Genomic DNA, 53,607 nt, shown 5'->3' on the forward strand with positions numbered 1-53,607 from the left:
TCCACCGGGTCGCGACGCCCGGCACGGCACTAGTCGTCCGAGGGCAGTACGTCCTCCGGGTCGAAGGCCGAGTCCAGGGACTTCATCAGCCGGTCCCGCTCGACCTCGTCCAGCGGGACCGGCGTCACGTCCGTGGCGTCTGTGAGCCGGCGGAAGCCGCCGCGCCGCTGGAGGCGGCCGCTGACCCGGACCGGGAGGCCGACCAGGTGGGCGTGGCCCGCGATCCGGTACGCCTCCTCGTCGAGCGCGGCCCGTACGTACGGCACCTCCGCGCCGGACAGCACGCGCAGCCGTACGGTGCCCCCTCCCCCGGCGGCGGAGCGGCGCATCCGCACCACGGCCCCGGCGACGCGGACGGCGACGGCCGGCTCGTCCCGGGTGTAGCGGTCGGCGGCCTCGCGCAGCACCGGCAGGTCGCCCGGCGAGAACTCGACCGGCTCGGGCCGGGCCGCGCACCCGGCCGGGACCCCGGCCGCCGGCGCCCAGGCCAGTGCGATCCGCACCCCTTCCGATCCCCGCACCAGGGCGATGAGGGCGTCGGCGAGCTCCCGGCTGACCCCCGCCGCGACGGCCGCGTCGAAGGCCTCCATGCCTCCGGTGGCCCGGCGGTAGTCCACGGCCTCGCGGGCCGCGTGCAGGGCGTGGTGCAGCCGGGTCACCGGGCCGCGGCCGCCGCCGACCGGGACGTAGGCGGTGAGCCTGCGCCCGCCCGGGGAGGGCCCCACCAGCACCCCGTCCAGGGTGCGTTCGGCCTGCGCACGGTGGCGGGCCCCGTAGTACCCGGCCCGGGCGCGGTCGGCGAGGGCTCCGGCGAGCAGCATCCGGCGGGCTGCCGAGCGCAGCTGCTCCTGTACGGTCCAGACGGCCTCGCCCTGGCGGCCGTAGGGGCCCTCGGGGATGATCTCGCGTTCCCAGCGGACCTCGTCGCTGGGCACGCTCAGGCCGAACAGCACCTCCCGCGCCGACGGCAGGGCGCTGCGCGAGAGCGCGGTCAGCGCCTCCTCCAGGAGGTCGGAGCAGTCGGGGAAGGCCCGGTTCTCGGGGACGAGCAGGCTGGTCCCGACGACGCCCGGCGCGTGGGCGGGGGGCGGGGTCCAGCGTCCGTAGCGGCCCGCCGCGCCGCCGCGCCGCAGCCAGCCGTGGCGGCGCAGCAGCGCGCCGAGCACCTGGGGGTCGACCTGGGCGGGATCGGGCGCGCCCGGTTCCGGCTCCGGGGACGACAGCGGTTCGAGGTGCGGTGACTGCCGGTTCATCAGGGTGTCCCTCCCGACCCGACCCGGGTCATGATCTCGCACAGGGCCCGGTCGTCGAAGATCCGCGTGGTCGGGATCCGCACGGTGGTCCGGCGCCTGCCGGTCACGGGGGTTCCGGCGAGGTTGGTCCAGTAGCAGCAGTGCCTGAGGTCGAGCCGGTCGTGTCCGGCGCTGAGCCACTGCTCGCGTTCCCTCGGTACGAGCATCACGACGAGGATCTTGGGGACGGCGACGGGCGTGCGGGCCAGCTTCACCAGGTGCTCGTTGTCGAGGGTGAAGCCGAAGGTGGCGCCGGCGGGCCTCGGCGGTACCTGGTAGGTCGCCTTCAGCTGCACCTTGACGGTCACCTCGTCGTCGACGACGTGTTCGGGCGCGCCGTGGCTGACGTGCCAGTCGATTCCGTTGTCCGGGAAGGGCTGGGACAGCGAGCAGCCGGCGGCGGCCGCGACGGCGTGGAGGTAGCCCACCTGGAGGGTCTCCATGCAGGCGGTGGTGGCGAGTGTGCCGCGCAGCGGTCCGGTCTGCGGACCGGTCCGCGTCTGCAGCACCCCGCCCGGTTCGGGCTGTGCGAGCGCCATGGCCGGCTCCCCATGCCTTCCGGGCCCTGCCGTGAGTGGTGTGGGGTGACGACCGGTCATGTGTACGGCCCCCCTGTGGAGTTGTTGCCGCACCCGGGGGGCCGCAAACGGCGTACGGGGCAAACAGCCCGGGTATCACGGATTCGGGCGGGGGTGGCACGCTCCGAGGCGACGGCGCCCGGGTGCTCCCCATCTGCCGACCGGGGACGAGGAGTTCGCCATGACGCGCTGGTACGAGGGCCCGCTGGCCGCATTCGACACGGAGACGACCGGAGTGGACGTCGAGCAGGACCGGATCGTGTCCGCCGCGCTCGTCGTGCAGGAGTGTGCGGGGGGCCGGGTCCGCACCACCCGATGGCTCGTCAATCCCGGCGTCCCGGTACCTCCGGGAGCGACGGAAGTGCACGGGCTGACCGATGAGCACCTCCAGCGCAACGGCCGCTGGCCGGCGCCGGTGGTGGAGGAGATAGCCCGCGCGCTGGGCGAGCAGCAGGTGGCGGGGCGGCCGGTGGTGGTGATGAACGCGCCGTTCGACCTGACGCTGCTGGACCGGGAGTTGCGCCGGCACCGGGCGTCGTCGCTGGCGCGGTACCTGGACAACAGGCCGCTGACGGTGCTGGATCCGCGGGTGCTGGACAAGCACCTGGACCGCTACCGCAAGGGCCGTCGCACGCTGACGGACCTGTGCGCGCACTACGGGATAGAGCTGGAGGGCGCGCACGACGCGTCGGTGGACGCGCTGGCTTCGCTGGAGCTCGTCCGGGCGGTCGGGCGCAGGTTCGCGGGGCGGCTGGAGCGGCTGACGCCGGCCGAACTGCACACGCTGCAGGCGGTGTGGCACGCGGCACAGGCGCGGGGCCTCCAGGCGTGGTTCGCCCGGCAGGGCACTCCGGAGTCGGTGGATCCGCACTGGCCGCTGCGTCCGGAGCTGAACCAGGCCGCGTAGTGCGGGACCCCGTACATGCGGAAGGCCGGTCCGTCATCAGACGGACCGGCCTGTCCCGGTGGGCGATACTGGGATCGAACCAGTGACCCCTTCGGTGTGAACGAAGTGCTCTCCCGCTGAGCTAATCGCCCGGGAACGGACTGAACAATACAAGAGGCGCGGGGTCTGTTCAAACCGCTTCCGGTCCGGCCGTCAGGCGGGCCGCGAGACCGCGCCGCCCGGCCCGCATCATCAGGGCGTGGTTGAGCCGGAACAGCGGCCGCCCGGGCACGGCGAACCTGCGCAGCAGGGGCGCCCGTACGTCGACCTCCTGCTCGTACAGCGCCCGGGTGCGGGCGGCCGCGGGCCCGCCGCGCGGGCGTACGGTCCACCGCGCCCAGCCGTCGATGTCCCCGCGCAGGGCCACCTCCAGCACGCCGCGGGCCGGGTCGCGGAGCAGGCCGGTGAGGCTGACGCGGATGCCGTACGGGAGGGCCGAGCGGATCAGGGCGGTGCCGGTGCCCTCGCCGGCGGGTTCGACCCGGCGGACCTGGGGCCACCAGGCGGGGTACTGCCCGGGGTCCTCCAGCAGGGAGAAGACCAGGGCGGGCGGGGCGTCGAGGTCCCACACGCTGCGGAAGCGGTAGTGCGTCCAGCGCTGCATGGCACCAGTGTGGCGCGCCGGGCGGCGCCGTGCGGGCGGTTCGGCGGAGCGCGCCCCTCCCGTGTACTCAGGACGATCTGAGTACGCCCGCCCATGTCCTGATGCCGTGACGGGCGCCACACTCCGCTTATGAACACCCCCCTGTCGCCGGCCGAGGAGCTGGCGCTCGTCGACCAAGAGCTGGTCCAACTCGACGCCCGGCGGCTGTACTTGCTGTCCCGGCGGGACTGGCTGCTGCGCGTCCTGCTCCACCCGGTGCCGAGCGGGGCCGTGCCGGCCGGCTTCCCGCCCGCGTCCGCGCCGAAGGCGGCCGCGCCGCGCAGCGCCCAGAACGTGCTGCTGACGCTGGGCGCGGTGCTGCTGGCGGTGGCCGCGCTGGCCTTCACCCTGGTCAGCTGGGGCTCCCTCGGGATCGCCGGGCGCTCGGTGGTGCTGGCCGTGGTGACGGGGGCCGCGCTGGCGGCGCCGGTGGCGCTGCTGCGCCGGGGGCTGCGCTCCACCGCGGAGTCGGTGGCGGCGGTGGGGCTGCTGCTGACGGTGCTCGACGCGTACGCGCTGCACGCGGCCGGGCTGCCGGGGGTCGACGGCGTCGCGTACGCGGCCGGGGCGACGGCGGCGCTGGCGGCGCTGTGGGCGGGCTACGGATCGGCGCTGGCCCGGCTGCGGCTGCCGCTGCCCGTCGCGGTGCTGGCCGCGCAGCTGCCGTTGCCGCTGGCCGCCTACGCGGCGGGGGCGGGCCCGGTCGGGGGTGGCTGGGCGGTATTGGCGACCGCCGCGCTGGACGGCGTGCTCGCGGTGACGGTGACCCGGCGTCCGGTGCGGGTGACCGCCTGGGTGACGGCGGCGGTGGCGGGCGCGATCGCGCTGCTGACGGGGCTGGCTGTGTCCCTGGACGAGCCCGGGGCGGCGGGTCCCGCGCTGCTGCTGGCCGCGGGGGCCGCCCTGGGCGTGGCGGTGGCCTGGCGCGAGCGGCGGGCTTCGGCGGCCGCGCTCGTGGGCGGCCTGGCCGCGGTGGCGGCGGCCGGGTCGCTGGTTCCGGCCGGGCACGCGGCCCGGGGGGACATGTGGCCGGTGGTGGTGCACCTCGTGGCGGCGCTGCCGCTGCTGGCGGCCGTACGGGCGGCCGGCCTCCCGGAGCAGGTCCGGCGCGGCCTGCTCCGGGCGGGGGCGGCGGTGGCCGCCCTGGCGGCGCTGACGGCGGTGCCGGCGGCCGGGTCGGTGCTGGCCTCCCGGGCCGGGGTGCTGGACGAGGTCTGGGCGCCGACGACCCCCGCCCCCGGTGCGGCGGGGGCCGGGGCGGCGCTCGCGGTGGTGCTGCTGCTGGTGGCGGGGGCGGGCTGGTGGCTGGCCCGGGAGCTGCCGCGCCGGGAGGCGGCGGTGGTGGCCGTGGTGGCCGGCTGGGCGGGGCTGTTCACGGCGCCGCTGCTGCTGGGCCCGCCGGTGCCGGTGGTGCTGGCGGCGCAGCTCGCGGTGACGGCGGCGGCCGGGGTGCTCGCGCTGCGGGCTCCGGAGCGTGCCGTGGGCTGCGCGGCCGCGGTGTGCGCGGCGGCCGGGGCGCTGAACGTGTCCGTGGCCGCCCTGGACGGCCGCGTGGCCACCTTCGCGGTGTTCGGGCTGCTGGGGGCCGGGGCGGCGCTGGGAGCGGCGTACGGGCGCGCCTGGGTGCCCGTACGGGCCGGTGCTGCGGCGCTGGCCGTCGGGTACGGGGCTGCGCTCGCGCTGTCGCTGGCGGCCCTGGCCGGGCTCGCGGTGTCCTGGCAGGGGGTGGCGGTACTGGCGGCTCCGGCGGCGGCCCTGGCGGCGGCGCCGCGGCTGGGTCCGGTGCGGGTGGCGGCGGAGGCCGCCGCGGCGGCGGCCGGGGCCGTGGCCGTGGTCCTCGCGGCCGGTGATCCGCCGGTGCTGGCGCTGGTCCTCGCGCTGGGCGGGGTGCTGTGCGCGGGGGCGGCGCTGCGGGCGGACCGGCGTCCGCTGGGCTGGGCGGCCGGGGCGCTGTTCGTGGCGGCGTCCTGGGTGCGGCTGGCCGCTTCGGGGGTGGGCGAGCCGGAGGCGTACACCCTGCCGGTGTCGGTGCTGGCGCTGGCGGTGGGCTTCCTGCGGCGCCGCAGGGATCCGGCGGCCCCATCCTGGACGGCGTACGGGCCGGGGCTGGGGGCGACCCTGCTGCCGAGCCTGGCCGCCGCCTGGGCCGACGCCCACTGGCTGCGCCCGCTGCTGCTGGGCCTGGCGGCGCTGGCGCTGACCCTGGCCGGTGCGCACCGCCGGCTCCAGGCTCCGCTGCTGCTGGGCGGCGCCACGCTGGCGGCGGTGGCCCTGCACGAGCTGGCCCCGTACGTGGTGCAGGTCGTCGGGGCGCTGCCGCGCTGGCTGCCGCCGGCCCTGGCGGGCCTGCTGCTGCTGGCGGTGGGGGCGACGTACGAGAAGCGGCTGCGTGACGCCCGGCGGCTGCGGGCGGCGCTGGGCAGGCTCCACTGAGGCACGGGTCCGGGGCCGGGAGCGGCGGAAACGCCGGGAGTGCCGGAAACCCCGGAAACGCCGAGGGCCCGGAGACTCTTTCGAGTCTCCGGGCCCTCGGTCCGGGTGGGCGATACTGGGTTCGAACCAGTGACCCCTTCGGTGTGAACGAAGTGCTCTCCCACTGAGCTAATCGCCCGGACGCACCGCAAACATTACCGCATGTCAGCGGTGCTCCAGGACCATGCCCGCCGCGCCGGTCCGGTCACTGGTCCTTGAGGTTCCAGGGCAGCGTGAGCCCGTACTTCCACAGGTAGAAGCCGATCAGCGCACCGGCGATGACGAGGCCGACGCTGGTCAGGATGATGTTGCGGCGCCGGACCTTGGGGTCGAGCGCCTTCTGCGCGGCCTCGCTGACCTTGCGCTTGGTCCAGCGCAGGACGAGGTGGGCCCAGGCGAACTCGGTGGCCCAGATCGCCAGGCCGGCGAAGATCGCCACCCAGCCGGGTCCGGGCAGGACCAGCATGGCGATGCCGGCGCCGATGACGGCCAGGCCGACGATGAAGACGCCGACCTGCCAGCTCAGGTGGAGGCTGCGGTTGGCCTTGATGAAGGCGGGCGCCTTCGACACGTGCGGCGCCTCTTCCGGCACGTGCGGCGTTCCTTCGGCGGGCGTCCCGCCGGTCGCGGACTCATTGGTCTCGCGGTCACTCCCCGTATTCATGCCGCCGAATCTACCGGAGGCCGAAGCACACGTGAACGCCGCTTTGGATCCGCCGTCCGAGGGACCCAGAGGTCCGCAAAACGGTCAGAGGGGTTTACAACGCCACCGTAGGTGGCATGTCGATTTCGCCGACGTGCGAATCCCCGAGCGCACACTGAGCGAAAGGCCCTGGCGCTTATGAACACCACGGTCAGCTGCGAGCTGCACCTGCGCCTCGTTGTGTCGAGCGAGTCCTCACTGCCTGTTCCCGCGGGCCTGCGGTATGACACGGCCGACCCCTACGCCGTGCACGCCACCTTCCACACCGGCGCCGAGGAGACGGTCGAATGGGTATTCGCCCGCGACCTCCTCGCTGAGGGCCTCCACCGGCCCACCGGAACCGGCGACGTCCGCGTCTGGCCGTCCCGCAGCCACGGCCAGGGCGTTGTCTGCATCGCCCTGAGCTCACCGGAGGGAGAAGCACTGCTCGAAGCCCCCGCACGAGCACTCGAATCGTTCCTCAAGCGGACGGACGCCGCGGTTCCACCCGGGACCGAGCACCGGCACTTCGACCTCGACAAGGAGCTCTCCCACATCCTGGCCGAAAGCTGAGCCAGGCATACAGCCGCTCGACACCGTCCGACTCGGGGCGACGGTGTGGGTCGGACAACCACATACGGTCGTGCCGGCGCTGTTCTCGCGGAAGCCAACCGCGAGGGCGGCGCCGACGCGCTTGCGGCTCGGGCGCGGCCCGATCCTCCCGGTAACCCCTTGCGGGGAGGCGCTAGAGTCGGCCACCAGCGGCGACGGCCGACCGTCGCGGCAGGCCCGGCCTTCAGGGAGCGACCCCGTGCAGATCCCCCACGACACCCGTCGCGCGCTCGACGTCGTCGTCGCGCTGGTGAACACCGCGGCCGAACCGGACCAGCCCGACGGCCTCTCGGACATCGGCGCGCTGCGGGGCTTCGTCCAGGAGTACGCGATCAGCGACGTCGGCGAGCTCGGCGTCCGCGACCTCGCCGGCGTCCGGACCGTGCGCGGCAAGTTCGCCCAGGTCTTCGCGGCACCGAACCCCCGTGCGGCCTCCGTACTGATCAACGAGCTGGTCGCCACGGCCGGCACCACCCCGCAGCTGACCGACCACGACGGCTACGACTGGCACGTGCACTACTTCGCGCCGGGCGCCTCGGTGGGCGACCACCTGGCGGCCGACGGCGGCATGGCCCTGGCCTTCATCGTGGTCTCCGGCGAGCAGGAGCGGCTGCGGCGGTGCGAGGCGCCTGACTGCCGGCGGGCCTTCGTGGACCTGTCGCGGAACCGGTCGCGCCGCTACTGCGACAGCCGGACCTGCGGGAACCGGCTGCACGTGGCCGCGTACCGGGCGCGCCGCAAGGAGGCGGACGCCCACCCCGAGGCCTCAGAGCAGGAACAGGTCGTGCACGGCAGCGAGCAGCAGCAGGGTCCCGATCACCCCTAGGAAGATCATCAAGGGGGGCTGGGAAAGGGCGAACAGACAACCGCGCCCTTCCTCGGCGAGGGGGGCCTCGGCGACGGGGGCGGGAGCCGGCGGATCGCCCGGCGATGTTTCGAGCATGTCGGGGCGATGATCGCGCAGCACGCCCCGAATCTGCCCCCAACACGCCAGTACGGACGCGTCAGTTCGCCCGCACTCGTCAGTTCAGGTGGTTCCCGGGCGCTTCTCCCCCGGCCGGGACCCCGCTTCCGCTACGGCGGCCGGCCGCAGCCCCGCGCGGGCCCGGGTCAGATGCCGTGCTTCTTGAGGATCGCCTCGATGTCGGAGAAGTCGTCCGCCGGAGCGGCCGCGGCCGGTCGGGCCTGCGGCGCCGGGCGGGAGCCGGATCCGAGGGAGGGCGCGGAGGCCGTGGGGGCGACCGCGCCGCGGCCCCGTCGGCCCTTGGCCGCCTTCGGGGCCCCGGCGGCCGCGGCTTCGGGGTCCTTGCCGAGGCGGCGGCGCTCGACGGTCCGCGTGGTCACGAAGAGCAGCCAGGCCAGGCCCAGCAGCCCGAAGCCGATCCAGACGGACGGCTTGAAGACCATCCCCGACACCCAGCCCACGACACCGGTCAGCACCAGCCCGGCCGGCACCAGCGCGTACGCGGCGATGCGCGTGGCGGTCAGGAACCGCCTGCGGTACGCGGTGACGGCCGCGATGCCCAGGCCGGCCGCTGACACCGCGGAACATATGGTCTCGGCAAGCATGCGGTCCTCCGGCGGTGGTCGGACGGGCGGTCTGTCCCCTCCATCCTGCACCGCCCACCGCCGCCCCGGCCATGCCCGGCACGCCGCACCGCCCGATCTCCGGGACATCTCCGGGTCCGGCCTCCTCCCCAGGGTCCAGTGCGCGGGGCCCTGGGGCACCGGTCCGGTTCGGGTGCGCGGGTGCGGGGCTGGGAGACTGTCCCCATGACCGATTCCGTGATCCTCGACGTCTGGTGCGAACTCCAGTGCCCGGACTGCCACAGCGCCCTGGACGACGTACGGGCCCTGCGCGCCCGCTACGGCGACCGGCTGGACATCCGGCTGCGCCACTTCCCGCTGGAGAAGCACAAGCACTCCTTCGCCGCGGCGCAGGCCGCCGAGGAGGCCGTGGAGCAGGGCCGGGGCTGGCCGTACGCGGAGGCGGTACTGGCGCGGACCGCCGAGCTCGCCGAACGGGGCGAGGCGCTGCTCCTCGACGTGGCGCGTGAACTCGGTCTGGACGCGGAGGAGTTCGACACGGCCCTGATCGACGGCCGGCACATCCTGATCGTCGACGCCGACCAGGCCGAGGGCAAGGCCATCGGCGTCACCGGCACCCCCACCTACGTGATCGACGGCGAGCGCCTCGACGGGGGCAAGAGCCAGGAGGGCCTGCGCGCCCGCATCGAGGAGATCGCCGACCGGCTGCTCGCGGGCTGACCGGCCTAGATCAGTTCCTTGGCGAGGTTGGAGGACGTGGTCCGGTAGCCCAGGGACTCGTACAGCCGCAGGGCCGGGGTGTTGGCGGTGAAGACGTGCAGCGCCAGGACCCGGTGGCCCGCCGCGAGCGCGGCGCGTTCCGCCAGGAGCATCAGGTCCCGCCCGTGGCCGCGGCCCCGGTACCCCTCGGAGACCTCGACGTCGAAGACGTACGCGTTCCCGTCGCGCTGGGCGACCCACACCTGGCCGACGGGGGTGCCGGCCGCCTCCAGGACGTTCAGGCTGGCGCCGGGGGTGTCCAGGCCGCGCGGGAGCTGTTCGTCGTGGTCGGCGGCCGACTTGCGGGCCGCGGCCTCGGGCGTCAGGCCCCGGCCGACCCAGGTCGCGGCGTACGCCTCCCGGGCGCGGGCGATCCAGACCTCGTACTCGGCCGCCGTCATGGGGCGGCCGAGCACCCCGGCGGGGAGGGCCGGGGGCCCGTCCGGGAGCTCCTTGGCCATGTTGCGGCTGTACTCGGCGTACCCGAGGGCCGCCGCCAGCCGCAGTCCGCCCGCCGAGCCGGCCGGGACGGCGATCCGTACCTGTCGGCAGCCCCAGCCGCGCAGCACCTCCTCGGCGGCGAGCGCGGCGACCGTCGCCCGGCCGCGGCCGCGGTCCGGCGCGTCGATGGCCAGGTCCCGGATCTCGCCGACCGTCGGCCCGAAGGGCGTGTCGGCGGCGATCAGGAGCGCCCCGACGCGCCTGCTGTTCACGCGGACCTCGTAGGGGCGCGAGCGCGCGCCGCCCTCGCTCTGCTGAAGCGGCCCGCTCGGCCGCAGGGTGGTGGTCATCGTCGAGTTCTACCCGCCCCGCGGCCCCGTGGCTACGGGTCGAGGTCCGAGGCCGCGCGCTCGTCGAAGACCCGCATCGCCTTGGCGGTCACGGGGCCGGGGGCGCCGAGGACGCGCCCGTCGATCCGGTGGACGCCCTGGACGTCGCGCAGGGTGGAGGTGAGGAAGACCTCCTCGGCGCGTTCCAGTACGTCGAAGGGGAGGTCGCTCTCCTTGGCCCCGGTCCATTCGACGGCGAGGGCCCGGGTGATCCCGGCGAGGCAGCCGGAGGCCACGGGCGGGGTGTGCAGTTCGCCGTCGAGGACGACGAAGACGTTGGAGCCGGTGCCCTCGCAGAGCTGTCCGACGGTGTTGGCGAAGAGGGCCTCGGAGGCGTCCTCCCGGTGCGCGCGGGCCAGGGCGACCACGTTCTCCGCGTAGGAGGTGGTCTTCAGGCCGGTCAGCGGGGAGCGCTCGTTGCGGACCCAGGGGACGGTGACGACTGCGGTGGTGTCGGGGCGGCGGGTGGTGCCGCCGAGGGCGACGACCAGGGTGGGGCCGGTCTCGCCGCGGTCGGAGCCGAGCGGGGACAGGCCGCCGGTGTAGGTGATCCGCAGCCGGCCGAGCGGCACGGGGTTGGCCTCCAGCACGGCGGCGCAGGCGCGGCGGACCTCGTCGAGGTCCGGGTCGGGCAGGCCGAGGCCGCGGGCGGAGCGGGTCAGCCGGTCGAGGTGGCGGGTGAGGGCGAAGGCCCGGCCGTCCTGGGCCTTGAGCGTCTCGAAGACGCCGTCGCCCACGGTCAGTCCGTGGTCCAGTACCGACACCTTGGCGTCCTCGGCGTCCCGCAGTGCTCCGTCGAGCCAGATCCTCACCGTACGGTCCCTCCACTCAGGTCGTGCGTCTCGTGTCTGCCCGACGCTACCGCGAGCAGCCGGGCGGCCTTCAGCTCCGTCTCGGCCCATTCGCGGTCGGGGTCGGACCCCCAGGTGATCCCCGCCCCGGTGCCGAAGCACAGCCGGGGTCCGCCGGGGGCCTCGCGGTCGATCCAGAACGTACGGATGCCCACGGCGAGCCCCGCGGTCCGCCGGTCGGCGTCGACCCAGCCGATGCCGCCGCAGTAGGGGCCGCGCGGGGCCGTCTCCAGTTCCTCGATGATCCGCAGCGCGGAGGACTTGGGCGCGCCGGTGACCGAGCCGGGCGGGAAGGTGGCGGCCAGCAGCTCGGGCCAGCCGGCGCCGTCGGCGAGTTCGCCGCTGACGGTGGAGACGAGGTGGACCAGACCGGGGTGCTCCTCCACGGCGCACAGCTCGGGGACGGTGACGGACCCGGTGGCGCAGACGCGGCCGAGGTCGTTGCGGACGAGGTCCACGATCATGACGTTCTCGGCGTGGTCCTTGGGGAGCAGGTCGGCGGCGGTGCGGCCGGTGCCCTTGATCGGTCCGGACGCGACGCGCGAACCGGAACGGCTGAGGTAGAGCTCCGGGGAGGCGGTGGCGATCTCCACGCCGTGCGCCGGCAGCCGAATCGTTCCGGCATAGGGGGCCGGGTTGCCGCGCGCCAGGAGGCTCGTCAGGGCGTCGACGTCGGCGGCGCCCGGGTCGGGCAGCGGAGCGGACATCACACGGCAGAGGTTGGCCTGGTAGACCTCCCCGGCCGCGATGTACTCGCGGATCCTGCGGACGCCGGTGACGTACGCGGCGCGGTCGAGGGAGGAGGACCAGTCGTCGGGATCGGGCCCGGACCAGGCGCCGGGCACGGGCGGGGGCACGGGATCAGGGCGTATGTCCCCGAAGCGCGCGCAGACCAGCCGCCCCTCGAAGTCGGCGGCCACCGCCCAGAACCCGGTGGAGTCGAGGGCGGAGGGGTCACTGGTGACGTCGCGGAGGTCGGTCGCGAGGAGGCCGCCGAAGCGGGCCAGGGGAGGCAGGTCGTGCACGGCTGCGAGTCTATGACCGGTGACGCGATGGCGCCGGTGAGGTGACGGACGGGTGACCGGCGGTGATCGTGCGGCAGCACGCTGCGGAAACGCGTTTTTGAGCTGGCCCGGGAATCCGCTAGAGTTCAACACGTCGCCAGGGAGCGAAGGGGCCGAAACCCCGGAGCGAACACGGTGACCTGCGGACGTAGCTCAGTTGGTAGAGCACCACCTTGCCAAGGTGGATGTCGCGAGTTCGAGTCTCGTCGTCCGCTCGAAGTGGGGGATTTCTTCCCGAGAACCCCCGCAGCTCCATGGTGGAGTGGCCGAGAGGCGAGGCAACGGCCTGCAAAGCCGTCTACACGGGTTCAAATCCCGTCTCCACCTCCAAGGACGATTAGCTCAGCGGGAGAGCGCTTCCCTGACACGGAAGAGGTCACTGGTTCAATCCCAGTATCGTCCACTGATCCGCAAGGATCCCCGCGCGATTAGCTCAGCGGGAGAGCGCTTCCCTGACACGGAAGAGGTCACTGGTTCAATCCCAGTATCGCGCACGCAGTTCATTGCATGACTTGTAGTACTGTTTGACCCGCGGCGTTCGAGCCGTGAAGCCCGCGCGATTAGCTCAGCGGGAGAGCGCTTCCCTGACACGGAAGAGGTCACTGGTTCAATCCCAGTATCGCGCACAGTCCGGAAGCCCCGGCCGTCTCGACGGTCGGGGCTTCCGCGTGTTCCGGCGGCGCTTGGGCCTCAGGACGAGAACAGCATCCGGCCGAAGCCGCCCTTGTGGTGGCCGTGGTGACCGTGGTGGCCGTGCCCGCCGTGCTGCGGAGCTCCCCAGGCGGGCGCCGGGGCGGCGTGCGGGGCCGGGTAGGGGGCCGGCGGCGCGGCGGGCGGGGGAACCTGCCCGTACTGGGCCGTGTACTGGGACTCCAGGCGGGTCAGCGCCTCCAGCTCGCCGTAGTCGAGGAAGATGCCGCGGCAGCCGCTGCACTGCTCTATCTGGACACCGTTGCGGTTGTACGTGTGCATCATCGCGTGACACTTCGGACACTGCATGACCGGATCAACTCCTCGCCGTTCGCGTCGACACCGGATGCATGCCCGGTGGCGTGGCCCTCACCCTACGACGGGGGGTGCGGAGCCAACTCGGGCGGGAGAGTGGCGATTCGGGCACAGGACTCCACCATCAGCCGCTCCGCCCCGTCGAGCGGACGCCGTGCCGTCGCCGCCTTGGACAGGGCGAGGGCCGCGCCCTGCACGGTCAGCGCCCGCGCGGCGAGGTCGAGTTCCGGCCAGGGGTCGGTGCCGGGCGGCCCGGCGGCCGGGCCGCCCGCGGCGCGGTAGGCGTCGAGGAAGCGCAGCCACGCCTCCGGCGCGAGCAGCCCCGCCGCGTACCAGGCCGCGGGGCGGGCCAGGTCCCAGGCGGGGGTGCCGAGGCCGAGGTCGTCCACGTCGATGAGCCGCCAGGGGCCGACCGGGGCGGGGTGGCGCACGAGCTGCCCGAGGTGGAGGTCGCCGTGGCACAGCGCCCCGCCGGGCGGAGCCACCGCCTCGCCCCGGGCCCATCGCGGCAGGGTCGCGGCGGCGGCCAGGACGGCCCGGGCGGCCCGGGGGTGTTCCGGCGGGGGGTGCGGCAGCGCCACGGCGGGCACGGGCGGGCGGGGGTGTTCGCGGGGGTCCGGCACGGGGTGCGGGGGCGCGGCCCCGGGCTCGGTGCGGTGGGCGGCCGGGAGGGCCCGGGTCAGGCGGCGCAGGGCCCGGGCCAGTTTGGCCGGGCCGCGCATCGGGGGGACCGGGCCGGGGACGGCGTCCGGCGGGGTGCGGTGCAGTGCCGCGAGCAGCCGGGCGGCGGCCTCCCAGGGGGCGTCCTCGGGGCGTTCCGGGTCCACGGGGGTCCCGTAGGGCCAGAGGGAGACGGGGCGGCCCTGGAGGGATCCGGTCCGCAGCGGGGGCAGCAGCACCCCGGCCAGCGCGTCGGCGCCGGCGATCCGCAGCCGCAGCGCGAGGGCCTCCCCGTCGGCGTCCCCGGCGTGGGCCTTGGCCACGGTGTCCCCGCAGCGCACCACGGTGCCGTCGCGCCGGTCGGCGAGGAGTTCGTACGGCCGTCCGCTCGCGCCGGAGCCCCAGGCCGCGAGCGCGGCGGGCAGTGCGGGGGTCATGCGGCGGCCCGTTGCGCGCGGGTCGCGGGAGCGCCCGTCCGTACGGCCGTGACACCGCCCGGCGTCGCGTACCGGATCATCGCGCCCCCCTTCTCCCACCTGGAGGGTACGGGGCTCCCCCGGCATTCCGCCGTCGGCCGGGCGGGTACGACAAAGGGTGCTGCCCGTCCGGCTCCCCAGCCGTACGGGCAACACCCTTCACCTGCCGTCCGTCGCGCCCCCGTCCCCACGGGGTTCGACAGGCCGATGTCCCGGCCCGGGCCGCTCTCCCGGGCCTGGTGCGCCGCTCAGCGCCCCAGCATCACGCCCACGGACGACGCCTGTGCCGCCACCTGATCGAATCCTCCGAAGACGAAGAGCAGGAGGGCGGCCAGGGGGAGCACCATGGCCGCGGCCACCAGCGGGTGACGCGTACCGGACTCATGGCCGTTGAACGCGAATGCCTTGCGTCCCTGCCGTGCGATGTCCGCCATGGTCCTCTCCCTGTCGTTTGGCAGCGGCGGGTTTGACCTCGGGGGACGAGTGCGCCACCCGCCGCTTGTCTTCAACACTAGGCGGGCGGAAGGCCCCTGGCCTCATGCCCTCGTACCCATTGCCGGGCCTCCGGGAGGATGACGTCCCCGCCCCCGACTACTCCCCTGGGTGGAGACCGCTCCCCCGATGTGGGGGTCTTCCCGGAGGGGATGACCGGAGGGTAGTGACTTCGCTCACTTCCGTCACTCCCCGCGCACGCGTGTCCTCGTACCGGGCGTTGACGCGCCCCTGCGGCCGTTCGGGCGGAAGCGGACCGCGCCCGGCCGCCCGGAAGGACCGGCGAGGTGCCAATCGCCTTGCCGCGAGGGCCCTTTGGGGAATGACACGGGTTCGGGACAAAGACTGCCCGATCGGGCGGATGAACCCCCAAGTGGCCTGCCCCGTACTGACAATCGAATCCTGCGGCGAGGGCGCGGCCTCTGAGCGCACATGGCGGATGGTCCGTAAGCTGTGCCAGGTCAACAGGACGACCGGTCAGCGGGGTGGACATGGCGATGATGCGGCTCCGGCGCGAGGACCCGCGTGTCGTCGGCTCGTTCAGACTGCACCGGCGGCTCGGCGCCGGCGGCATGGGCGTGGTCTACCTGGGCTCCGACCGGCGCGGACAGCGCGTCGCCCTGAAGGTGATCCGGCCCGATCTGGCCGAGGACCAGGAGTTCCGCTCGCGCTTCGCGCGCGAGGTGTCCGCCGCCCGGCGGATCCGCGGCGGGTGCACGGCCCGGCTGGTGGCCGCCGACCTGGACGCCGAGCGGCCGTGGTTCGCCACCCAGTACGTCCCCGGCCCCTCGCTGCACGACAAGGTGGCCGAGGAGGGCCCGCTGACGGCCGCGCAGATCGCCGCCATCGGCGCGGCGCTGTCCGAGGGCCTGGTCGCCGTGCACGAGGCGGGGGTGGTCCACCGGGACCTCAAGCCCTCGAACATCCTGCTGTCCCCCAAGGGGCCGCGGATCATCGACTTCGGCATCGCGTGGGCCACCGGTGCGAGCACCCTCACGCACGTGGGCACCGCCGTCGGCTCCCCCGGCTTCCTCGCGCCCGAGCAGGTGCGCGGCGCCGCCGTCACCCCGGCCACGGACGTCTTCGCGCTCGGCGCCACCCTCGCCTACGCGGCCACCGCCGATTCGCCGTTCGGGCACGGCAGTTCCGAGGTCATGCTCTACCGCGTGGTCCACGAGGAGGCACACCTCCAGGGGGTGCCGGACGCCCTCGCGCCGCTGGTGTCGGCCTGCCTGGCCAAGGACCCGGAGGACCGGCCCACGACCCTCCAGCTGTCGATGCGGCTGAAGGAGATCGCCGCCCGCGAGGCGCAGGGGCTGGGCGACGGCCGGCCGCCGGCGCAGCGCGCCCGGGCGGAGCGGCCGACGGGACGGCTGGCCGACGAGTACGCCGAGCAGCGCACGGAGCGCCGTACGGGAGGCGGTACGCCCACGCCCCGCGCGCAGGCCCCGCACAGCGGGCCGCACTCGCGGCCCTCGTCCCCGCGGAACCCCGGGTCCACGGCGGGGCGTACGGGCGGGCGTCAGGCGCCGCGGACGACCGGGGCGGGACGGCGGCCTTCGCGGCCGGATCCGAAGCTGATGCGCCAGCGGCTGATCGTGTTCGTCGTGGTGACGCTCATCGTGGCCCTGGGCATCGCCCTCGCGCAGCGGCTCTGAGCGCTTGCGTGCGGACCGGTCCGGGCCGGTCCGCACGGGTGGAACGCGCGCGCTACGCGCGGCCGGCGCCGGCCACCGCGTAGAAGGCGACGGCCGCGGCCGCGCCCACGTTGAGCGAGTCGACGCCGTGCGCCATGGGGATGCGCACCCATTCGTCGGCCGCGACCAGGGCCTGCGTGGACAGGCCGTCGCCCTCGGCGCCGAGCATGAGCGCGACCCGGTCCAGGGACTTCGGTGCGGCCTCGTCGATGGGTGAGGCCTTTTCGTGCGGGGTGAGGGCGAGCAGCTTGAAGCCCGCTTCGCGCACCGAGTCCAGGCTCTTGGGCCAGGCGTCGAGGCGGGCGTAGGGGACGGAGAACACGGCGCCCATGGAGACCTTCACCGAGCGGCGGTAGAGCGGGTCCGCGCAGTCCGGGGAGAGCAGGACCGCGTCCATGCCGAGGGCGGCGGCGCTGCGGAAGATGGCGCCGATGTTGGTGTGGTCGTTGACGGCCTCCATGACGGCCACGCGGCGGGCCGAGGAGAGCAGTTCCTCGGCCGTGGGCAGGGGCTTGCGCTGCATGGAGGCGAGGGCGCCGCGGTGCACGTGGTAGCCGGTGACGCGTTCGGCGAGCTCCGGGGTGACGGCGTAGACGGGGGCGGGGAGCTCGTCGATGACGTCGCGCATGACGTCGACCCACTTGGCGGAGAGCAGCATCGAGCGCATCTCGTACCCGGCGTCCTTGGCCCGTCTGATGACCTTCTCGCCCTCGGCGATGAACAGGCCTTCCGCGGGCTCGCGCCGACGGCGGAGTTCGACGTCGGTCAGGCCCGTGTAGTCGCGCAGGCGCGGGTCGTCGGGGTCCTCGACGGTGATGAGATCAGCCACAGGGTGATACTGCCTTGTCCTGGGTGTGGTGCCAACGGCCTGTCAGGCGCCGGCGGTGGGGACTGCGGGGGTGGTGGGGGTTCCGGGGGTGGGCGTACCGGGCGTTCCGGGGGTGCCCACGCGGACGACCTCGCCGATCACGATGACCGCGGGCGGGCGGACCTCCTCGGCGCGGACGGTCGCGCCGACGGTGGCCAGGGTGGCGTCCACCCGGCGCTGGGTGGCCGTGGTGCCCTCCTGGATCACCGCCACCGGGGTGTCGGCGGAGCGGCCGTGGCGGACGAGGGCCTCGGCGATCAGGCCGATCTTGTCGACGCCCATCAGGATCACCAGCGTGCCGGTGAGCTTGGCGAGGGAGGCCCAGTCCACGAGGGAACGCTCGTCGTCGGGGCCCACGTGGCCGCTGACCACGGTGAACTCGTGCGCGACGCCGCGGTGGGTGACCGGGATGCCGGCCGCGCCGGGCACGGAGATGGAGCTGGAGATCCCGGGGACGACGGTGCACGCGATGCCCGCCTCGGCGAGGGCCTGGAGCTCCTCCATGCCGCGGCCGAAGACGTACGGGTCCCCGCCCTTGAGCCGGACCACGGCCTTGCCGGCCTTGGCGTGCTCGATCAGGGCGTTGTTGATGGCCTCCTGGGCCATGAACCGGCCGTACGGGATCTTCGCGGCGTCGATGACCTCGACGTGCGGGGGGAGTTCGTCGAGGAGGTCGCGGGGGCCGAGCCGGTCGGCGATCACGACGTCGGCCTCGGCGAGCAGGCGGCGGCCGCGGACGGTGATCAGGTCCGGGTCGCCGGGGCCGCCGCCGACGAGGGCGACGCCGGGGGTGTTCTTGTGGCGGTGGGCGGGGGCGACGAGGGAGCCGTCGCGCAGGCCCTCGACGATGGCGTCCCGGACGGCGGCGGAACGACGCGGGTCGTTGCCGGTGAGCACGGCGACGGTGACGCCCTCGACGCGGCCGGTGGCCGGGGTCCAGGCGGTGGCGGCCTCGGCGTCGTCGGCGCGCACGCACCAGACGCGCTTGGCCTCGGCCTCGGCGGAGGCCAGGTCGTTGGCCTCGCGGTCCCGGGTGGCGATGAGGGCGTACCAGGTGTCGGTGAGGTCGCCGTCCTGGTAGCGGCGGCGCTCCCAGCGGATCTCGCCGGTCTCCGCCATCGCGTCCACGGAGGGGGTCGCGGAGGGGGAGATGAGCAGGACGTCGGCGCCGGACGCGATGAGGGCGGGCAGTCGGCGCTGGGCGACCTGGCCGCCGCCGATGACGACGACGCGGCGCCCGGCCAGGCGGAGTCCTACGGGATAGGCGGGGTGTGCCGGGTTTGCCATGGCGGTTGCGGCTCCTGGTGCGGCGGGTCTGGGCTGGTGGAGCCGCTGCTGCGCTGGAGCGGCTTGACGGGTGTGAGGTGCGGGTTTCCTCCGTCCGGGACCACGATACGACCCGGCGGGGGCGGGGGGCTCGGGGGGCGGGGGGCTGCGGGTGCGCCGGGGGCAAAGGGATGCGGGGGCTGCGGGTGGGGCCGGGGTCGGGGACGGGGTGGGGTGTCGTCCGGGACGGGCATGATTTATGGCGCCCCGTCCGGAGTGTGTTGCCGGTCGGGACAGGGCGCCAACAAATCACGTTTTAGTCCCGGACGACACCCCACCCCGTCCCCGACCCCGGCCCGCAGACCGCTGCCCCGGAACCCGTGAAGCGGCCTCCGTGAAGCGGCCTCCGTGGGCGACCGGTGGTCCGGGCCCCGGGCGCTCGGCCCGACTGCGATCGAGGCGCGGGGGTGGGCCCCAGGGGCTGTCCTGGGGCCGGGGGCCGGGGGGTGGCTACTTCTCGGTGACGCCCGCCGAGTCGAAGGTGGCCACCTCGTGCATCGCGCGGGCCGCGCTCTGGACCAGGGGGAGGGCCAGCAGCGCGCCCGTGCCCTCGCCGAGGCGGAGGTCCAGGTCGACCAGCGGGCGCAGGCCGAGCTTGTTCAGGGCGGCGACGTGACCCGGCTCCGCGCTGCGGTGGCCCGCGATGCAGGCGGAGAGGGACTCGGGGGCGATGGCGCGGGCCACCAGGGCGGCCGCGCCGGCGCTCACGCCGTCCAGGATGACCGGCGTGCGGAGGGAGGCTCCGCCGAGGAGCAGGCCGACGATCGCCGCGTGCTCCAGGCCGCCGATGGCCGCCAGGACGCCGATCGGGTCCGCCGGGTCGGGCTGGTGGAGTTCCAGGGCGCGGCGTACGACCTCGACCTTGCGGGCGTGGGTCTCGTCGTTGATGCCGGTGCCGCGGCCGGTGACCTCCGCCGGGTCGACGCCGGTGAAGACCGAGATCAGGGCGGCGGAGACCGTGGTGTTCGCGATGCCCATCTCGCCGGTGAGCAGCGCCTTGTTGCCGGCGGCGACGAGGTCGCGGGCCGTCTCGATGCCGACCTCGATGGCCGCGACCGCTTCCTCGCGGGTCATCGCGGGGCCGACGGACAGGTCGGCCGTGCCGGGGCGGACCTTGCGCGGGAGGAGGCCGGTGGTGGCGGGCAGGTCGCCCGCCACGCCGACGTCGATGACGCAGACCTCGGCGCCGACCTGGTTGGCGAAGGCGTTGCAGACGGCTCCGCCGCCCAGGAAGTTCGCGACCATCTGGGTCGTGACCTCCTGCGGCCACGGGGTGACGCCCTGGGCGTGGACGCCGTGGTCACCGGCGAAGATCGCGACGGCGGCGGGCTCCGGGATCGGCGGCGGGCAGACCCGGGAGAGACCGGACAGCTGGGCGGAGATGATCTCCAGCATGCCGAGGGCCCCGGCGGGCTTGGTCATGCGCTTCTGCCGCTCCCACGCCTCGCCGAGCGCCTTCGCGTCGAGCGGGCGGATGCTGGCGACGGTCTCCGAGAGGAGGTCGTGCGGCTCCTCGCCGGGCAGCGCGCGGCGTCCGTACGTCTCCTCGTGGACGACCCAGGACAGCGGGCGGCGCTGGGACCAGCCGGCCTGCGCGAGCTCGGGCTCCTCGGGGAACTCGTCGACGTAGCCGACGCACAGGTACGCGACGACCTCCAGGTGCTCCGGGAGGCCGAGGGCGCGGACCATCTCGCGCTCGTCGAAGAAGCTGACCCAGCCGACGCCGAGGCCTTCGGCGCGGGCGGCGAGCCAGAGGTTCTCGACCGCGAGGGCGGAGGAGTACGGGGCCATCTGCGGCTGGGTGTGCCGGCCGAGGGTGTGGCGGCCGCCGCGGGTGGGGTCGGCGGTGACGACGATGTTCACCGGGGTGTCGAGGATGGCCTCGATCTTGAGTTCCTTGAACTGCTTGGCCCGGCCCTTCGGCAGCGACTTGGCGTAGGCCTCGCGCTGGCGCTGGGCGAGCTCGTGCATCGTCCGGCGGGTTTCGGCCGAGCGGATGACGACGAAGTCCCAGGGCTGCGAGTGGCCGACGCTGGGGGCGGTGTGGGCCGCCTCCAGGACGCGGAGCAGCACCTCGTGCGGGATGGGGTCGGTGCGGAAGCCCTTGCGGATGTCGCGGCGCTCGCGCATGACGCGCAGGACGGCCTCGCGCTCGGCGTCGGCGTACCCGGGTGCGGCTTCGCCGGCGGAGACGGCGGGGGTCTCGGGGAGTTCCGCGGCCTCGGGGGCTTCGGGGGCCTCGACCGGTACGGCCGGCTCGGCCGGGGGCTCGGCGGGGGCTCCGGCGGCCTCCGGGGCGGCCTCGGCGGGGGTCTCGGCCTCGGGGGCGGGTACGGGCTCGGGCTGCGGCTCGGCGGGGGCCTGGACCACCGTTTCTGCGGCGACCGGCTCGACCGGCACCTCGGCCACGGGCTCGACGGGGGTCTCGGCGGCCTCGGCGGGGGCCTCGGGGGCCTGGGCGGCGACCGGCTCGGCCGGGGCCTCGACGGGGGCCGGGGCATCGGCGGCCTCGGGCTGCGGGACGGGCTCGGCGGCCGGCTCGGGCTCGGGGGCTGCCACGGCGACGGGCTCCGGCGCGGCCTCGGGGGCCACCTCGGCCTCGGGGGCCTCCGGGGCCGGCTCCGGTACGGGCTCCGGCTCGGGGGCCGCCACTACGACGGGCTCCGGCGCGGCCTCGGGCTCCGCCACCGGCTCCGGTACGGGTTCGGGCTCCGGCGCGGCTTCGACGGCCGGCTCGGGCGACGGCACGACGGCCTGCTCCGCGACGGGCTCCGCGGCCGGCTCCGGCGCCGGCTCGGCGGCGGCGGTGACGGCGGGCTCCGGGGCGGCGGGCTCGGCGACGGGCGCGGGCTGGGCGGCGGGCGCGGCTTCGACGGCGGGCGCGGGGTCGGTGGCGGGCTCGGCTGCGGCGGCCGGGGCCTGGTCCGGCGCGGGCACGGGCTCGGCGGCGGGTGCCGGCTCGGCCGCGGGCGCGGTGGCCGCGGCGGGTTCCGCTGCGGGGACCGGCTCCGCGGGCCACGGGGCGTCCGCCGGGGCCGGGACCTCGCCGGGCTGCTGCGGGGCCGCCTGGGCGGCCTCGGCGCGCGGGACGTCCAGGTACTCGGGGCCGGTGGTCGGCGGCCCCGCGTGACGTACGGGCATGGGCTGGGGCATCGCCGCCAGGCTGGGCGCGGCGGCGGGCACCGGCTCGGGAACGGGCGCCGGGGCCGGGGCGGGCGCGGCGGCCGGGCCGCGGTCGGCGAGGGAGCGGACGACTCCGCCGGTGGCCTCGGGCACGGGCGGACCCATGTGGAGCGGGCGGCGCGCCGGGATCACCGGGGCCGCGGCCTGCATCGGGGAGGCGGGCGGGGGCACCACGAGACCGCCGAGGTCGAGGGCGCCCGAGTCACGGCCCCCGGTTTCGTGGGCGCCGGCGCTGTAGGCGGCGGGCTCGGCGTACGCGTCGGGGTATCCGGCGTCGGGGAAGGAGCCGTCCGGGAAGGCGCCCTCGGGGAGGGAGCCGTCGGGGAAGCCGTTGCCCGGCCGGGCCGGCTCCGCCTGCGGGTAGCCCGCGTCGGGGAAGCCGGGGTGGACGGGCTGCGGGTAGCCGGGTGCGGGGGGCTGCGGGTACTCGGTGTAGACGGGCTCGGCCGCGAAGTCCGCCGGGAAGGCCGGGACCGGCGGGACGACCTGCGGGTCGCTCCAGGAGCCCTGGGCGCTCGGCATCAGGAGCAGTTCCTCGTCCTCGGCCTCGGCCGGGTCGTCCACGAGGTCCTGGAAGGCGTAGCCCGCCGGAACCTGGGGCGGGACGGGGGGCAGCGGGGGAAGGGGCGGGACCGGAGCGGGGATGCCCTGCTGATCCACCATGCCCGCGTTGTCCGGGTGACCCTCGCCCGGGACCTGGCCGGTGTCAGTCATGCGTACCCCTCGCCCATCGATGTTGCCTCTTCGATCGCCCGGCGCCCACATGACCAACGAGCGTGGTTGCCGTGCGACGCGTTCGTCTCACCCGCGTCCGCACAACAACTCCTGAGCATTGTCGCGCTCGTCGGCCGCCGTGTCGGCCAGAAACCGGCACGGCCGGCTGTGGACTGCGCCACGTCGTGCGCGCTGTGGGGCAGTACGACGATCGGCCAGCCTACCCCGGGCCCGGCACTAGCGGCTCGGGGGGCGTTCGGCTGCCAGGAGGAACACGACGGAACGGTCCTGTTCGGCCCAGGTGCGGGTGTCGAGGCCGACGGACTGGAGCAGGGCGCACTCGACGGCGTACCCGTGTTCGGTGAGGGTGCGGCCGATGGCCTCGGCCTCGTCGCGCGTGGAGGCGTGGCTGACGATGCGTTCGGGGCGCCGGTCGGCGACGGCGGCGACGACCTCCGCTCCCCCGCCGGCGACGCGGACGACGTCGGGTTCGGGCAGGTTCTCCAGTACGAGCGGTGCGCGGCCGGGTACGACCTGGAGCTGGACACCGCGCTTGCGGGCGGCGGCGGTTACGCGTTCGCAGGCGCGCGGGTCGGCGTCGACTGCGATGACGGCGGCGCCGAGGGCGGCGGCGTCCACGGCGAGGGCACCGGAGCCCGCTCCGATGTCCCAGACGAGGTCTCCGGCGCGGGGGCCGAGCCGGGCGAGCTGGGCGGCGCGCAGGTGCGCCGACTCGCCCTCGCCGGTGGGTGCGGCGCCCGCGGGGAGGTCCTGGGGGCGGGCCCAGCCGCGGCCGGCGGCGAGGGCGGGGTTGCGGCCGAGCAGCCAGGCGGCTTCGGCGGGGTCCGCGGAGTGTCCCGCGCCGCCGATGACGATGACGACGTTGGGGTCGCGCCAGGTGTGGTCGGCGGCCTTGTCGGAGGTGAGGACGGTGACGCGTTCCCGGTCGGTGCCCAGTTCCTCGCAGATGACGAAGGTGCGGTGGACTCCGTCGAGGAGCAGGGCGAGTTCGGCCGGTCCGGCGCCGGGTGAGGTGAGGACGGCGACCTTGCCGTGGGCCCGGCAGACGTTGACGGCGCGTCGGAGGGTGCGGGGGTGGGCGACGACGACCTGGGCGTCGTCCCAGGGCATGCCGGCGCGGGCGAAGGCGGCGGCGACGGCGGACACGGCGGGTACGACCTCTACTTCGAGGCCGTGTTCGGGGGCGCGCAGGGTGCGTACGACGCCGAAGAACCCGGGGTCTCCGTCGGCGAAGACCACGGCGGTGCCGCGGTGTCCGGCGATGCGGCGGGCGGCGAGGCCGAGGCTGCCGAGGCGGATGCGTTCCGCGGTGGGCGGGACCTCGGGCAGCGCGAGGTGGTGGGCGGCGCCGGCCACCAGGGTGGCGGCGGAGAGGGCGGACCTGGCGGCCGCGGTCAGCGGCGAACCGTCCCAGCCGATCACCGTGACCCGGTCGGCCATCGTCGTCAGTCTCCTGGGGTGGGGGGCAGGCGAAGCTTCGTCTGGGGGTCGGGCACGGTGAGACTACCTGGTCATCGGGTCAGTTCCAGTCGGCGCCGACGGGGTGGCCGCTCGCGTCGGCCCGCTGTCCGAAGGGGTACCGGGCGTCGTCGCCGGGGCGGCTCTCGTAGGCGTCGTACCGCTCGTAGCCGTCGTACCCGTCGTATCCGTCGGCGTCGTCGAGGTCCTCGGGGACCAGGCTCCAGACGATGAGGTCGGTGCGGGTCTCCTGCCAGCTGCCGTCGGTGTCCTGGGTGCGCACTATCCAGGCGTTGCGCAGGACGCCCTCGCTGATGCAGCCGATCTTCTGGGCGACCTGCTGGGAGGCGGTGTTGTCGGCGGCGGTGCGCAGTTCGAGGCGTTCGAAGCGCTGGTCGCGGAAGAGCCATTGGGCGATGGCGAGCACGGATTCGCTGGCGTAGCCCTCGCCGCGGGCCCAGGGCGCGGTGACGTACCCGACCTCGGTGGTGCGGGTGTGCCAGTTGGTGTTTTGGAGGTGCACGATGCCGACGAGGCGCTGGGTGAGGAATTCGGTGACGGCGAAGACGATGCCGCGGCCCTCGGTCCGTTCGGCGTGGGCGTGCCGGGTGGCCCAGCCGTGGGCGTCGGCGTGGGTGTAGGGGTGCGGGGCCGAGGTCCAGGCGGTGATGTGCTCGTCGTTCATCATCTCGGCGAGCGCGGTGACGTCCTCTTCCTCGAAGGCGCGCAGCACCAGCCGGTCCGTGCTGATGGTGACGTCCGGGAAGGTGGTAGTCATGCGCAGCTCCATGCCTGAGACCGTGGTGCGGGACCGTTCGTGCGGGTCGTAGGCCACAGCATGCAGCATCGGCCGGGGGATGTGCAGGGCCGGGCTGCCCGGAAGCGGGCAGCCTCCGGGCAGACTTCGGCCCCGCGCGCCCTGGCGGGTGCGCGGGGCCGGGAATCCGGCGCCGACCAGGCGGTCTTCCGTCGGCGGGCCTTCCGTCGGCGGGGTGCGTCAGGAGGCGGCGGGGGCGCCGAAGGCCGGGGTGACCGAGCCCTGGTACTTGTCCTCGATGAACTTCTTGACCTCGTCGGAGTTCAGGAGCTTGGCGAGCTTCTGGACGCGCGGGTCGTTCTGGTTGCCGTCCTTGACCGCCAGGAAGTTGGCGTACGGGTTGCCGTCGGCCTTCTCCAGGACCAGGGCGTCCTTGGCGGGGGCGAGGTTGGCCTCCAGGGCGTAGTTGCCGTTGATGATCGCGGCGTCGACGTCTCCCAGGGCGCGCGGGACCGTGGCGGCCTCCAGCTCCTTGAACTCCAGGCCCTTCTTGTCGGTGATGTCGGACAGCTTGGCGCTGGTGCCGACACCCTCCTTGAGGGTGATCAGGTTGTTCGCGGCGAGCAGCTGGAGGGCGCGGCCCTCGTTGGTGGTGTCGTTGGGGACGGCTATGGTCTGGCCGGCCTTGATGTCGGAGAGGGCCTTGACCTTCTTCGAGTAGAGGCCGAGGGGCTCCAGGTGCACGTTCACGACGGGCACGATGTGCGTGCCGTTCTTCTTGTTGAAGTCGTCGAGGTACGGCTTGTGCTGGAAGTAGTTGCCGTCGACCTGGCCCTGCTCGGTGGCGGTGTTGGGCAGGACGTAGTCCGTGAACTCCTTCACCTCCAGCTTGAGGCCGTCCTTGGCCGCGAGCTTGTCCTTGACGAAGTTCAGGATGTCGGCGTGCGGGCTCGGCGAGGCCGCGATGACCAGCGGCTTGCTCTCGTCGACCTTGCCGCCGTCGGCCTTGGTGGACGAGGACGGGTCCGAGGAGCTGCCGCAGGCGGTGAGGCCGAGGGCGAGGGCGGCGGAGGCGGCGGCGAAAGCGGTGAGCTTGATGTTCTTGCGCACGAAGAGTGCCTTTCTTGCTGCGGGTACGGGGTACGCGCGGGGGTGGTGGCCCAAGCACGACAAGTGCGGGCCTTCTTGGGGTGGAGAGGTCTTGCGGGCCGGTTCAGGCAGTCCGGCCGCGGCGGGACAGGACGCGGACGACGCCGTCGCCGATCAGCTGGACCACCGTGACGAGGGCGATCAGGATCACGACGGTGGCGATCATGAAGCCGGTCTCGAAGCGCTGGAAGCCGTAGGTGATGGCCTTGGAGCCGAGTCCTTCGCCGCCGACGGCGCCGGCCATGGCCGAGTAGCCGATCAGGGTGATCAGGGTGGTGGTGACGGCGGCGATCAGCGAGGGCAGGGCCTGCGGGAGCAGGACCTTGCCGACGAGGGTCGGGATGCCGCCGCCCATGGACTCGACGGCCTCGACCAGGCCGTGGTCCACCTCGCGGACGGCGGTCTCGACGAGCCGGGCGAAGAAGGGGATGGCTCCGATGGACAGCGGCACGATCATGGCGGTGGGGCCGATGAAGGTGCCGACGACCGCGGTGGTGAAGGGGATCACGGCGATGAGCAGGATGATGAACGGCAGCGAGCGGCCTATGTTCACGATCACGCCGAGGACCTTGTTGAGCGGCTGGTTCTGCAGGAGGCCGCCCTTGTCGGTGAGGACCAGCAGGACGCCGATGGGCAGTCCGCCGAGGACGGTCACCAGGGTGGACCACAGCACCATGTAGAGGGTGTCGTACGTGCCCTGGGTGAGCAGGGGCTGCATCTCGGACCAGGTCACTTGGCACCATCCTTGACCAGTGCGGCCAGCTCGGAGTCGACGTCCGGCGTCGTGGGGGCTTCGTCGACGACGTCGACCTGGAGGCCCTGCTCGCGCAGGAAGCCGACCGGGACCACGTTCTCCTCGTAGCGGCCCGGGAGCTCGATGCGCATGCGGCCGACCTGCCGGCCTGCGACGGTGTCCATGGCGGCGCCGAGGATCGAGATGTCGATGTTGTAGGTCCGCGACAGCTGGGAGATGACCGGCTGGGTGGCGGCGTCGCCGTGGAAGGTGACGTCGACGACCGTGCGGTCCGGGCCGGTGGCGGTGCCGCTGACCGGGAAGAGTTCCCCGGCGAGCTCGGAGCCGGGGGTGGCGAGGAGCTCGGCGACGGTGCCGGACTCGATGACCCGGCCCCGCTTCATCAGCGCGGCGGAGTCGCAGACGGCCTTGACGACGTCCATCTCGTGCGTGATGAGCAGGACGGTCAGGCCGAGCTGGCGGTTGAGGTCGCGCAGCAGCTGGAGGATGGAGCGGGTGGTCTCGGGGTCGAGGGCGCTGGTGGCCTCGTCGGAGAGCAGCACCTTGGGGTCGCCGGCCAGGGCGCGGGCGATGCCGACGCGCTGCTTCTGGCCGCCGGAGAGCTGGGCGGGGTAGGCCTTGGCCTTGTCGGCGAGGCCCACGAGGTCGAGGAGTTCGGCGGCCTTGCGGGAGCGCTCGCGGCCGGAGACCCCGAGGATCTCCAGGGGCAGCTCGATGTTGGCCTGGACGGTGCGGGAGGACAGCAGGTTGAAGTGCTGGAAGACCATGCCGATGCGGCTGCGGGCCTCGCGGAGTTCCTTGCCGGCGCGCCGGCCGCGGCCGGCCAGCGCGGTGAGGTCGACTCCGTCGACGGTCACCGTGCCGGTGGTGGGGCGCTCCAGCAGGTTCACGCAGCGGATGAGGGAGGACTTGCCGGCTCCGCTCTGGCCGATGACTCCGTATACCTCGCCCTCGCGGACGTGGAGGTCGACGCCGTCCAGGGCGGTGACCTCGCGGCCACGGGACTGGTAGACCTTCGTGAGGCCCGATGTGGTGATCACAGGAATTCCGTCGCTGTCGAGTGCACGGCGCAGCGGGTGCCGGGCACGGGGCAAACATCTGGGGACGCGATACGGGCCGAACCGTCACAAAGGGATGGCACCGGCGCGTGCGCGGGGCAGGAGCGGTCCGTAGGGCCGGTCATGGGGTGACGCGGTGTGCGGAGCGGCTCGGCCGGTCTCGCTTCGGGGCGCGAGACTGCAGGAAAGGGGCCCTCAGAAGGCGCACATTCGACACATACAACGAGCACCGGGCGTCATCGTCGCCTCGGTCGCAAGGGTGCGGCTGCTCGTCGTGGTCATGTGCCCAAGTAAAGCAGACATGGCGACTCACCGATCAATGCTGTCCGGATAGCGGACGTAATCCGACCGCATTACGGACAACACCGGTCACCTTCAGCCGGTCGTCTCAAGCGTCACTCCGGCGTCCGTGACCAGTGCGGACACGGCCGAGAGGTCCCGTACGACCACGTCCGCGTCGAGCTCCGCGGCGGTGTGCGTTGTGGTCAAGGCCACGGTCGTCATGCCGGCCGCGCGGCCGGCGGCCAGGCCCGCCGGGGCGTCCTCGAAGACCACGCAGCGCGCCGGGTCCACGCCCAGACGCCGCGCGGCGAGCAGGAAGGGCTCCGGGTCGGGCTTGCCTCGGGTGATGTCGTCGGCGGCGACCAGCTCGGGGAAGTCGATGCCCACCTCGCGCAGGCGGGCCTCGGCCAGCGGGCGGGTCGCGGAGGTGACCACGGCCCAGCGGTCCGCGGGCAGCGCGGACAGCAGTTCCTTGGTGCCGGGGAGCAGGACGACACCGCCGGGGACGTCCTCCACCTCCAGGTTCTCGATGCGGACGAGGGCCCCGGCCCGGGCCTCCTCGGGCAGCAGCTCGGCGATGATCTCCGTCGCGGGGCGGCCGTGCAGTTCGACCCGGGCGAACTCCTCGTCGGTGATGCCGTGCTCCCGGGCCCAGCGGGCCCAGCAGCGGTGCACGGAATCCATCGAGGACACGAGGGTGCCGTCGTTGTCGAACAGCAGGGCTTCGGCATGCAGCTTCATGCCATCCAGCAAAGCCCGGGACCAGGGGTGAGCGCATCGGGTCTTTCGGCCCGTAATACCCTCGCTGCATGCTCGTCGCCCTGACGGTCGCCATCGGTGCGGCCGCCCTCGCCCTCGCCGCCTGGTGCGGCCACGCCGCATGGCGGGACCAGCCGACCAAGGACTGGCACTTCATCGGCATGGCCGTGGTGACCGTCCTGGTCCTGGCCCAGCTGGTGGTCGGGCTGGTCCAGCTGGCCCGGGGCGAGAAGCCCGGCCAGGGCACGGTGATCTTCGTGGCCTACCTGCTGGGCGCCTTCGCGGCGGTCCCGGCCGCCGGGATGCTCTCGCTGACCGAGCGGACGAAGTGGGGTTCGGTGACGGTGGCCGCGGGCGCGGTCGTCCTCGCCGTGCTCGAAGTACGGCTCTACGACATCTGGGGAAGCACCGGTGCCTGACACCCACACGACCGCGACCGAGCCCGCGGGACGCAAGCGTCTCGTCTCCGGCCCGGGACTGCTGCTGGTCTGGCTCTACGGGGTCATGGTGGTCGGCGCGGTCTCGCGGTCGGCCTACCAGATCTCCACCGAGTTCGACCGGGCCCCGCTGGCGTACTCGCTGTCCGGGGCGGCCGCCCTCGCCTACGCCTTCATCACGTACTCGCTGGTGCGGGGCGGGGAGCGGGCCCGCAAGGCGGCACTGGTCTGCTGCGCCGCCGAACTGGCCGGCGTCCTCGCCGTGGGCACCTGGACCCTGGTGCGCCCCGAGGCCTTCCCCGACGCGACCGTGTGGTCGGACTTCGGGATGGGCTACCTGTTCATCCCGGTGGTCCTGCCGGTCACCGGGATGCTCTGGCTGCGCGCCAAGCGGTGAGAACGGCCCCGCGCGGCGGGACCGTTCGCACCTCGCGCATCGACGGGGCGGGGGTCAGGCGCTGACCGCGAAGTCGGTGGCTTCCTTGGCTTCCTTCTCCAGGATCACCAGCCGCACCCCGTCGGAGGCGGTGCGGTTGCCGACCGCCAGGTAGCCGGCCTTGCGGTAGAGGCGCAGGTTCGACTCGCTCTTGTGGCCCGTGTGCAGGCGGAACCGGTTCGTGGAGCCGCGGCCCGCGAGGGCCTCCTCGACCGCGCGCAGCAGGCGGGCGCCGAGGCCGTGGCCCTGGAGCCGCGGGTGCACGCACAGCTTGGCGATGCTCGCCGTGCCGTCCTCGCCGAGCCTGCCGCGCACCGTGCCGACCACCTCGTCGCCGAGCCGGGCCACGAGGACGGTGTCCGCCGCCAGCTCCGCCTTCAGGGAGTCCAGGGACTGGGTGAGCGGCTGGATCAGGTAGTTGCCGTAGAGCTCGGCCTCCCGCTGGAACGCCAGATACTGCAGCTTGAAGATCTGCTCGGCGTCCTCGGCGGTCGCCGCCGAAATGGTCACGCTCATGCCCATGTGCGCATGCCTCCCGCTCACCTGGTGGCCCTCTGGTCTACCGCTCCCTTCCCCGAAGGCCAGGAGCGCCAACCTCTGCAGCGAGCATTCTGCGCAGACATCCCAGGCATCGGGAACGGACGGGCCCCAAACTTCCTTGTGAGATACCCAACTCTCCTGCGATTTCACGGTAGGTAAGGTCCCTCGGCGAAAGAAGTGCCCCTATGAGTTCCGGACAGCGTCCGGGCAACCGGGCGACCGCCGATCGGAGGGCCCGCTTCTCCTCGCCGTGCAGCAGCGCGCCTTCCGGCTCCCCGACCGCGTCCGCAGGGGAGCCGCCGTACGGGACCTCGCGCCGGGCCCGCCGCCGTGCGAGCCGGGCTTCGGCCCGCACCGCCCGCCGCAGCCAGCGGGCCCGTCCGGTGGGGCCGGGGGAACCGGTGGGGCCGGGGTCGCGCGGTCCGTGCTCCAGCAGCCTGACCCAGACGGCCTGTTCCAGGTCGGCGGCGTCGACGCCGGTGCCCGGGGCTTCCGCGGCGGCCTCGGCGGAGAGCAGCGGGCCCAGCTCGTTCAGGAGGTCGGAGTCCTTCATGAGGTCCATGCCGGGCGGGACGCGGGTGCCGGGCCGGGCGGTTTCCGCGCCGGACCCGGAACACCCGTACGGGTCCCGGGGCCTAGCGGTTGACGCCGCGTCCGGGGCGGAAGGCCTCCGCCGCGAGCAGGCCGGTGTCCGGGTTGTCGGTGAAGATCCCGTCGATGCCCTGTTCAAAGTACTTCGCGAAGGCGCCGAAGGCGTCCCCGTACGCGGCCGGATCCGTGCCCTTGCGGTACTCGGCCGGCAGGAAGCTGTTCTCGTTGCGCGCGGTGTAGGGGTGCAGCAGCAGGCCCCGGGCGTGGGCGTCCTTGACGAGGGTGGTGGGGGCGCCGAGCTTTCCGGCCGCGTCCCGCGGGATGACCAGGTCCAGGGTGGGCCCGATGCCCTGGGCGAATCCGGCGATCCACTTCAGGCCCTCGGGCTTGACGAGGTCGGCCACCGTGCGGGGGTCCTTCGCCACCTCGAAGTCCCAGGGCCGGGTGTTCGCGGCGGAGAGCAGCACCACGCGCGGCGCGGAGACCAGCCGCGAGAGCCGCTGGATGCTGGAGGGTTCGAAGGACTGGAGGAAGAGGGCGGCGTCCCGGCCGTCGCGGCCGTAGCGGCGCAGGAGCCGGGCGAGGGGCTCCTCCAGGCCGAGGCCCAGGGCCCGGAAGTAGGTGGGGTGCTTGGTCTCCACGTGCAGCCAGACCTGCTTGTCGCGGCGGCGGCTCTCCCTGTTGGCCCAGCGCAGCACCTCTTCGAAGGTGGGGACGGCCCACCGGCCGTCGTAGAGCGTGTTGCGCTGGCGGACGGCGGGGATGCGCTCCTTCGCGCGCAGGGTCTTCAGCTCGGCGAGGGTGAAGTCCTCGGTGAACCAGCCGGTGACGGAGACCCCGTCGACGGACTTGGTGGTGCGCCGGGCGGCGAACCCGGGGTGGTCGGCGACGTCGGTGGTGCCGCCGATCTCGTTCTCGTGGCGGCACACCAGGTGGCCGTCCTTCGTGGGGACGAGGTCCTGTTCGATGACGTCGGCACCGAGGTCGAGGGCCAGCTGGTACGAGCCCAGGGTGTGCTCCGGCCGGTAGCCGCTGGCGCCCCGGTGGCCGATGACCGTGGGGACCGGCAGGTCCCGGTAGCCTCCCCCGCCGTGTCCCCCGTCGGACGCGGCGGGGGCCGCGGAGGCCGTTCCCGCCCCGAGGGCGGTGATCGAGGTACCGGCCGCCAGGACCGCCGCCCCCAGGACCGTGCGCCGCGCTGCCCCACCCTGTGTCATCCGTGCCACTCCTCGGTCTGAAAGGGGCTCGCTGTCCCGGGGTTCCGGGTGTCCCGCGGCCCGAATCGGCGTGCCGATGGTAGGCAAGGGAGGGTGTCGGGGACGGGGTCCGCGGCGGAACATGGCGGAAACGTGCGTCAACATCGCGTATCCACCGCGTGAACCCGATGTGCGATCAGCCCTGACCCGCGAGTATCGTCCTCACCTGCACTACCGCCGTGTGGTGCGAAGCCGCTTTTCGATGCCGGAGGGCTCACGTTGTTCCGTACCGCGCTCATCAAAGCCACTGTCGGACCGGTCATGCGCATGATGTTCCGCACCCGCGTGGAGGGCATCGAGAACATCCCCGGCACCGGTCCGGTGATCCTGGCGGGCAACCACCTCACCTTCATCGACTCGATGATCCTTCCGCTGATCTGCGACCGTACGGTCCACTTCATCGGCAAGGACGAGTACGTGACGGGCAAGGGCCTCAAGGGCCGGCTGATGGCGTGGTTCTTCACCGGCTCCGGCATGATCCCGGTCGACCGTGACGGCGCCAACGGCGGGGTCGCGGCCCTGATGACCGGCCGCCGCATCCTCGAAGAGGGCAAGATCTTCGGCATCTACCCCGAGGGCACCCGCTCCCCCGACGGCCGCCTGTACCGGGGCCGCACCGGCATCGCCCGCCTCACGCTGATGACCGGCGCCCCCGTGGTCCCGTTCGCGGTGATCGGCACGGACAAGCTCCAGCCCGGCGGCGCGGGCATGCCCCGCCCCGGGCGGGTCACCGTCCGCTTCGGCGAGCCGATGGAGTTCTCCCGCTACGAGGGCATGGACCGGGACCGCTACGTGCTGCGCGCCGTCACCGACTCGGTGATGGCCGAGGTCATGCGGCTGTCGGGCCAGGAGTACGTCGACATGTACGCCACCAAGGCCAAGGCCGCCTGACGCCCGATCACTGGCGCTGGAGGGACCGGCTGACGCCCGCCGCCGTCGTGGTGGCGAGGATCCAGCCGGTCACGACCAGCAGGTACGACAGCCACTGGTACCAGCCGCCCGGCGCGTACGCCGCCTCCTGCCCGAAGCCGACGATCGGCACCATCAGGTCGATCGTGTAGAACACCGGGTTGAAGTCGGGGGCCTCCCCCGGCTTCAGGGCCCGCGGCGGATGCGTTCCGTAGGCGACGGCCCCGGTGAGCAGCAGCGCCGCCAGCCAGCCCGCCGCGCGCAGCGGCCGGAAGCCGTAGCCGACGGTGACGTCCTGGATCAGCCCCCACAGCCGGGCCGGGCGGGGCAGGGTCCGGCGGTGGCGGCGGAGCTTGGCCAGCTGGACGGTCCGGGCGGCCGCCTCGTCGCCGGCCGTGCGGTAGGCCGCCGCGAGCTGTTCGTAGGCGTACGGGAGGTAGCCCGACTCCTCCCGTTCCAGCGCGGGCAGCCGTTGCTCGGCCGGGAGGTGCGGGGCGAGGGTGCGGTAGGTGAGGCCGTCCATGCGGATCCGGTCGGGCCAGGTCTCGGGCAGCACGTGCAAGAGGTCGAACTGGGAGCGGCGCAGGTTCACCGTCCCCCGGATGCGCTCGCAGCGCCGCAGCCACATCTCGCCGATGACGCAGCTGGAGGCCCGCAGGGCGACCCCGTCGGGGTTCGCGAACGAGGCGTGGCCGAAGTAGACCTGGCCCGGTATCCGGGCCCCCGTGAGGTTGACCAGGCCGCGCGCCTCCATCCGTCCGGCGCGCAGGTCCGTGCCGACGGCGAGGGTCTCGGCGTGCAGGGCGACGCCGCCGGGGTTGAGCAGCCGGGCGTCGTCCAGGTCGATCCGCCCGCCGACCGTGGAGCCGTTGAAGCGGGTCTCCCCGTGCACGGTGGCCCCGAGGGCGATGACGTCGGTGCCGATCTCGGCGTGGTTCAACTGGAGCGGCGCCTCCGCCGCCTCCTGCGGGTCGCCCTCGCCCGGCGGGACCCCGATGACGGACCGGGTCAGGAAGAGGCCGCCGGCTATCCGGGCCCCGGTGAGGCGGACCGGGCCGGTGAGGCGGCAGCCGGACAGTTTGAGCGCGCCGTCGACGCGGACCACGCCGGCGGTCAGCCCGGGCAGGGTGGAGGCGTTGACGACGAAGGCCCGCAGCTGCGCCCCGTAGAGCACGGGCCGGAGCTCGAACCAGCAGGCGCGCAGCCGGACGGGGTGGTCGACGACGGCGTACTTGAGGTTGAACGGTCCGGTGATCCGGACGCCCTTGAGGTTGAGTCCGGCGACCTGGCCCTCGATCCGGGGGCCGTTCAGCAGCAGGGCGGTGAGCACCTCGGCGCGTACGGTCCGCTCGGGGCCCCAGGACGCGCCGGCGGCGGCGCTCTCCCCGGGATCCGGCCGGAAGTCGACGCGGGCGCCGCGGGGGAAGGCCTCCCACACGCGGCGTTCGGCCGGGGTCAGGTCGTTGATCTCCATCGCCGGGATGGTGTCCCGCGGTTCCGCGCGCTGTCAACCGCGTTCGGGGCACCGCCCCTTGGCCTGCTGACGGGGGGTCAGTGTCCGACGCCGTCCTGGAGCTTCTGGCCCCTGAGGAGGTACCAGGCGGCCGCGGCGGTGGCGAGGAGGACGGCGGCGCCCACGCCGGAGGCCAGCCGCAGTCCGTCGACGAAGGCCTCCTGGGCGGAGCCGACCATCTGGGAGGCGGTCTGCGGGTCCAGGGTCCTGGCGGCTTCCACGGCGCCGCCGAGCGACTCGTGCGCGGCGTCGGCGACGGGGGCGGGGACGCCGGCCGGGGCGGTGAAGCCCTGGTAGACGCCGGTCACGATGGAGCCGAGCAGGGCGATGCCGAGCGCGGCGCCGAGTTCGTACGCGGTCTCGGAGACGGCGGAGGCGGAACCGGCCTGCTCCTTGGGGACGCTGGAGAGGATCACGTCGGCGGTGACGGTGAAGGAGAATCCGGCTCCGAGGCCGACGACGAGGAGGGCCGCGCCGAGCAGCGGGTAGCCGGTCTCCTTGTGGATCACGGTGAGCACGGCGAGGGCCAGCCCGATGGCGGCCAGGCCGCCCGCCACGATGCCCCGTACCGAGTACCGGCGGGCGTAGCGGCCCGCGACCAGTCCGGTGGCCACCGCGCCGATCGCGGCGGGCAGTTCGGCCAGGCCCGCTTCCAGGGGGTCGCGGCCCTGCACCAGCTGGAGGAACTGGGAGAGGAAGAAGACCAGGCCGGAGAGGCCGAAGACGGTGAGGAGGTCGGCGAGTACCGCGCCGGAGAAGCCGCGGTGCTTGAAGAGCCGCATGTCGAGGAGCGGGGAGGGCAGGGTGAACTGGCGCCGGACGAAGGCGTAGAGGCAGCCGGCGCCGATGACGGCGGCGGCCCAGACGCCGCCGGTCAGGCCGTGGGTGGCGGCTTCCTTGACGGCGTAGACCACGCCGATGACGCCGACGAGCGACAGGGCGACGCTGACGAGGTCCCAGGGGCCGGCGACCGGGTTCTTGGACTCGGGCAGCAGCTTGATCCCGACGAGGACCAGCGCGATCATGACGGGCAGGTTGATCAGGAAGACCGAGCCCCACCAGAAGTGCTGGAGCAGGGCTCCGCCGACGACGGGCCCGACGGCCGCGCCGGCCGAGGCGGTGGCGCCCCAGATGCCGATGGCGAGGCTGCGCTCCTTCGGGTCGTGGAAGATGTTGCGGATCAGCGCGAGGGTGGACGGCATCAAAGTGGCGCCGGCCACGCCGAGCAGGGCCCGGGCGACGATCATCATCTCGGGGCTGGTCGCGTAGGCGTTGAGGACCGAGACGGCGCCGAACGCGGTGGCGCCGACGAGCAGCAGCTTCTTGCGGCCGATGCGGTCGCCGAGGGAGCCCATGGAGACGAGCAGTCCGGCGATGACGAAGGAGTAGATGTCGCCGATCCACAGCAGCTGGGTGCCGGACGGCTTGAGGTCCTCGCTCAGGGCGGGGGTGGCGAGACCGAGTACGGTGGCGTCCACCGCGACCAGCAGTACGGCCAGGACGAGCACGGAGAGCGCCAGCCAGCGGCCGCGGCGCTTGTCCTCCGCCCCTGTCCGCCGGTTCAGCTGTTCGGTACGGCTCATCACTCCACGCTCCGTCGTGCGCCACCGAGCAGCAGCTCGATGATCATGTACTGGAAGTCCTTGGCGGCGACCCGGCCGTCCATGACGGCCCAGGCGCAGGTGCCCACGAGGCCGTAGAGGGCCTCCGTCAGCCAGGCGGGGCTCAGGTCGATCCTGATGTCCCCCTCCTGCTGGCCGCGCCGGAAGAGGGCGCTGACGCGGGCGTCGAGGCGGGCCCAGCCCTCGTTGACCTGGTCGCCCTCGAAGAGCTGGTTCTCGGTGACGAGGAAGGCCAGCAGCTGGGCGTTGGGCTCGATCTCGGCGACCAGGCGCCGCAGCACCTCCACCGCCGTGCCCTCGTCGAGGCGGGCGTTGTCGAAGGCGACCTCGAACTCCCGGATGCCGAGTTCCTCCAGGGCGCGCACGAGGGCGTCGCGGCCGGCGAAGTGCCGGTGGAGGGTGGCGCGGCCGATTCCGGCGGCGCGGGCGACCTCGTCCATCGTCGCGGTCGATTTGCGGGAAAGCAGGGCGGCCGCGTCGCGGAGCACCTGGTCACGATCCATGGCCATGAGACAAGCATAACCCGAATGAGACGCCGGTGTCTCATTCATAGGAAAAACGGGCTGCCGTACGGGCAGCCGGAAGGGAACCTGAGCCGATGAGGCCACTCCTGCTGATCGACGTCGACGGACCGCTGAACCCCTACGCCGCCAAGGCGCAACGCCGCCCCGAGGGCTACGCCACCCACCGGATGCGGCCCACGGGCTGGCGGGCGGCCGAGAGCGCGAAGCCGCTGCGGGTCTGGCTGAATCCCGCGCACGGCGCGGAGCTGCTCGCGCTGGCGGACGCGTACGAGCTGGTCTGGGCGACGACCTGGAAGGACGAGGCCAACGACTGGATAGGCCCGCACCTGGGACTGCCCCGGCTGCCGTTCATCGACTGGCCGCAGATGCACGGCCGGGCGCCGCGCGGCACCTTCTGGAAGACCCAGTACGTCCTGGAGTACGCGGGCGGGCGGCCCTTCGCCTGGATCGACGACGACATCACGGCCATGGACCGCGAGTACGCCGACCTCCACCACCCGGGCCACGCGCTGCTGCTGCGGATCGACGAGCGGATCGGCCTGACCAGGGCGGACTTCGACGACCTGGCCACCTGGGCGGACGCACTGTGATTCGATGACCACTACCCGTGTTCGCCGCGTGTCATGCCGGGACGTCAACGGGCCGGGCCGAAGAGTCCCCCGTCGAACGAACGCTCCCCCGGCGGGCCGCTGTGATCATTTGGAGTGACCGCGCCCGCGAGACCTTCCCCGGCCGGTCGCGGAACTGGGAGTCTCCTCTCCAGTGAGCCCTTACCCGGGGCGGGTTCACCTGCATCGATTCCGTCTTCGGCAGGGAGAGAACCATGAACGGATCAAGGAAGCTGGCCCTCGGCGCCACGGTGACGGCACTCGCGATCGGAGGCGCCCTCGCGGTGTCCTCCGCGTCGGCCGAGCCGCAGCAGGCACAGCGGGCCGCCGCGACCACCACCGCCTGGGCCAAGATCGCCGCGAACGGACAGTTCCTCGGCGGACAGGGCATCGGCGGGATCAACAAGTTCGGCATCGGGCGCTACAACGTCACCGTTCCCTCCGGCCTCAACGGGTGCGCCCTCCTGGGCACCGTCAACACCAACGGCGGGAACGACCCCGGGCCGGGCAGTTCGTCCATCCTGGTCGGCCAGGTGAACTCCAACACCCTCTTCATCCGCACGGCGACGCCGTCGGCCGGCGGCACTGCCGCCGTGGACAGCGACCGGCCGTTCTCGATCACGGTCATCTGCTGATCCCCGGTCATGCCGGAGGGGCGGTGGGAACCGGCCGGTTCCCACCGCCCCTGCGGGCACGGGGTGCTACTGCTTGTGGATCGCCCACGCGTGCTGGATGACCAGGTCGGCCTTCAGCTCGGTGAGCTGGACCGCGACGGCCGACGGGGCCGTGCCGCCCCGGCCGTTGCGGGAGGCCAGCGCGCCCTTGACGTTCAGGACGGTGCGGACCTCGGGGGTCAGGTGCTCCGAGATCTTCGCGAACTGGTCGTCGGTGAGCTGGTCGAGCTCGATGCCCTCGGCCTCGCAGACCTTGACGCACTCGCCGGCCACCTCGTGCGCCACCCGGAACGGCACGCCCTGCTTGACCAGCCACTCCGCGATGTCCGTGGCGAGGGAGAAGCCCGCCGGAGCCAGCTCCTCCATCCGCTCCCGGTTGACCGTGAGGGTCGCCATCATGCCGGTGAAGGCGGGGAGCAGGACTTCCAGGGTGTCGCAGGAGTCGAAGACCGGCTCCTTGTCCTCCTGGAGGTCGCGGTTGTAGGCGAGGGGCAGCGCCTTCAGCGTGGCCAGCAGGCCGGTCAGGTTGCCGATGAGGCGGCCCGACTTGCCGCGCGCCAGCTCCGCGATGTCCGGGTTCTTCTTCTGCGGCATGATCGACGAGCCGGTGGAGAAGGCGTCGTGCAGGGTGACGAAGGAGAACTCCTTCGTGTTCCAGAGGATGATCTCCTCCGCGATCCGGGAGAGGTTGATCCCGATCATCGCGGTCACGAAGGCGAACTCGGCGACGAAGTCGCGGGAGGCCGTACCGTCGATCGAGTTGCCGACCGAACCCCGCTCGAAGCCCAGGTCGGCGGCGACCTGCTCCGGGTCCAGCCCCAGCGAGGAACCGGCCAGCGCGCCCGAGCCGTACGGGGAGACCGCGGTGCGGGTGTCCCACTGCCGCAGCCGCTCCGCGTCCCGGGACAGGGACTGCACGTGGGCCAGTACGTGGTGGGCGAAGAGCACCGGCTGCGCGTGCTGGAGGTGGGTCCGGCCGGGCATCGCCACGTCCGCGTGGGCCTCGGCGAGGCCGATCAGCGCGTCCTGGAGGTCGGCGATCAGGCCGCCGACGATCCGTGCGTGGTCGCGCAGGTACATCCGGAAGAGGGTGGCCACCTGGTCGTTGCGGGACCGGCCCGCGCGCAGTTTGCCACCGAGGTCGGCGCCGAGCCGCTCCAGCAGGCCCCGCTCCAGGGCGGTGTGCACGTCCTCGTCGGCGATGGTGCCGGTGAACGAGCCGTCGGCGACGTCGGCCTCCAGCTGGTCCAGGCCGGCGGTCATGCGGTCGAGTTCCTCGGCCGTGAGCAGTCCGGCCTTGTGCAGGACGCGTGCGTGGGCACGGGAGCCGGCGATGTCGTACGGCGCCAGGCGCCAGTCGAAGTGGACCGACGCGGAAAGCTTCGCGAGGGCCTCGGACGGGCCGTCGGCGAACCGGCCGCCCCAGAGCCGGACGTCACCGTTGTTGCTGCTCACAGCTACTGCTCCTCATGAGGGTGGTGGTACGACGGCCTCCCCGTCGCGGAGGTAACGGGGAGGCCGTCTCGTACTGCGTGGTGCGGACGGCCTGGTTCAGGCGGGGTCGCGCGGCGTGCCGACGGCACGTTGGGCACGATCCATTCAACGACAGGCATAACTATGCACTACTCCGTATGTTTCGTCAATCGAGCGCATGCGGGAAGGGCGGCCGGAAGAAGGCCGGACCGGGTGTCGACGGCCTGCCTGCGCGGCCCGCGCCCCTCGCGCCCCGTACCGTCGGACGCGTGCTGCGTACCGCTCTCGTCACCGGCTCGCTGATCGTCGCCGCCCTGCTCCCGCAGGGCCCCTGGAACCAGGACCCGCTGCCCGCCCGCCTCGCCGACACCGGCGGCGGGAGCCAGCTGATCACCGCCGTCGCGCCCGACGCGGGATCCACCACGGGCGTGCTGACCTGGTGGGACCGGCGCGCGGGCCGCTGGTACGAGGCCGGCAGCGCGCCCGCGCGGTTCGGCGCGAACGGACTGACCGAGGGCGAGACCCGGACGCAGGGCACGAGCACCACTCCGACGGGCCTGTACGCGCTCCCGTACGCCTTCGGCATCGCGCACGCGCCGGCCGGGACGTCCTACCGGTACCGGCGGGTGACGGACCGTTCGTGGTGGTGCCAGGACAATGCCTCGGCCGACTACAACCGGTGGGTCGAGCCGCTGCCCGCCGACTGCGCGCCGGGCGAGGCGGAGCACCTGGTGACGTACGCGCGCCAGTACGCCCACGCCCTGGTCGTCGCCTTCAACTACGAGCGGCCGGTGCGCGGCCGGGGCGCGGGCATCTTCCTGCACGTGAACGGCAAGGGCGCCACCGCCGGCTGCGTGTCCGTACCGGAATCCGCCATGCGCAGGCTCCTGCGCTGGGCCGACCCCCGCCGCGGCCCGCACCTCGCGATCGGCACCCGCTCCGGCCCGTTGGCGGTGACGAGGTACTGAAGGCGGCGGGCTCCGGGGCTCAGCCTTCCTTCTGGGCCAGGCGCAGGAGGTGGTCGGCGAGGGCCTGGCCGCCGGCCGGGTCGCGGCTGATCAGCATTAGGGTGTCGTCGCCGGCGATGGTGCCGAGGATCGCCTGGAGTTCGGCCTGGTCGATCGCGGAGGCGAGGAACTGGGCCGCTCCGGGCGGGGTGCGCAGGACCACGAGGTTCGCGGAGGCCTCCGCCGAGATCAGCAGTTCCCCGGAGAGGCGCCGCATGCGCTCCTCCTTCGCGGACTCGCCGAGCGGGGCCTGCGGGGTGCGGAAGCCGCCCTCGCTGGGGACCGCGTAGATCAGCTCGCCGCCGGTGTTGCGGATCTTCACCGCGCCGAGCTCGTCGAGGTCGCGGGAGAGCGTCGCCTGGGTGACGCTCAGCCCGTCGTCGGCGAGCAGCTTGGCCAGCTGGCTCTGGGAGCGGACCGGCTGCCGGTTGAGGATGTCCACGATCCGGCGGTGGCGTGCGGTGCGGGTCTGCGGGACGGACTGGCCGTTCTGCTCGTGTTCCTGCGCCTGGCTCATCGTCGTCTCATTCTCCGGATCGTCCCGCTGTGTCGAGGATGCCGGGCAGTGCCCCGAGGAACGCGTCCACCTCGGCCTCCGTGATGACGAACGGCGGCATCAGCCGTACGACGTCGGGGGCGGGCGCGTTGACCAGGAATCCGGCTTCCTGAGCCGCCAGCTGCACCTTCGGCGCGAGCGGCTCCGTCAGCACGATACCCAGCAGGAGGCCGGAGCCGCGGACGTGGGAGACCAGCGGGTGGCCCTGGCCGCCCTGGAGGCCCTCGATTCCGGAGCGCAGCCGCTCGCCGCGTGCCTTGACCTGGTCGAGGAGTCCGTCGGCGGCGATGGTGTCGATCACGGCGAGGCCGGCGGCGCAGGCGACCGGGTTGCCGCCGAAGGTGGTGCCGTGCTGGCCGGGCTGGAGGAGGCCGGCGGCCTCGCCGAAGGCGACGACGGCGCCGATCGGCAGGCCGCCGCCGAGGCCCTTGGCGAGCGTGACGAGGTCGGGCGTGACGCCCTCGTGGGCCTGGTGCTCGAACCACTGGCCGCAGCGGCCGATGCCGGTCTGGACCTCGTCGAGGGCGAGGAGCGTGCCGGTGGCGCGGGTGATCTCGCGGGCGGCCGTCAGGTAGCCGGCGGGCGGGACGACGACGCCGTTCTCGCCCTGGACCGGCTCGATGAGGACGAGCGCGGTCTCCTCGGTGACGGCGGCCCGCAGGGCCTCCACGTCGCCGTAGGGGACGTGGGTGACGTCACCGGGCAGCGGCAGGAAGGGGCCCTGCTTGCCCGGCTGGCCGGTCAGCGCGAGGGCGCCCATGGTCCGGCCGTGGAAGCCGCCGGTGGTGGCGACCATGTGGGTCCGGCCGGTGAGCCGGCCGATCTTGAACACGCCTTCGACGGCCTCGGCGCCGGAGTTGCAGAAGAAGACCCGGCCTTCGCGGCCGAAGAGCTGGAGCAGCCGCTCGCCGAGGGCGAGGACCGGCTCGGAGGCGTAGAGGTTGGAGACGTGGCCGAGGGTGGAGACCTGTGCGGTCACCGCCGCGACGACCGCCGGGTGGGCGTGCCCGAGGGCGTTCACCGCGATCCCGCCGACGTAGTCGGTGTACTGCTTGCCGTCCGCGTCCCACACCTGGGCGCCCTCGCCGCGTACGAGGGCGAGCGCGGGGGTGCCGTAGTTGTTGGTCAGGGCGTTCTGCCAGCGGGCGCCGTAGCCCTCGTTGCCCGTTGCCGTCGTCATTCCGTTCCCCCTTGCTGTCCGTCGTGCCGTCCGTCGGGCACGACCATCGTGCCGATTCCCTCGTCGGTGAAGATCTCCAGCAGGATCGAGTGCTGGACCCGCCCGTCGATCACGCGGGCGGTGCCGACGCCGCCGCGGACGGCGTGCAGGCAGCCCTCCATCTTGGGCACCATGCCGCTCGACAGCTCGGGCAGCAGCTTCTCCAGCTCGCTGACGGTGAGCCGGCTGATGACCTCGTCGCTGTTCGGCCAGTCCGCGTAGAGGCCCTCGACGTCGGTGAGGACCATGAGGATCTCCGCGCCGAGTGCGGCGGCGAGCGCCGCGGCCGCGGTGTCGGCGTTCACGTTGTACACGTGGTGGTCGTCGGCGCTGCGGGCGATGGAGGAGATGACCGGGATCCGGCCGTCGGCGAGCAGCGCCTCGATCGCGCCGGTGTCGATGGCGGTGATCTCGCCGACCCGGCCGATGTCGACGAGTTCGCCGTCGATCTCCGGGCTGTGCCGGGTGGCGGTGATGGTGTGGGCGTCCTCGCCGGTCATGCCGACGGCGAGCGGCCCGTGCTGGTTGAGCAACCCGACCAGCTCGCGCTGGACCTGGCCGGCCAGGACCATCCGTACGACGTCCATGGCTTCGGGCGTCGTGACGCGCAGGCCCGCCTTGAACTCGCTGACCAGGCCCTGCTTGTCGAGCTGGGCGTTGATCTGGGGGCCTCCGCCGTGCACGACGACGGGCCGCAGGCCGGCCTGCCGCAGGAAGACCACGTCCTGGGCGAACGCCGCCTTGAGGTCCTCGTCGATCATGGCGTTGCCGCCGAACTTGATCACGACGATCTTGCCGTTGTGGCGGGTGAGCCAGGGCAGGGCCTCGATGAGGATCTCCGCCTTGGGGAGGGCCGTGTGCTTGCGGGCACTTCCGACGGCGCCGCTCATGAGGAGTACGCGCTGTTCTCGTGGACGTACTCGGCCGTCAGGTCGTTGGCCCAGATGACGGCCGATTCGGTGCCGGTGGACAGGTCGGCGGTGATGTGGACCTCCCGGTCCTTCATCGAGACCAGGTCGCGGTCCTCGCCGACCGAGCCGTTCCGGCAGACCCACACGCCGTTGATGGCCACGTTCAGCCGGTCCGGGTCGAAGGCCGCCTTGGTGGTGCCGATCGCGGAGAGCACCCGGCCCCAGTTGGGGTCCTCGCCGTGGATGGCGCACTTGAGCAGGTTGTTGCGGGCGATGGACCGGCCGACCTCGACCGCGTCGTCCTCGGTGGCCGCGCCGACGACCTCGATGCGGATGTCCTTGCTCGCGCCCTCGGCGTCGCCGATCAGCTGGCGGGCGAGGTCGTCGCAGACGGTCCGTACGGCCTCGGCGAACTCGGCGTGCGCGGGCACGCGGCCGGAGGCGCCGGAGGCGAGCAGCAGCACCGTGTCGTTGGTGGACATGCAGCCGTCGGAGTCGATCCGGTCGAAGGTGGTGCGGGTCGCGTCGCGCAGCGCCCGGTCGAGGGCGGCGCCGTCCAGGTCGGCGTCGGTGGTGAGCACGACGAGCATGGTGGCCAGGCCCGGGGCGAGCATGCCCGCGCCCTTGGCCATGCCGCCGACGGTCCAGCCGTCCTGGGTGACGGTGGCCGTCTTGTGCACGGTGTCGGTGGTCTTGATGGCGATGGCGGCGGCCTCGCCGCCGTCGGCGCCGAGGGCCGCCGCGGCCTTCTCGATGCCGGGCAGCAGCTTGTCCATGGGGAGCAGTACGCCGATCAGGCCGGTCGAGGCGACCGCGATCTCACCGGCGTTGAACTCCGTGCCGAGGCCCTGTGCGTTGAGGACCTCGGCGGTCTTCTCGGCGGTGGTGTGGGTGTCCTGGAAGCCCTTGGGGCCGGTGCAGGCGTTGGCGCCACCGGAGTTGAGGATGACGGCGCCGACGGCGCCGCCCCGCAGGACCTGCTCGGACCAGTGCACGGGCGCGGCCTTGACGCGGTTGGAGGTGAAGACGCCCGCGGCGGCCAGTCGCGGCCCGTGGTTGACCACGAGGGCCAGGTCGGGGTTGCCGTTCGCCTTGATCCCGGCGGCGATGCCCGCCGCCGTGAATCCCTGTGCTGCCGTGACGCTCACTGCATCTCCTCGTTCGGTCCGCCGCCGGGGCGGCTGGTGTCGCTGTCGGCGGTGCCCGCCCGGCCCGGGCGGGCGGGCGGCGTCGTCCGTGGTCCGGTGGCCGCGCGTGCGGGGCTCACGGAGCGACTCCGACGGCGGAAAGGCCCAGGGCCTCGGGCAGGCCGAGGGCGATGTTCATGCTCTGCACCGCGCCGCCGGCGGTGCCCTTGGTCAGGTTGTCGATCGCGCTGATGGCGATGACGCGCCGGGCGGAGGCGTCGTAGGCGACCTGGATGTGAACGGCGTTCGAAGCGGTGACGGACTTGGTTGTCGGCCAGGTGCCCTCGGGGAGCAGGTGGACGAAGGGCTCGTCGGCGAACGCCTTCTCGTAGGCGGCGCGCAGGGAGTCGGCGGTGGTGCCGGGCCGGGCCTTGGCCGAGCAGGTGGCGAGGATCCCGCGGGGCATGGGCACGAGGTGCGGCGTGAAGGAGACGCTGACGCGCTCTCCGGCGAGCGGGGAGAGGTTCTGCACCATCTCGGGCGTGTGCCGGTGGACGCCGCCGACTCCGTAGGGGGTCGCGGTGCCCATCACCTCGGAGCCGAGCAGGTGCGGCTTGAGCGCCTTGCCCGCGCCGGAGGTGCCGGTGGACGCGACGACGACGGCTTCCGGTTCGGCGAGCCCGGCCTGGTAGGCGGGGAACAGCGCGAGCGAGACGGCCGTGGGGAAGCAGCCGGGCACGGCGATGCGCCTGGTGCCCTCCAGGGCGGCCCGGGCGCCGGGGAGTTCGGGCAGGCCGTAGGGCCAGGTCCCGGCGTGCGGGGCCCCGTAGAAGGCGTCCCAGTCGGCGGAGTCCTTCAGCCGGTGGTCGGCTCCCATGTCGACGACGAGGACCTCGTCGCCGAGGCGGGCGGCGACGGCGGCGGACTGGCCGTGCGGCAGGGCGAGGAACACGACGTCGTGGCCGGCGAGGACCTCGGGCGTGGTCGCCTCCAGTATCCGGTCGGCGAGCGGTACGAGGTGCGGCTGGAGCAGGCCGAGCGGCTGTCCGGCGTTGGAGTTGCCGGTCAGCGCGCCGATCTCCACCTCGGGGTGCGCGAGGAGGAGGCGCAGGACCTCACCGCCCGCGTACCCGCTCGCTCCTGCCACCGCTACACGTACCACCATCGGATCCTCCTCATCGATGGCATGACTATACGTATCTACGCAGGTTTATGCAAAGCTTTGATCTCCTTCAGGCGGCCTGCCGACCGGGTTCGAACCCGGCGAGCATCTGCTCCAGTGCGCGCTGGTCGGGGCCGGTGAAGGGGTCGGCCTGGGGAGCGGCGCTCACCGTGTCGAGCAGCCGGGCGGTGATCCCGGTGGCGGGCGGAAGGTGGGTCGAGAGTATGGCCTGCGGGTCCATCTCGCGCAGGGGCTGTACCGAGGCGAGATACTTCCTCCGGTCCACCTCGTGCACCCACGGGCTGTCCACCGCCGCCCACAGCAGCTGCCCGGCCCGGAGCTCGGCCGGGTCGACCGCACCGGCGTCGCCGCCCGCGGCGAGGTCCGCGTCCGGTAGGGGCGCGCCGAAACAGTCGGAGCTGAAGCAGGCGCGGGAGCGGTCGTCGTAGAAGCCCACGGTCGCGGGGTTGTCGAACAGGGGCGGCCGGAAGCCGGTCAGGGAGCGGTCGCCGACGTCCAGGGTCTGGCCGGGGTTGAGCAGGAAGACGCGGTCCATGGGCAGCGGCCGCTCGGTGGACATGATCCCGGCGCCGAGGTAAGTGGTGACGACCCGGGCCCGCGGGGCCGCCTCCAGCAGGGCGAACAGTCCGCCGGTGTGGTCCCGGTCGGGGTGGGTCAGCCAGATCCACCGCACGTCGGCCGGGTCGATGACGGAGCCCAGGTCCGCCAGGAAGTCCCGGTCGGGCAGGCTCAGGCCGGTGTCCACGACGACCGGCTCCGTCGCGTGCAGTACGAAGGTGTTGACCGGCAGGAATCCGATGCCGGGGACTTCGATGGCGTCCCCCAGGACGGTGACGTCCCGGCCGATCCGCTGGTGCGTCATGGCGCAGCGCTCCCTTGCCCCCTGGGCGAGTAGCGCTCGCGGCCGCGCGGGAGGGGCAGGGCGGCTCGCCTGCCCTCCCCCTCCATCCTCCTCGCGACGGACCGCGCGCGCACCCGAGACGGGGGCGCGGCCGTGGAGCGCCCTACGAGGGCCCGGGCGCGGCCTCCAGGGCTCCGGTCGCGGGGCCCGCCGGCAGCAGTACGGGGCGCTTCGCGCCGCGCCCGTCGCCGGAGGAGCGGCCGCGCAGGCGGCGGCCCAGCCAGGGCCCGAGGAAACCGGCCGCCCAGGCCAGCTCGGCGGCGACGGCCCGGGCGGGCGAGGGGGCCGGGAGCGGGGGCAGGGGGTGTGTCCAGCTGTCGTCGCTGCCCGGTACGCCGACGGCTTCGGCCAGGGCGGCGGCGATCCGCGCGTGGCCCAGCGGGCTGGCGTGGAGCCGGTCGGCGGTCCACAGGCGCGGGTCGGCGCCGACGGCGTGCACGCCGGTTTCGGCGACCAGGACTCCGTGCCGGGCGGCGGCCTCGCGGATGCGGTCGTTGAGTTCGTGGAGGCGGGGCCGCAGCGGGCGGGCCGCGGGAGCTATCTTGCCGATGTCGGGGAAGGTCACGGTGGCCACCGTCGCCCCGGCCGCGGTGAGCGCGGCGAACATCTCCTCCAGCCGTCCCGCCACCTCCGCCGCGTCGAACCCTGGGCGGAGCAGGTCGTTCACCCCGGCGACGACGGTGGCCAGGTCGGGGCGCAGCGCGAGCGCCGGTTCCAGCTGTTCGGCGCGGACCTGTCCGGCCAGGCGGCCCCGGACGGCCAGGTTGGCGTAGAGCAGGCCGGGGTTCACGGCCGCCAAGTGCTCCGCGAGCCGGTCGGCGAAGCCCCGCAGGCCCGCCGCGTCGGTCCCGTCGCCGACCCCCTCGGTCTGGCTGTCGCCCAGCGCGACGTAGCGCAGGTACTCACCCTTCGGCATGTCCGTCCCCCTCTTCTCCTCTGTGCCGCAGGACGGTCGCCGCCCGCAGGCACCAGTCACGGTGTCCCTCTTCGAAGGCCACGCCGCGCAGGCAGGTCAGGTAGCCCCCGATCCGCTCCCCCCGGCGCAGGAACTCCTCCTCGTCCAGGTCCCCGCGCATGTTCCGCAGCAGCCTGCCGAGGAATTCGAGCTTGCGGTCGGCGGCCGCCGCCCGCTCTTCGAGCTGCGCGATCACGGCGGCGGACCCGATGCGGTCGGCGGCCTGGACCTTGACGAGGAGGTCGTCGCGGATGACGGAGGGCTTCGACTCGGCCACGGCGAAGGCCTCCAGCTCGGCGCGGCCGCTGTCGGTGACCCGGAACAGGCGCTTGTTGGGCCGGGATTCCTGGACCACCTCCCGGCCCGCCACCAGTCCGGCCTTCTCCAGCTTGGCGAGTTCGGCGTACACCTGCTGGGGCGAGGCGTGCCAAAAGTTCGCGACTCCGACGCCGAAGTCCTTCGCCAGCTCGTAGCCGCTGAACTCGTCGTCCAGCAGGGCCGCGAGTACCGCGTGCCGCAAGGCCATCGAGGCTCAGCCCCTTCCCTTTTCCGGTCCGTACGCCGCATGATACTCAAGAAAGTGATTAGTCATATTCATGAGTACGAGGAGGGGTCATGGAGACTGCCGAACGCTTCCGCGCCGCCGTGGAGAAGCAGGACCTGGGCGCGCTGGACGACCTGTTCGCCGAGGACGTCCGCCTCTACAGTCCGGTCAAGTTCAAGCCCTTCGAGGGCAAGCCCGAGGTCATGGGGCTCTTCGGGGTCCTGCTGCGCACCTTCGGGGAACTGCGCTACCTCGGGCGGCTCGACGGCGCGGCCGAGACCACCGCGGACGGGCAGGAGGCCCCCTCGGTGGTCCTGCCCTTCCGGGCGCTGGTGGGCGGCAGGCAGATCCACGGGATCGATCTCCTCCAGTTCGACGAGGAGGGCCGGATCAAGGAGTTCACGGTCATGGTCCGCCCCCAGTCGGCCGTGCACGCGCTGGGTCAGGCGGTCCTGGCCGGCCTGGTCGAGGACGGCCTCGTACCGGCTCCCGGCACCGGGGGCTGACCCGGTACGCCGCCCTCCGCCCGGGGGGCTCCGCCCCGCGCAGGCCGGACCCCGGCCGGCCGGGGTGACGCCCCCCGGAGCGGCGCGGCCTCAGGGCGCGCGCCACCAGAAGCCGGGGACGGTCACGATCGCCGCGACCAGCAGGGCTCCGGCCCCGGCGAGGACGGCCGCGGCGACGGGCCGGCGGCGCGGGTCGGCGAGGGCGGCCAGCCACAGCAGCGGGGCCGAGAGGAAGAAGACGTACATGCCGCCGAGGGAGCCGAGCACCGACCAGGGCAGCAGCACGGCCCCGGCGACGGCGGCGGCCCGCACGAAGGACGTGCGGCGGCGGCCCAGGAACAGCGGCAGCGCGACGACGGCGACGGTCACCGCGCAGGCCACGCGGTAGCCGGGCCCGTCGAAGAAGGCGTCGGAGCCGAGCGCGGGCGGTACGGGGGCCAGTACCGCGCACACGGCGAGCGCGTACTGCCACGGGTGGGCCCACTCGCGGGCGCCGCGGCCGTGTCCGGCGTGCGCTCCCCCGCCCGTCACCGCTCCGGCCGCCATGACCGCCCCCCTCACGTCCTGCCGCGCACCCGTACCCGCCGGTGCCCGTGAACACGTTGAATTGAACGCGTTCAAGCTACCGGACGTTCGTACGGGCGAGCTACCCGGGGCGCCGTTGTGCCCACCGGGCGGCCGTGCATATAGTCACTACGCATCCAGTCTGTTACTCAGGGTTACAGGGGGCAATGGTGTCACGCATCCACCGGGGACTCGCCGCGGCGGCCGCAGGAGCGCTCCTCGCACTGGGGCTGGCCGCCGCGCCCGCCACCGCCGCCACGAGCGCCGCGTGCGGGGCCGACGGAAGGCTCCCGAGGCCCCAGGACCACCGGTTCTACGTGCAGTGCACCGCCGGTGTCGCCACCGTGCACCCCTGCCCCGCCGGCCAGGTCTTCGCCGCCGTCCCGCAGGTCTGCGACTCCCCCGACCGGGTCCGGCCCGCCGCGGCCACGGCGGCGGCCGCCGGGCCGGCGAAGCTGAACGGCCTGCTGTTCGGCGTGAAGAACCTGAACGCCACCGTCCGGATCGCCGACGCCCCCGCCGGGCTGGACGGCGTACCGGTCACCTTCACGACCGTCGGCGGCAGGCCGCTGTGCACCGCCGTCACCGACCAGTTCGGGGCGGCCCGCTGCGACAGCCCGGCCCGGCTCACGATCCCGCTGGACGAGATCCTGCGCGGCTACCGGGCGAGCTACGCCGGCATCGGCGGCATCTACCTCGCCTCCTCGGCCACCGCCCCGGTCTCGCTGCTCTGAGGCGCCCGCGCCGGCCCGGCCGGGCCGAGGGCGTGCCGCACCCACACGTTCGGCTCCACGTAGACCGCGTAGCCGCGCTCCGGTTCGCAGTGGACCGGGGCCAGTGCGCCGGGCACGTACACCGGGCCGGCCTCGTCGAAGGGCAGTCCGGTCCACTCCCGCCACTCGGCGAGCGTGCCGTTGACGGTCATGGACAGCGGGGCCACCGAGTCGATCACGGCTCCCGCGCGGACGTGGACCCGTAGCCACGGGTCGTACGGCAGGCCGTCCTCGCGGGTCCGGTACGCGTACTCCGCCATCGGACTGTCGGGCTCGGCGGGCTTCCCGCTCGGCCGGACCGGGGCCACGAGCTCCGCGAACCCGCCCGCGCGGGCGCCCTCGCGCATCGCGGCCAGCATCCGGCCGGAGAGGCCCTCGCCCTGGCGGCCCTTGGCGACGCTGATCTCCAGGGCGCTGACCGTGTCGGGCCGCACGCCCCGGCGCTGGTCGGAGAAGGCCCACATGAGGACCCGGTCCCAGCCCTGCGCGGGCAGCGCCCCGTCACGGCCCGGCGCGTGCAGGGCGAAGGGCAGGCTGAACGCGCGGGCCACCACCTCGTCGCCGTCGGTGGCGATCCAGACGTACTCGGGGAACTCCGCGACCATGCGCGGGTAGAGCAGCCAGGCCAGGGAGTCGTGTCCGGAGAACTCCGGCCAGGAGTCCTCCATGTCGTAGATGCGGGGCGCCAGTTCCGGGCGCCGGGCGAGCGGGGTGATCTGTATGCCGGTCATGTGCGCAGGCTAGGAGGGGTGCGGGACCGCCTCAACAGGGTTTTCGCCGGGGTCAGCCGTCCCGGTCGAGGCCGGCCCTCAACCGCTGGACGGCCTCGACCAGTTCGCCGGGTCCGGGCACCCCGGCGAAACTGAGCCGGACGTACGGGGCCGGCGGCTCCGCGCAGAAGTAGGGGCGGCCCGGGGCGACGGCGACTCCGGCGCGCAGGGCCGTCGCCGCGAACGCGGAGTCGTCCCCGCCACCCCCGGGCCGCACCCACAACTGGTATCCCCCGGCGGGCAGATGGGGCAGTTCGACGGCGGGCAGCTCCCGGCGCAGGGCCCCGGCCAGTACGTCCCGGCGGTGGCGCAGCTCGGTGGCGACGGCCCTCAGGTGGCGGGGCCAGGCGGGCGCGCCGACGAGTTCGAGGGCGGCCTCCTGGAGCGGGCGGGAGACGAAGAAGCTGTCCACGACCTGGATGGCCCGCAGCCGGTCCAGGACGGGGCCGCGGGCGGCCAGCGCGCCCACCCGCAGACTGGCCGAGGTGATCTTCGTCAGGGAGCGGACGTGGACCACGACCCCGTCGGCGTCCTCGGCCGCGAGGGCGGCGGGCAGCGGGCCGCAGTCCTCGTGGGCCAGGGACCGGGCGTAGTCGTCCTCCACCACGAAGGCCCCGGCGGCCCGTGCGATCCGCAGCACCTCGGGCCGCCGCGCGGCGGAGAGCACGGCGCCGGTCGGGTTCTGGAACAGCGGCTGGCACACGAAGACCCGCGCGCCCGTCGCTTCGAACGCGGCCGCCAGCAGCTCCGGCCGGACCCCTTCGGCGTCCACCGGGACCGGTACGGGCCGGCAGCCCGAGGAACGGGCGATGGCGAGCAGTCCGGGGTAGGTGGGCGACTCGACCAGTACCGGGCTCCCGGGCGGGGCAAGCGCCCGCAGGGCGGTGGTCAGGGCGCTCTGCCCGCCCGCGGTGACGAGCACGTCGGCGGCCCCCACGGACCCGGAGGCCCCGCCGATCTCCCGGGCGAACCAGTCCCGCAGCTCGGGCAGCCCCTCCACAGGCGGGCGCCCCCACGCCCCGGGCCGGCGTCCGGCCCGGGCCAGGGCCGCCGCCATGGCCCGTTCGGGCTGGAGCGAGGGGTGCAGGTAGCCGCCGTTGAGCTCGATGACCCCGGGCGGCGGCGCGGCGAGCGAGATCAGCACCCCGGAGGCGTCCACGGAGCGCGGCACCACCTCCCCGGCACCCTCGGCGCTGAGGGCGACCTCCTGCCAGGAGGTGTCGGCCGGTGCGGGGTCCGCCGTACGGGGCCGGGCGCGGAAGGCGCCGGAGCCGGGCCGGGTGACGACCAGCCCTTCGGAGGCGAGCTGGGCGAGGGCCCGGCTGACGGTGACGGGACTGACCCGGTAGCGCTCCACCAGGGCCCGGCTCGACGGCAGCTTTCCACCCACTGGATAGCGGTTGACCTCGGAACGCAAGGATTCCGCGAGTTCCGCCACACTGCTACGCTCGTACATGACAGCACAGAATAGCGCTACTCGCCCCCTCTCGATAGCGGTCCGGCCTGCGTCCGGTCCGACGGCCCCGGCGGCCGGTGCGGGGAGCGGCGCGGACCACGGTGGGAGCGGCGCGGACCACGGCGGGAGCCCCGCCGCCGGCAACCGTTCGGGAACGCTGCTCGCCCTGCTCGGAGTCGTCGCCTTCTCGCTGACCTTCCCCGCCACCGCCTGGGGCCTGGAGAGCTTCGGCCCCTGGTCGCTCGTCGCCCTGCGCAGCGTCCTGGCCGCCGCCGTCGCCGGGGTCTTCCTGCTGGCCGGCCGGGTCCGGCCGCCGGCCCGCGAGCACTGGGCGGGGCTGGCCGTCGTGGCGGGCGGGGTGGTGGTCGGCTTCCCGCTGCTGACCACCCTGGCGCTGCGGTCCTCCACCACCTCGCACGCGGCCGTCGTGGTCGGCCTGCTGCCGCTCACCACCGCCGCACTGTCGGCCCTGCGGACCGGGGCCCGTCCGTCGCGGCGGTTCTGGGCCGCGGCCGTCACCGGGGCCGCGATCGTCCTGGGCTTCACCCTCGCGCAGAGCGGCGGCAGCCCCTCCGCCGGTGACGCCTACCTGTTCGGGGCGCTGCTGGTGTGCGCCGCCGGGTACACCGAGGGCGGCCGGCTCGCGCGGACACTGCCGGGCTGGCAGGTGATCGGCTGGGCCCTGGTGCTGTGCCTGCCGCTCAGCCTGGCCGGTTCCGCGCTCGGTCTCGCGTACGAGCCGGTGCACCTCACCGGCCACGGCCTGGCCGGACTGCTCTGGGCGGCGGCCGGGTCCACCTTCCTCGGGCTGTACGTCTGGTACCGGGGCATGGCCGCCATCGGGGCCCCGCGCGCCAGCCAGCTCCAGCTCGCCCAGCCCCTGCTGACCCTGTTCTGGTCGGTGGTCCTGCTGGGCGAGGAACTGTCCCCGGCCACCCCGCTGGCCGCGTGTGCGGTACTGGTCTGCATCACCGCGACCCAGCGGGTCAAATAGCCGCGAACCGCCCTAAACTGCTAACACCGGATCGGATCGGACCGCCATCGAGGAGGTCACTATGCGCGCTACCGAGGGCGACCAGCTCGTGCAGCACGGCAGGGTGGTCGGACAGAACGACAAGGTGGGCGAGATCACCCAGGTCCTGGGGGAGAACGGAACCCCGCCCTACCGGGTCCGCTTCCAGGACGGGCACGAAGCGCTCATGGCTCCCGGACCCGACTGCGTGGTCCGGCACCCGGTCGACCCCGCCGCTGGCTGACGGGCGGAACCGGATTCAGCGCGGCGGCACGGCCGTCGGATAGTGATCGGCGACGACCGTGGCCATCGCTCCGTTGGGGTCCGCGGCGACCTGCTTCGCCGAGAAGTAGGAGTGGCCGCGGACCTCGGGGTGCTTGCGGGCCAGCCGCAGGTGCCGCGACAGCTCCGCCGGATCCCGCCAGGCCGCGGTGGGGCTGTCGGCGTCGCAGCGGTACAGCGCCTCCCCCACGTACAGGTCGACGCCCGTGCCGGCGACCGTCCGGGCCCACCAGGGCACGACGGCGGCGTAGTCGGCGGTCGGGTGCCCGATGTGCCAGTACGCCTGCGGGGCGATGTAGTGGAGCCAGCCCTCGGTGACCCA

Annotated in this window: 56 protein-coding genes and 7 tRNA genes (1 of these 63 only partly in view); 21 read left to right on the top strand and 42 right to left on the bottom strand. The window is 73.8% G+C overall.

What is annotated here, in order from left to right:
• Positions 1-29 precede the first annotated feature (29 nt).
• Together ABZZ17_RS28630 and ABZZ17_RS28635 are read right to left on the bottom strand one after the other, a co-directional pair.
• Positions 30-1,253, bottom strand: a complete 1,224-nt coding sequence (locus ABZZ17_RS28630) for a hypothetical protein (protein WP_356880067.1) — start codon at positions 1,251-1,253, stop codon at positions 30-32.
• A complete protein-coding gene (locus ABZZ17_RS28635) occupies positions 1,253-1,831 on the bottom strand; it encodes a DUF4365 domain-containing protein (protein ID WP_356880069.1) in 579 nt (192 codons plus the stop codon). The genes ABZZ17_RS28630 and ABZZ17_RS28635 overlap by 1 nt, the downstream gene beginning before the upstream one ends.
• 220 nt (positions 1,832-2,051) lie before the next feature.
• On the opposite strand from ABZZ17_RS28635, the gene ABZZ17_RS28640 reads away from it, so the two are divergent.
• Complete coding sequence (locus tag ABZZ17_RS28640; RefSeq protein WP_356880071.1) at positions 2,052-2,777, top strand: 3'-5' exonuclease; 726 nt, start codon at positions 2,052-2,054, stop codon at positions 2,775-2,777.
• 59 nt (positions 2,778-2,836) lie between these two features.
• Here the strand turns inward: ABZZ17_RS28640 and ABZZ17_RS28645 are convergent.
• Together ABZZ17_RS28645 and ABZZ17_RS28650 are read right to left on the bottom strand one after the other, a co-directional pair.
• Positions 2,837-2,908 (bottom strand) — tRNA-Val (locus ABZZ17_RS28645).
• Between the two features lie 38 nt (positions 2,909-2,946).
• Positions 2,947-3,420, bottom strand: coding sequence for an SRPBCC family protein (locus ABZZ17_RS28650; RefSeq protein WP_356880073.1), 474 nt, complete (start codon positions 3,418-3,420; stop codon positions 2,947-2,949).
• A gap of 129 nt (positions 3,421-3,549) precedes the next feature.
• Here ABZZ17_RS28650 and ABZZ17_RS28655 point away from each other — a divergent pair, with 129 nt between their 5' ends.
• Positions 3,550-5,892 carry a hypothetical protein gene (locus ABZZ17_RS28655; protein ID WP_356880075.1) on the top strand — a complete coding sequence of 781 codons (2,343 nt, stop codon included), beginning with the start codon at positions 3,550-3,552 and terminating at the stop codon, positions 5,890-5,892.
• A gap of 106 nt (positions 5,893-5,998) precedes the next feature.
• Here the strand turns inward: ABZZ17_RS28655 and ABZZ17_RS28660 are convergent.
• Positions 5,999-6,070, bottom strand: a tRNA-Val gene (locus ABZZ17_RS28660).
• 66 nt (positions 6,071-6,136) lie between these two features.
• Positions 6,137-6,595 carry a TIGR02611 family protein gene (locus ABZZ17_RS28665; RefSeq protein ID WP_356880077.1) on the bottom strand — a complete coding sequence of 153 codons (459 nt, stop codon included), beginning with the start codon at positions 6,593-6,595 and terminating at the stop codon, positions 6,137-6,139.
• Between the two features lie 177 nt (positions 6,596-6,772).
• On the opposite strand from ABZZ17_RS28665, the gene ABZZ17_RS28670 reads away from it, so the two are divergent.
• On the top strand, positions 6,773-7,186 hold the full coding sequence (locus ABZZ17_RS28670; RefSeq protein WP_030011909.1) for an SsgA family sporulation/cell division regulator: 414 nt from the start codon (positions 6,773-6,775) through the stop codon (positions 7,184-7,186).
• A gap of 238 nt (positions 7,187-7,424) precedes the next feature.
• Positions 7,425-8,051 carry a CGNR zinc finger domain-containing protein gene (locus tag ABZZ17_RS28675; protein WP_356880079.1) on the top strand — a complete coding sequence of 209 codons (627 nt, stop codon included), beginning with the start codon at positions 7,425-7,427 and terminating at the stop codon, positions 8,049-8,051.
• Between the two features lie 284 nt (positions 8,052-8,335).
• Here ABZZ17_RS28675 and ABZZ17_RS28680 read toward each other — a convergent pair whose 3' ends face one another.
• On the bottom strand, positions 8,336-8,794 hold the full coding sequence (locus ABZZ17_RS28680; protein ID WP_356880081.1) for a hypothetical protein: 459 nt from the start codon (positions 8,792-8,794) through the stop codon (positions 8,336-8,338).
• A 204-nt stretch (positions 8,795-8,998) separates the two neighbouring features.
• Between ABZZ17_RS28680 and ABZZ17_RS28685 the strand changes: the two genes are divergently transcribed.
• Complete coding sequence (locus ABZZ17_RS28685) at positions 8,999-9,493, top strand: DsbA family protein (RefSeq protein ID WP_356880083.1); 495 nt, start codon at positions 8,999-9,001, stop codon at positions 9,491-9,493.
• Between the two features lie 5 nt (positions 9,494-9,498).
• Here the strand turns inward: ABZZ17_RS28685 and ABZZ17_RS28690 are convergent, their stop codons facing one another.
• From ABZZ17_RS28690 to ABZZ17_RS28700, 3 genes are read right to left on the bottom strand one after another with little or no spacing between them, the layout of a single operon-like run.
• Positions 9,499-10,323: a GNAT family N-acetyltransferase gene (locus ABZZ17_RS28690; RefSeq protein ID WP_356880085.1), complete on the bottom strand. Its 825-nt coding sequence runs from the start codon at positions 10,321-10,323 to the stop codon at positions 9,499-9,501.
• Between the two features lie 32 nt (positions 10,324-10,355).
• Positions 10,356-11,174, bottom strand: a complete 819-nt coding sequence (locus tag ABZZ17_RS28695; protein WP_356880087.1) for an aminodeoxychorismate lyase — start codon at positions 11,172-11,174, stop codon at positions 10,356-10,358.
• Positions 11,171-12,238, bottom strand: a complete 1,068-nt coding sequence (locus ABZZ17_RS28700) for a chorismate-binding protein (protein WP_356880089.1) — start codon at positions 12,236-12,238, stop codon at positions 11,171-11,173. Before ABZZ17_RS28700 ends, ABZZ17_RS28695 begins: the two co-directional genes overlap by 4 nt.
• Before the next feature lie 181 nt (positions 12,239-12,419).
• Between ABZZ17_RS28700 and ABZZ17_RS28705 the strand changes: the two genes are divergently transcribed.
• From ABZZ17_RS28705 to ABZZ17_RS28725, 5 genes are all read left to right on the top strand, one after another.
• Positions 12,420-12,492 (top strand) — tRNA-Gly (locus ABZZ17_RS28705).
• Between the two features lie 41 nt (positions 12,493-12,533).
• Positions 12,534-12,607 (top strand) — tRNA-Cys (locus ABZZ17_RS28710).
• Position 12,608: 1 nt separating this feature from the next.
• Positions 12,609-12,680 (top strand) — tRNA-Val (locus ABZZ17_RS28715).
• A 19-nt stretch (positions 12,681-12,699) separates the two neighbouring features.
• Positions 12,700-12,771: transfer RNA gene (locus tag ABZZ17_RS28720), tRNA-Val, on the top strand.
• Positions 12,772-12,831: 60 nt separating this feature from the next.
• Positions 12,832-12,903, top strand: a tRNA-Val gene (locus ABZZ17_RS28725).
• A 64-nt stretch (positions 12,904-12,967) separates the two neighbouring features.
• On the opposite strand, the gene ABZZ17_RS28730 is transcribed toward ABZZ17_RS28725, so the two are convergent.
• The 3 genes from ABZZ17_RS28730 to ABZZ17_RS28740 all read right to left on the bottom strand — a co-directional run bounded on the left by ABZZ17_RS28730 (position 12,968) and on the right by ABZZ17_RS28740 (position 14,852).
• Complete coding sequence (locus tag ABZZ17_RS28730) at positions 12,968-13,276, bottom strand: zf-TFIIB domain-containing protein (RefSeq protein WP_356880091.1); 309 nt, start codon at positions 13,274-13,276, stop codon at positions 12,968-12,970.
• 65 nt (positions 13,277-13,341) lie between these two features.
• Positions 13,342-14,379, bottom strand: a complete 1,038-nt coding sequence (locus tag ABZZ17_RS28735; protein ID WP_356880093.1) for a phosphotransferase — start codon at positions 14,377-14,379, stop codon at positions 13,342-13,344.
• Between the two features lie 287 nt (positions 14,380-14,666).
• Positions 14,667-14,852, bottom strand: a complete 186-nt coding sequence (locus ABZZ17_RS28740; RefSeq protein WP_356880095.1) for a hypothetical protein — start codon at positions 14,850-14,852, stop codon at positions 14,667-14,669.
• 549 nt (positions 14,853-15,401) lie between these two features.
• Here ABZZ17_RS28740 and ABZZ17_RS28745 point away from each other — a divergent pair.
• Entirely contained in the window at positions 15,402-16,568 is a 1,167-nt protein-coding gene (locus ABZZ17_RS28745; protein ID WP_356880097.1) for a serine/threonine-protein kinase, read from the top strand.
• Between the two features lie 52 nt (positions 16,569-16,620).
• Here ABZZ17_RS28745 and ABZZ17_RS28750 read toward each other — a convergent pair whose 3' ends face one another.
• The 9 genes from ABZZ17_RS28750 to ABZZ17_RS28790 form a co-directional block, all read right to left on the bottom strand.
• Positions 16,621-17,436, bottom strand: a complete 816-nt coding sequence (locus tag ABZZ17_RS28750) for an RNA methyltransferase (RefSeq protein ID WP_356880099.1) — start codon at positions 17,434-17,436, stop codon at positions 16,621-16,623.
• Positions 17,437-17,478: 42 nt separating this feature from the next.
• Positions 17,479-18,762, bottom strand: a complete 1,284-nt coding sequence (cobA, locus tag ABZZ17_RS28755) for a uroporphyrinogen-III C-methyltransferase (RefSeq protein ID WP_356880101.1) — start codon at positions 18,760-18,762, stop codon at positions 17,479-17,481.
• A gap of 489 nt (positions 18,763-19,251) precedes the next feature.
• A complete protein-coding gene (gene cobT, locus ABZZ17_RS28760) occupies positions 19,252-22,698 on the bottom strand; it encodes a nicotinate-nucleotide--dimethylbenzimidazole phosphoribosyltransferase (RefSeq protein ID WP_356880103.1) in 3,447 nt (1,148 codons plus the stop codon).
• 237 nt (positions 22,699-22,935) lie between these two features.
• A complete protein-coding gene (gene cbiE / locus ABZZ17_RS28765) occupies positions 22,936-24,159 on the bottom strand; it encodes a precorrin-6y C5,15-methyltransferase (decarboxylating) subunit CbiE (RefSeq protein WP_356880105.1) in 1,224 nt (407 codons plus the stop codon).
• 79 nt (positions 24,160-24,238) lie between these two features.
• A complete protein-coding gene (locus tag ABZZ17_RS28770; protein WP_356880107.1) occupies positions 24,239-24,955 on the bottom strand; it encodes a GNAT family N-acetyltransferase in 717 nt (238 codons plus the stop codon).
• 219 nt (positions 24,956-25,174) lie between these two features.
• Entirely contained in the window at positions 25,175-26,044 is an 870-nt protein-coding gene (locus tag ABZZ17_RS28775; RefSeq protein WP_356880109.1) for a MetQ/NlpA family ABC transporter substrate-binding protein, read from the bottom strand.
• A 103-nt stretch (positions 26,045-26,147) separates the two neighbouring features.
• Positions 26,148-26,816: a methionine ABC transporter permease gene (locus ABZZ17_RS28780; protein ID WP_356880111.1), complete on the bottom strand. Its 669-nt coding sequence runs from the start codon at positions 26,814-26,816 to the stop codon at positions 26,148-26,150.
• Entirely contained in the window at positions 26,813-27,877 is a 1,065-nt protein-coding gene (locus ABZZ17_RS28785) for an ATP-binding cassette domain-containing protein (RefSeq protein WP_356880113.1), read from the bottom strand. The genes ABZZ17_RS28780 and ABZZ17_RS28785 overlap by 4 nt, the downstream gene beginning before the upstream one ends.
• 393 nt (positions 27,878-28,270) lie before the next feature.
• Positions 28,271-28,918, bottom strand: coding sequence for an HAD-IA family hydrolase (locus tag ABZZ17_RS28790; RefSeq protein WP_356880115.1), 648 nt, complete (start codon positions 28,916-28,918; stop codon positions 28,271-28,273).
• 68 nt (positions 28,919-28,986) lie between these two features.
• Here ABZZ17_RS28790 and ABZZ17_RS28795 point away from each other — a divergent pair, with 68 nt between their 5' ends.
• Both ABZZ17_RS28795 and ABZZ17_RS28800 read left to right on the top strand, forming a co-directional pair.
• On the top strand, positions 28,987-29,355 hold the full coding sequence (locus tag ABZZ17_RS28795) for a hypothetical protein (protein WP_356880117.1): 369 nt from the start codon (positions 28,987-28,989) through the stop codon (positions 29,353-29,355).
• Positions 29,348-29,770, top strand: coding sequence for a hypothetical protein (locus ABZZ17_RS28800; protein ID WP_356880119.1), 423 nt, complete (start codon positions 29,348-29,350; stop codon positions 29,768-29,770). The genes ABZZ17_RS28795 and ABZZ17_RS28800 overlap by 8 nt, the downstream gene beginning before the upstream one ends.
• 54 nt (positions 29,771-29,824) lie before the next feature.
• Here the strand turns inward: ABZZ17_RS28800 and ABZZ17_RS28805 are convergent, their stop codons facing one another.
• From ABZZ17_RS28805 to ABZZ17_RS28815, 3 genes are all read right to left on the bottom strand, one after another.
• On the bottom strand, positions 29,825-30,331 hold the full coding sequence (locus ABZZ17_RS28805; protein ID WP_356880121.1) for a GNAT family N-acetyltransferase: 507 nt from the start codon (positions 30,329-30,331) through the stop codon (positions 29,825-29,827).
• A gap of 37 nt (positions 30,332-30,368) precedes the next feature.
• Positions 30,369-30,911, bottom strand: a complete 543-nt coding sequence (locus ABZZ17_RS28810) for a sigma-70 family RNA polymerase sigma factor (RefSeq protein WP_356880123.1) — start codon at positions 30,909-30,911, stop codon at positions 30,369-30,371.
• A gap of 73 nt (positions 30,912-30,984) precedes the next feature.
• A complete protein-coding gene (locus ABZZ17_RS28815) occupies positions 30,985-32,157 on the bottom strand; it encodes a glycerophosphodiester phosphodiesterase (RefSeq protein WP_356880125.1) in 1,173 nt (390 codons plus the stop codon).
• A gap of 300 nt (positions 32,158-32,457) precedes the next feature.
• Between ABZZ17_RS28815 and ABZZ17_RS28820 the strand changes: the two genes are divergently transcribed.
• Positions 32,458-33,087 carry a lysophospholipid acyltransferase family protein gene (locus tag ABZZ17_RS28820; RefSeq protein WP_356880127.1) on the top strand — a complete coding sequence of 210 codons (630 nt, stop codon included), beginning with the start codon at positions 32,458-32,460 and terminating at the stop codon, positions 33,085-33,087.
• Positions 33,088-33,094: 7 nt separating this feature from the next.
• On the opposite strand, the gene ABZZ17_RS28825 is transcribed toward ABZZ17_RS28820, so the two are convergent.
• From ABZZ17_RS28825 to ABZZ17_RS28835, 3 genes are all read right to left on the bottom strand, one after another.
• On the bottom strand, positions 33,095-34,579 hold the full coding sequence (locus ABZZ17_RS28825) for a membrane-associated oxidoreductase (RefSeq protein WP_356880129.1): 1,485 nt from the start codon (positions 34,577-34,579) through the stop codon (positions 33,095-33,097).
• A gap of 77 nt (positions 34,580-34,656) precedes the next feature.
• Positions 34,657-36,201, bottom strand: a complete 1,545-nt coding sequence (locus tag ABZZ17_RS28830) for an MFS transporter (protein ID WP_356880131.1) — start codon at positions 36,199-36,201, stop codon at positions 34,657-34,659.
• On the bottom strand, positions 36,201-36,749 hold the full coding sequence (locus ABZZ17_RS28835) for a helix-turn-helix domain-containing protein (protein ID WP_356880133.1): 549 nt from the start codon (positions 36,747-36,749) through the stop codon (positions 36,201-36,203). The genes ABZZ17_RS28830 and ABZZ17_RS28835 overlap by 1 nt, the downstream gene beginning before the upstream one ends.
• Before the next feature lie 89 nt (positions 36,750-36,838).
• Between ABZZ17_RS28835 and ABZZ17_RS28840 the strand changes: the two genes are divergently transcribed.
• Positions 36,839-37,354: an HAD domain-containing protein gene (locus tag ABZZ17_RS28840; protein WP_356880135.1), complete on the top strand. Its 516-nt coding sequence runs from the start codon at positions 36,839-36,841 to the stop codon at positions 37,352-37,354.
• 233 nt (positions 37,355-37,587) lie between these two features.
• The gene (locus tag ABZZ17_RS28845; RefSeq protein ID WP_356880137.1) at positions 37,588-38,007 is read left to right on the top strand and encodes a hypothetical protein; all 420 of its coding nucleotides are present in this window, start codon (positions 37,588-37,590) and stop codon (positions 38,005-38,007) included.
• A 66-nt stretch (positions 38,008-38,073) separates the two neighbouring features.
• Here ABZZ17_RS28845 and argH read toward each other — a convergent pair whose 3' ends face one another.
• Positions 38,074-39,501 carry an argininosuccinate lyase gene (argH, locus tag ABZZ17_RS28850; protein ID WP_356880139.1) on the bottom strand — a complete coding sequence of 476 codons (1,428 nt, stop codon included), beginning with the start codon at positions 39,499-39,501 and terminating at the stop codon, positions 38,074-38,076.
• 317 nt (positions 39,502-39,818) lie between these two features.
• On the opposite strand from argH, the gene ABZZ17_RS28855 reads away from it, so the two are divergent.
• Positions 39,819-40,487, top strand: coding sequence for a L,D-transpeptidase family protein (locus tag ABZZ17_RS28855; RefSeq protein ID WP_356880189.1), 669 nt, complete (start codon positions 39,819-39,821; stop codon positions 40,485-40,487).
• A gap of 19 nt (positions 40,488-40,506) precedes the next feature.
• On the opposite strand, the gene ABZZ17_RS28860 is transcribed toward ABZZ17_RS28855, so the two are convergent.
• The 9 genes from ABZZ17_RS28860 to ABZZ17_RS28900 all read right to left on the bottom strand — a co-directional run bounded on the left by ABZZ17_RS28860 (position 40,507) and on the right by ABZZ17_RS28900 (position 47,904).
• Complete coding sequence (locus ABZZ17_RS28860) at positions 40,507-41,043, bottom strand: arginine repressor (RefSeq protein ID WP_356880141.1); 537 nt, start codon at positions 41,041-41,043, stop codon at positions 40,507-40,509.
• A 7-nt stretch (positions 41,044-41,050) separates the two neighbouring features.
• A complete protein-coding gene (locus ABZZ17_RS28865) occupies positions 41,051-42,262 on the bottom strand; it encodes an acetylornithine transaminase (RefSeq protein ID WP_356880143.1) in 1,212 nt (403 codons plus the stop codon).
• Positions 42,259-43,191 carry an acetylglutamate kinase gene (gene argB / locus ABZZ17_RS28870; RefSeq protein ID WP_356880145.1) on the bottom strand — a complete coding sequence of 311 codons (933 nt, stop codon included), beginning with the start codon at positions 43,189-43,191 and terminating at the stop codon, positions 42,259-42,261. Before argB ends, ABZZ17_RS28865 begins: the two co-directional genes overlap by 4 nt.
• Positions 43,188-44,360 carry a bifunctional glutamate N-acetyltransferase/amino-acid acetyltransferase ArgJ gene (gene argJ / locus ABZZ17_RS28875; RefSeq protein ID WP_356880147.1) on the bottom strand — a complete coding sequence of 391 codons (1,173 nt, stop codon included), beginning with the start codon at positions 44,358-44,360 and terminating at the stop codon, positions 43,188-43,190. Before argJ ends, argB begins: the two co-directional genes overlap by 4 nt.
• Positions 44,357-44,479, bottom strand: a complete 123-nt coding sequence (locus ABZZ17_RS28880) for a hypothetical protein (protein ID WP_356880149.1) — start codon at positions 44,477-44,479, stop codon at positions 44,357-44,359. Before ABZZ17_RS28880 ends, argJ begins: the two co-directional genes overlap by 4 nt.
• Positions 44,476-45,504: an N-acetyl-gamma-glutamyl-phosphate reductase gene (gene argC, locus ABZZ17_RS28885; RefSeq protein ID WP_356880151.1), complete on the bottom strand. Its 1,029-nt coding sequence runs from the start codon at positions 45,502-45,504 to the stop codon at positions 44,476-44,478. Before argC ends, ABZZ17_RS28880 begins: the two co-directional genes overlap by 4 nt.
• Before the next feature lie 67 nt (positions 45,505-45,571).
• Complete coding sequence (locus ABZZ17_RS28890; RefSeq protein ID WP_356880153.1) at positions 45,572-46,384, bottom strand: MBL fold metallo-hydrolase; 813 nt, start codon at positions 46,382-46,384, stop codon at positions 45,572-45,574.
• A gap of 142 nt (positions 46,385-46,526) precedes the next feature.
• Positions 46,527-47,339 carry an SGNH/GDSL hydrolase family protein gene (locus ABZZ17_RS28895; protein WP_356880155.1) on the bottom strand — a complete coding sequence of 271 codons (813 nt, stop codon included), beginning with the start codon at positions 47,337-47,339 and terminating at the stop codon, positions 46,527-46,529.
• Complete coding sequence (locus tag ABZZ17_RS28900) at positions 47,326-47,904, bottom strand: PadR family transcriptional regulator (protein WP_356880157.1); 579 nt, start codon at positions 47,902-47,904, stop codon at positions 47,326-47,328. The genes ABZZ17_RS28895 and ABZZ17_RS28900 overlap by 14 nt, the downstream gene beginning before the upstream one ends.
• Positions 47,905-47,993: 89 nt before the next feature.
• On the opposite strand from ABZZ17_RS28900, the gene ABZZ17_RS28905 reads away from it, so the two are divergent.
• Positions 47,994-48,428 carry a nuclear transport factor 2 family protein gene (locus ABZZ17_RS28905; RefSeq protein ID WP_356880159.1) on the top strand — a complete coding sequence of 145 codons (435 nt, stop codon included), beginning with the start codon at positions 47,994-47,996 and terminating at the stop codon, positions 48,426-48,428.
• Between the two features lie 90 nt (positions 48,429-48,518).
• On the opposite strand, the gene ABZZ17_RS28910 is transcribed toward ABZZ17_RS28905, so the two are convergent.
• Positions 48,519-48,974 (bottom strand): hypothetical protein, encoded by a 456-nt coding sequence (locus ABZZ17_RS28910; RefSeq protein WP_356880161.1) that lies wholly within the window; start codon positions 48,972-48,974, stop codon positions 48,519-48,521.
• A gap of 185 nt (positions 48,975-49,159) precedes the next feature.
• Between ABZZ17_RS28910 and ABZZ17_RS28915 the strand changes: the two genes are divergently transcribed.
• Complete coding sequence (locus tag ABZZ17_RS28915; protein ID WP_356880163.1) at positions 49,160-49,726, top strand: chitin binding peritrophin-A domain-containing protein; 567 nt, start codon at positions 49,160-49,162, stop codon at positions 49,724-49,726.
• On the opposite strand, the gene ABZZ17_RS28920 is transcribed toward ABZZ17_RS28915, so the two are convergent.
• Both ABZZ17_RS28920 and ABZZ17_RS28925 read right to left on the bottom strand, forming a co-directional pair.
• The gene (locus tag ABZZ17_RS28920) at positions 49,684-50,496 is read right to left on the bottom strand and encodes an N-acetyltransferase (protein WP_356880165.1); all 813 of its coding nucleotides are present in this window, start codon (positions 50,494-50,496) and stop codon (positions 49,684-49,686) included. The two genes, ABZZ17_RS28915 and ABZZ17_RS28920, sit on opposite strands and share 43 nt — an antisense overlap.
• 52 nt (positions 50,497-50,548) lie before the next feature.
• A complete protein-coding gene (locus tag ABZZ17_RS28925; protein ID WP_356880167.1) occupies positions 50,549-51,991 on the bottom strand; it encodes a PLP-dependent aminotransferase family protein in 1,443 nt (480 codons plus the stop codon).
• Between ABZZ17_RS28925 and ABZZ17_RS28930 the strand changes: the two genes are divergently transcribed.
• Both ABZZ17_RS28930 and ABZZ17_RS28935 read left to right on the top strand, forming a co-directional pair.
• Entirely contained in the window at positions 51,990-52,985 is a 996-nt protein-coding gene (locus ABZZ17_RS28930) for a DMT family transporter (RefSeq protein WP_356880169.1), read from the top strand. The two genes, ABZZ17_RS28925 and ABZZ17_RS28930, sit on opposite strands and share 2 nt — an antisense overlap.
• 61 nt (positions 52,986-53,046) lie before the next feature.
• Entirely contained in the window at positions 53,047-53,247 is a 201-nt protein-coding gene (locus ABZZ17_RS28935) for a DUF1918 domain-containing protein (protein ID WP_356880170.1), read from the top strand.
• Between the two features lie 15 nt (positions 53,248-53,262).
• Here the strand turns inward: ABZZ17_RS28935 and ABZZ17_RS28940 are convergent, their stop codons facing one another.
• Positions 53,263-53,607 carry the 3' end of a family 10 glycosylhydrolase gene (locus ABZZ17_RS28940; protein WP_356880172.1) on the bottom strand. 921 nt of this gene lie beyond the right edge of the window, so 345 of the gene's 1,266 nt are visible here — the last part of the coding sequence; its start codon lies beyond the right edge, outside the window; its stop codon occupies positions 53,263-53,265.

This window comes from Streptomyces sp. NPDC006512, assembly GCF_040611935.1.
Lineage (GTDB): Bacteria > Actinomycetota > Actinomycetes > Streptomycetales > Streptomycetaceae > Streptomyces.

Coding starts and splice junctions, on each gene's coding strand:
- ABZZ17_RS28745 (WP_356880097.1), top strand. CDS start 15,402: ATGGCGATGATGCGGCTCCGGCGCGAGGACCCGCGTGTCGTCGGCTCG.
- ABZZ17_RS28925 (WP_356880167.1), bottom strand. CDS start 51,991: ATGTACGAGCGTAGCAGTGTGGCGGAACTCGCGGAATCCTTGCGTTCC.
- ABZZ17_RS28910 (WP_356880161.1), bottom strand. CDS start 48,974: ATGGCGGCCGGAGCGGTGACGGGCGGGGGAGCGCACGCCGGACACGGC.
- cobT (WP_356880103.1), bottom strand. CDS start 22,698: ATGACTGACACCGGCCAGGTCCCGGGCGAGGGTCACCCGGACAACGCG.
- ABZZ17_RS28630 (WP_356880067.1), bottom strand. CDS start 1,253: ATGAACCGGCAGTCACCGCACCTCGAACCGCTGTCGTCCCCGGAGCCG.
- ABZZ17_RS28665 (WP_356880077.1), bottom strand. CDS start 6,595: ATGAATACGGGGAGTGACCGCGAGACCAATGAGTCCGCGACCGGCGGG.
- cbiE (WP_356880105.1), bottom strand. CDS start 24,159: ATGGCCGACCGGGTCACGGTGATCGGCTGGGACGGTTCGCCGCTGACC.
- ABZZ17_RS28820 (WP_356880127.1), top strand. CDS start 32,458: ATGCGCATGATGTTCCGCACCCGCGTGGAGGGCATCGAGAACATCCCC.
- ABZZ17_RS28670 (WP_030011909.1), top strand. CDS start 6,773: ATGAACACCACGGTCAGCTGCGAGCTGCACCTGCGCCTCGTTGTGTCG.
- ABZZ17_RS28655 (WP_356880075.1), top strand. CDS start 3,550: ATGAACACCCCCCTGTCGCCGGCCGAGGAGCTGGCGCTCGTCGACCAA.
- ABZZ17_RS28860 (WP_356880141.1), bottom strand. CDS start 41,043: ATGAGCCAGGCGCAGGAACACGAGCAGAACGGCCAGTCCGTCCCGCAG.
- ABZZ17_RS28900 (WP_356880157.1), bottom strand. CDS start 47,904: ATGGCCTTGCGGCACGCGGTACTCGCGGCCCTGCTGGACGACGAGTTC.
- ABZZ17_RS28730 (WP_356880091.1), bottom strand. CDS start 13,276: ATGCAGTGTCCGAAGTGTCACGCGATGATGCACACGTACAACCGCAAC.
- argB (WP_356880145.1), bottom strand. CDS start 43,191: ATGAGCGGCGCCGTCGGAAGTGCCCGCAAGCACACGGCCCTCCCCAAG.
- ABZZ17_RS28640 (WP_356880071.1), top strand. CDS start 2,052: ATGACGCGCTGGTACGAGGGCCCGCTGGCCGCATTCGACACGGAGACG.
- ABZZ17_RS28835 (WP_356880133.1), bottom strand. CDS start 36,749: ATGGCCATGGATCGTGACCAGGTGCTCCGCGACGCGGCCGCCCTGCTT.
- ABZZ17_RS28810 (WP_356880123.1), bottom strand. CDS start 30,911: ATGGACCTCATGAAGGACTCCGACCTCCTGAACGAGCTGGGCCCGCTG.
- ABZZ17_RS28845 (WP_356880137.1), top strand. CDS start 37,588: ATGAACGGATCAAGGAAGCTGGCCCTCGGCGCCACGGTGACGGCACTC.
- ABZZ17_RS28685 (WP_356880083.1), top strand. CDS start 8,999: ATGACCGATTCCGTGATCCTCGACGTCTGGTGCGAACTCCAGTGCCCG.
- ABZZ17_RS28915 (WP_356880163.1), top strand. CDS start 49,160: ATGGTGTCACGCATCCACCGGGGACTCGCCGCGGCGGCCGCAGGAGCG.
- ABZZ17_RS28795 (WP_356880117.1), top strand. CDS start 28,987: ATGCTCGTCGCCCTGACGGTCGCCATCGGTGCGGCCGCCCTCGCCCTC.
- ABZZ17_RS28830 (WP_356880131.1), bottom strand. CDS start 36,201: ATGAGCCGTACCGAACAGCTGAACCGGCGGACAGGGGCGGAGGACAAG.
- ABZZ17_RS28790 (WP_356880115.1), bottom strand. CDS start 28,918: ATGAAGCTGCATGCCGAAGCCCTGCTGTTCGACAACGACGGCACCCTC.
- ABZZ17_RS28920 (WP_356880165.1), bottom strand. CDS start 50,496: ATGACCGGCATACAGATCACCCCGCTCGCCCGGCGCCCGGAACTGGCG.
- ABZZ17_RS28825 (WP_356880129.1), bottom strand. CDS start 34,579: ATGGAGATCAACGACCTGACCCCGGCCGAACGCCGCGTGTGGGAGGCC.
- ABZZ17_RS28935 (WP_356880170.1), top strand. CDS start 53,047: ATGCGCGCTACCGAGGGCGACCAGCTCGTGCAGCACGGCAGGGTGGTC.
- ABZZ17_RS28865 (WP_356880143.1), bottom strand. CDS start 42,262: ATGACGACGGCAACGGGCAACGAGGGCTACGGCGCCCGCTGGCAGAAC.
- ABZZ17_RS28740 (WP_356880095.1), bottom strand. CDS start 14,852: ATGGCGGACATCGCACGGCAGGGACGCAAGGCATTCGCGTTCAACGGC.
- argC (WP_356880151.1), bottom strand. CDS start 45,504: ATGGTGGTACGTGTAGCGGTGGCAGGAGCGAGCGGGTACGCGGGCGGT.
- ABZZ17_RS28690 (WP_356880085.1), bottom strand. CDS start 10,323: ATGACCACCACCCTGCGGCCGAGCGGGCCGCTTCAGCAGAGCGAGGGC.
- ABZZ17_RS28735 (WP_356880093.1), bottom strand. CDS start 14,379: ATGACCCCCGCACTGCCCGCCGCGCTCGCGGCCTGGGGCTCCGGCGCG.
- ABZZ17_RS28650 (WP_356880073.1), bottom strand. CDS start 3,420: ATGCAGCGCTGGACGCACTACCGCTTCCGCAGCGTGTGGGACCTCGAC.
- ABZZ17_RS28815 (WP_356880125.1), bottom strand. CDS start 32,157: ATGACACAGGGTGGGGCAGCGCGGCGCACGGTCCTGGGGGCGGCGGTC.
- ABZZ17_RS28905 (WP_356880159.1), top strand. CDS start 47,994: ATGGAGACTGCCGAACGCTTCCGCGCCGCCGTGGAGAAGCAGGACCTG.
- ABZZ17_RS28890 (WP_356880153.1), bottom strand. CDS start 46,384: ATGACGCACCAGCGGATCGGCCGGGACGTCACCGTCCTGGGGGACGCC.
- cobA (WP_356880101.1), bottom strand. CDS start 18,762: ATGGCAAACCCGGCACACCCCGCCTATCCCGTAGGACTCCGCCTGGCC.
- ABZZ17_RS28805 (WP_356880121.1), bottom strand. CDS start 30,331: ATGGGCATGAGCGTGACCATTTCGGCGGCGACCGCCGAGGACGCCGAG.
- ABZZ17_RS28770 (WP_356880107.1), bottom strand. CDS start 24,955: ATGACTACCACCTTCCCGGACGTCACCATCAGCACGGACCGGCTGGTG.
- ABZZ17_RS28930 (WP_356880169.1), top strand. CDS start 51,990: ATGACAGCACAGAATAGCGCTACTCGCCCCCTCTCGATAGCGGTCCGG.
- ABZZ17_RS28840 (WP_356880135.1), top strand. CDS start 36,839: ATGAGGCCACTCCTGCTGATCGACGTCGACGGACCGCTGAACCCCTAC.
- ABZZ17_RS28635 (WP_356880069.1), bottom strand. CDS start 1,831: ATGGCGCTCGCACAGCCCGAACCGGGCGGGGTGCTGCAGACGCGGACC.
- ABZZ17_RS28680 (WP_356880081.1), bottom strand. CDS start 8,794: ATGCTTGCCGAGACCATATGTTCCGCGGTGTCAGCGGCCGGCCTGGGC.
- ABZZ17_RS28895 (WP_356880155.1), bottom strand. CDS start 47,339: ATGCCGAAGGGTGAGTACCTGCGCTACGTCGCGCTGGGCGACAGCCAG.